This window comes from Peribacillus sp. YIM B13481 (assembly GCF_042787985.1).
Classification (GTDB): Bacteria; Bacillota; Bacilli; order Bacillales; family DSM-1321; genus Peribacillus; species Peribacillus simplex_A.
The window spans coordinates 1-57,671 of record NZ_JBHZPE010000023.1; the positions used below are offsets into that span (position 1 = coordinate 1).

A 57,671-nucleotide genomic window follows, 5' to 3' on the forward strand; every position below is an offset into this window, starting at 1 on the left:
AGGAGGCTCACCGCCCGCCCCGCGGAAAGCGAGCATCTGGAGGGGAAATCAACCACAACTCACTACCTGGTAAATAGAACAAAGTATGTGAAAACAGCCTTAGGTAAATAATTTGTGAAGCTCCTGTAAGGTCATATATTTAGGTAATTTCTTATCTGATTTAGGTAATTTTCTTTTAAACAATATTCACTAAATGATTTTAAGCACGAAATACGGCGTTGTAGCGTTCTCGGCTTAATACTATGATTGATGACCTGATTTTGTACAAAACGACGCACACTATACGATGTGAGTTCAGCTAAGTCCAATGATCGGTCGTTAGCTGTTAAAAACTCACCATAAAGTTTTAAATCGAATGCATAACTAGCTAAGGTGTTCACAGAATAATTTTTCTCAACTTCTAAGTATATGAGATAATCATCCGAAGCTTGAACTTAATTAATAATTATCAGACCTACTGGGAATTATTCATTCCAACCCAAGGAAGTATGTTCGAAACCATTAATTATGAGACCTAGCCGACTTATAGAAAGATCCCCGAGTGTTATTAGAAGTAGCATTGAATATTATAGTCAACTTGAGCCACGTTAGGGGACAATAATGAATCTTATGAGAACTTGAAGGCGTGACCATTTGGTACTATTATGTTTGTTTCTAGTTTACATAATATATATTATAGGAAGTTGTGTTTTAATTGTTATTTTTATCTCACATCTTAAGAATACTTAACTTAGTGAGACGAATATTGAATTTTAGATTCTAATAATCCAATATTCATCTTATTCTAATTACTAATTAAATTTAGCAAAAAAAATTTAATTGACTGTCGTTATATTATCTAATTTAAAAAGATCTTTAATCTTTATTAAAAATTGACGGTTTATAATGAATTAAATTAATTATATTCAATGTCATTTAATTGGCTATTTTTTAGTTGTTCCTTATAATTTTCTGTTAATTGCATATATAATGTGATTTTTTAGCGAAGAATTATTTTATAGTCGTGATTTACTCCATTAAAGCACTTTAGTTAGCATTTACCTACTAGTCAATTCACTCTCAGGATATCTAAATGCTTCGTTGTAGAAATTACATCTATTTTCTGCTGACCCTTTGTGTAAAAAACGGAAGCGCCTTCTCTTTCTCCCTTTTTCCATCCATTCGCTTTAAGGGCTAATTCATAACCATATGGTATGCCGTTTTCTTCCGACGCCCTTGACCACTCATAATTTTTCCCGTGTTCATTTTCCATTACAAGCTTAGCATTTTTAGGTACAGGGACCTCATATAAACCTTCTGTAGTTTCGTATAGTGATAAATTAATGAAATAATAAATTATTCCCCCACCTATCAAAAGCGCAGCTATAGCTAGTGTCCAACCAATCTTTTTCTTCATTTTGCTTATCCTTCCTTTCATAGACCTTATTTAAGGCGAGACAATACGAATCAATATCTACATATTCTCTGCAAACGGTACATTTTCCTGTATAACCATCCTGCCTCTTCTTGTTTTATTATATTGATATATAAATATAATGGATAAATGAGAAAAATTACGGGGTTACATTTCGATTAAATTATATAAATATAATTTAATTTTACGACGAATCTCTCCAATGTACCGCTTTCCTACCAAAAATAATCATAGGGTCGTCTATGCCACATGATTCCCTCCAGTCGTTAAAATAAAAGAATTAGCCATTAAATATCGAATCCGTTCTGTTATTAATAAGATTACATACAGCTTTAATTCCATACTTACTCAAATGGAATTTATATCGTTTATTTCCGTTACGATTAATTTCATTTTTTTATTTAGGATAAAGTTCAGCAGCTTAAAGAGCATAGTAAGATTAATATGACAGTCTTGATTCATTAACTTAATAAGTTCTAGCACATTTATCTTGGTAAAATGATAATTGGTAGCTATTTTAAACTGTGCACCATTTATTTTTAAGTGAGTGAATATATATTACAATTGGTCTTTACTTGCCTAGATATTAGCCTGCATACAACGGATTAATACATAGCTAGCTCAGTTACATAACCAGGACCTCCTTATTTAAGTAAATAGCCAGGTTATTGGCATAATTAATATATTCCCTTTTATTTATGGACCAGTAAAGTTACTGAGAAGCTTTTAAAGTGAATTTGCACGACATTTAATGCTTTTTAGGAGTCTCTATATAAATGTTATGTTTTACATTAAGGTAGTGAAGATTGTTGGTAGATCCTTCACATTCATTACTTCAATTACGTAGCTGTATGTCGTTAGAAGCCTAAGAACAATATACATCAGAAAAAAATGGAACATGGAATCACTTGTGATCTCATGTTCCATTTTGAAATATGGGAAATTCATGTTCAAATGGATTTGATCCGGCTTTGGATGAATTCAAACGAGATTGTTGCTTCTTGGACGATTTGTTTTAAAAATTCTTTGACGGCCATTACTTTTTTTATCAGTCCCACTTTCAAGTTTGTCCTCTTCTTTACCGACGGCATTAATTGACCACTTTCAATTTTCACGGATTTCCCTTAATCCTTTCTTACATAATGTACATTGCCCTGTCTATAAACCATACTTATGGAGCCGCTTGTAAAATGTACTTCTTGGTATATCCATAAACTTTGCTGCAGCGGTGACATTTCCTCTTGATCTTTGTAATGCCTCTAACATTAGATCCCGTTGGATTTTTTCACGGATCGTCAGTTCATTCCCCTTGATGCATTTTTTACCGCCTTCCTTCAATGAAGGGATATCATCATGCCGGGCACTGGGCAGTGAATGCATGGAATTCAACACTTGAATATAATCCAGAGGTCCTTCCGCGAGTAAGATGGTCAATCGCTGGAGTACATTCTGTAGCTCCCTTATATTGCCTGGCCAATTGTAATCCTTTAATCGCTTCATTAACTCTTCCGTTAATGGAATATTCCAATCATTCTTTAAACACAAGTAGTTGACTAGATAAGGAATGTCTTCGATTCTTTCCCTTAAGGAGGGTACATGAATGGGGTAAACGTTCAATCGATAATATAAATCTTGACGAAAGGACCCATCATTGACAAGCTCTTCAAGATTACGGTGTGTTGCAGTGATAATGCGAATATCCAATGAAATGCTTTTGGTACCACCGATCGGAACGATTTTTCTTTCCTGAAGTAAACGCAGTAAGGCAACTTGCATAGCTAGTGGGATTTCACCAATTTCATCAAGAAAAATGGTCCCTCCATTCGCCTGCTCGAACTTCCCTTTGTGCCCTTGCCGTTTAGCCCCTGTAAATGCACCATCAACATAACCGAATAGTTCACTCTCCATTAAATCTTTAGGGATGGCACCGCAATTTATAGTGATGAACGGTCCATTTTTTCGAGAGCCATTTTCATGGATAGCCATGGCAATAAGCTCTTTTCCGACCCCAGTTTCACCAAATATGCACACATTAGCTTCTGTCGGTGCAACAAGCTTCATTTTCTGCAATGTGTTTTGAAAGGATTCGCTAATCCCGCTTTCTCCCTTGAAGTCAAACACTTCAGATGGCATTGAAGCAGGAAAAAGCCTATTGGTTTTATGACCATGATTTTCAGATAAGAGTAAATACTTACCGGAAATCCTATTATCTTCTTTAGATAGAAGCAAGTTTTCCTTAACGATTCGATAGCCATGATTTAATAGATCGGCCAATGCCATGCCAATGGATTGAGGGATTTTTTTGCGAACCAGTTTGCTGGCGGATATGATCATTTCTTTATGATTACAAACGATAAAGAAACGATCTGGATAGGTTTCTGCAAGTTCTATTGAGTGCTGGATCAGTTCCAGCTCCTTTTTATAGGAACGCACTCCCATTTCCTGTTCGATCGTATACGCTAAATTGGCTACCATCCCCAGCATGGAAGGATGGGAATATTCTACTGGACACGATATATCCAAAACGCCTAATATCTTCCCGTCTTCATTTAAAATGGGCATAGCAGAGCAACTCCATTTATGTGAAGCAATGGAATAGTGTTCAGTACCTTGGATCATGACGGCTTCACCCGTTTTCAAAGCTGTTCCAATTGCGTTCGTTCCTACCTCACCCTCCGTCCAGCGTACACCCTCCACAAAATTTATTTTGCCTGCCTCATTGAGGATTTTCTCGTTTCCGGAAAGTGATAGGACATATCCATCGGGATCGACTAATAAAGCCATCATTCCCGATTCTTTTATAGATTGATTCATCCTTGATAATTGGGGTGATGCCAATTCTAATAGGAATGAGTTTTTTTCCTTTTGAATGTCCAATAATTCACTTGTCAATATGTGCTTGCCTTTATTAAGGTACGGGTTGACTTGATCTTTTTTGCAACGATGCCAAGATTCCATTATTCGCTTGTTCAGACGATTTGAATCTAGAACACCTTCACTGATAAAGCGTTCCCATGTACGTAGATAACAACTAGTGGACAGCATATAATCCTCCTCTAATCATTTGGTTTGAACCTTCAAAAATGAAAATACACTTAGTAAATCTAGCGGAAAAATACCATGGAGTTATAAATAAGGATGTTAATCGAGGTCCATTTAATTATAGTAGATTATGTATCCGCTTACAATATATTGATTGAGTTTACTAAAAAAGCTTCATGTGATTATTCACATGAAGCTTCTCTATCGATCCTTATATTTGCTAGCTTATGAAAAAAGGACACCCCCATCAATCATGATGGATTGACCTGTCATATAATCAGAATCAGGTGAAGCAAGATATGATACGAACTTGGCAACATCTTCTGGGGTTTCGGAGCGTCCTAAGGCTATGGAATCAGTAAACTTTTTGAATGTTTCCCCTTTTTCAAGATTCATATAATGCCCCATTTTTTCATCGATTAAATCCCACATTTGCGTCCCGACAATTCCTGGACAGTATGCATTCACCGTGATGCCATACTGGGCCAATTCCTGTGCTGCCGCTTGTGTAAGGCCTCTCACGGCAAATTTTGTGGCTGAGTATGTACCAAGCAAGCTAAAGCCTTTAAAACTGGCAATGCTGGCAGCACTAATAATTTTCCCGCCTTCTTGCTTTTTCATTTGTTCAGCAGCGGCTTGCAGGCAATAAAGGACACCATTGACATTTATCTTGAAAATCTGTTCAAGGTCTGTTTGAGTTACTTCCAATAACGGCTTTATTTGAGCAATTCCTGCATTTGAAACCATTACATCCAGTTGTCCAAAACGTTCCACCACTTGATCAACCATTTCGAATACTTCCCGTCTATTGCTTACATCTGCTTTAATGGCAAAGCTTTCACGTCCAAGTTCCCTAATCTCATTTACGACCGATTTTGCCGTTTCCAGATTGACGTCGTTAATCACCACATTCAATCCATCTTGAGCTAATCTTAAAGCAATGGCACGTCCGATACCACGTCCTGCACCAGTGACTACCGCCGTTCGATGACCGCTAGTCATACAAAATCCCCCTTATGTTACATGAATAGTTTTAAGAATGTACTGCTTGACCTACAACATTTAAAAGAGCTTCATGGATGGATTCCGACAAGGTTGGATGCGCCGCCACTAAATCTTCCATCATTTCTGCCGTTATTTCCGCATGCAGCATGATTGTTCCTTGACCGATCAATTCCGTTGCATGTTGACCAACGATGGAAAAGCCTAAAATCTCATTATATTGAGGGTTTACAAGGACTTTGATCTTTCCTGCCGGTTTATTGGAAATGGCGGCTTTCCCATTTGCTGAAAAAGCAAACTCCCCAACATTAATCCCTCCATATTTTTTACGCGCTTCTCTTTCCGTCAAGCCTACACTGGCAATCTCCGGGGAGGTGTAAATGCAGCGAGGGATTGCCCGGTAATTAACTTGTGTAAATTGACCACAGGCATTCAGAGCCGCCACCCGCCCTTCATGAAAAGCAACATGGGCAAGTTGTATACCCCCGATCACATCACCACAGGCATAAATTGAGGGATTGCTAGTTTGCATTCGATCATTCACCGAGATGCCAATTCGGGAAAAATCAATACCGTTTCCCTCTAGGTTCATCCCGTGTACTCTTGGTTTTCTCCCTATTGATACGAGTACGTAATCAGCATGAAAATCTTCCAATTCCCCATTGCTTTTCTCCAAAAACACCGTCTTACTAGTTGAATTGATATTTTTTACAGATGTGGAGGTATGGACTGTCACGCCTTGGCTTTTCAATTCTTTATGCAAGATGCTCGAGATATCATCATCTTCCTCTGGAAGCAGCTTTTCCCCCATCTCGATAACTGTTACCTTGGTGCCCATCCTACTATAAATACTGGCAAATTCACATCCGATGACTCCGCCTCCGATAATTAGTAACGAAGCTGGAATAGCAGGAAGTGACATGGCTTGACCACTGTGGATGATCCATTCTCCATCAAACGGCGCAAAAGGTAATGGAATCGGTTCAGACCCAGTTGAAATGATGACCTTACTAGCTTCAATCTCTTCATTCTTATTTCCGTTCTTGATCCTCAGACGATGGCTCGAAAGGATTGACGCTCTTCCCTGAATGACTTTTATTTTATTCTTTTTCATTAAATATTGAATGCCATTCAACAGTTTAGATACGACATCTTTTTTACGTTCCTGAACGGTTTCCCAATCGACTTCAATGGAATTGGGGGAGAGCCGAATTCCCATTTGGCCAGCATTTTTCACCAATTCATACGTATCGGCACTTTCCAATAGTGACTTCGTTGGCATGCACCCTTCGTTTAAACAGGTTCCACCTAATGGCCCATCGACTACCAATATGACCTCCTTATCCTGCTGGGCAGCAGTGATTGCCGCTACATACCCAGCAGGACCTCCGCCTATAATGGCTATACGATTCAAGTGCTTTCCCTCCCTTTCTATAAAATCACGGTGATCGGCTCTTCTAAATACCTTTTTAGTGTTTGTAAAAAGGCAGAAGCAGGTGCTCCGTCAAGTACACGGTGATCAAAAGTTAAACTGAGTGGTAAGATTGTTCTTCTTTCCAATTCATCGCCAATATAAAGCGGGGTATCGTAAGCAGATCCAATCCCAAGTATCCCTGTTTCCGGTGTATTCAGAATCGGTGTAAAGTGCTCAACTCCGTATGCCCCCAGGTTACTGATGGTAAAAGTTGACCCTTGCATGTCTTTACTAGGCAATTGACCGTCACGTGCACGCCTAGCCAGTTCCTTACCCTTTTTCGATAAATGTCTTATGGTACAACTTTCGGCGTTTCTTATGACCGGAACAACAAGCCCCTTCTCCAAGGCCACTGCTAATCCAAGATGTATATGCTCATACAAATGGATATTATCTTCAATATAAGCACTATTCATTTTAGGATGCTCTTTTAGTGCAAGTACGACAGTTTTGGCAACAAAGTCCGTTATCGTCAGTTTAGTTGATTCATGTCTTTGTAGGATTTCATTGGCTTGTTTTTGCAGTATGACTAAATCGGTGACATCAACCTTCATCGTGAGAGTTAATTGGGCACTGTTTTGCAAGCTCTCCTTCATACGCTTGGCAATGATTTTCCTCATTCCTGACACTGGAACTTGCTGTGGACTTTCTAAAGGATGTTGGGGGTCCACTATTCTTTCTTCTTTATTTACTGACTTGGAATCCCTTTTCTCCATTTCTTTCTGTACATCATCTTTAGTGATTCTTCCGCCTGGTCCTGTACCTTGTATCTTCTCAATATCAAGATTGGCTGCCTGTGCCATTTTTCGTGCAATTGGGGTGATCAATAATCGGTCCCCCTGTGGCAAAATGGGTGACTCTTTGGTTTTCGGCTTTTTTTGTTCATCAATTTCCAAATCGATTTTTTCAGCAACAGGTTCTTTGATCATAATTTTTTCGTTCGGATTGCCAATGTGACAGATAACGGTTCCTGGGGGTACACCTTGTCCTTCTTGAACAGCTATGTTCAGAATGGTACCTTCCGTTGGAGATTCGATATCCATTTCTATTTTCTCCGAATTGATGCTGGCTATTGCTTCACCTTTTTCGACCGAATCCCCAACCTCCTTACTCCATAACGAAACAGTGCCTTCTTTCATTGCCATGCCCAATTTTGGCATTACCACTTCGACCGCCATATCTTTTTTCTCCCTTCAGATTGGTTTCTGTGTCCATTATTGGTTTGCTTGCTCCGGCTTAAAAAGCTGGAGCATCATACTATTGAATTACACCCCCAGAATGGATGGCTCCCCCAATAACTCCGAAACGACCTGTATCACTTTTTCCGATGTTGGAAGGTAAATATCTTCTAGCGGAGGAGAAAAAGGTACAGGTGTATGTGGAGCTGTAATCTTTTTTATTGGCGCATCGAGCGTGTCAAATCCCTTATCCGCAACCAATGCGGCAATATCCGTTGCCATGCTGCATCTAGGATTCGCTTCATCCATCACGATCAAACGATTTGTTTTTGCCACAGAGGAGAGGATCGATTCTTCATCCAGCGGTGACAAGCTCCTTGGATCTACAATCTCAATTTCAATTCCTTTCGCTGCAAGTTTTTCAGCAGCCTCCATTGCCGTGTGAACTTGTTTACCGATGGCAACGACCGTCAAATCCGAGCCATTCCTTTTAATTTCGGCTTTGCCGATCGGGATTGTATAATAGCCTTCTGGGACCTCCCCTACCATGTTATATAGCGTTTTATCTTCAAAAAATATGACTGGATCATTATCTTCAATGGCTGATAGCAAGAGCCCTTTTGCATCATATGGGGAAGATGGAACGACCACCTTTAATCCAGGAATGCTTGTAAACAAGGCATAAAGGCTTTGTGAATGCTGAGCTGCAGCCCTGAATCCTGCACCATGCATCGTACGGATCGTCACAGGAACTTGTGCTTTCCCCCCAAACATATAACGGAACTTAGCACCTTGATTCAATACTTCATCTAAACAGCTGCCAATGAAATCGTTGAACATTAACTCGGCAATCGGTCGTAAACCTGTTGAAGCGGCTGCCATTGCCGCTCCCATATAACCTGCTTCTGCAATGGGTGTATCGAGGATCCTGTCCCGGCCAAACTCTTGAACCAATCCCTTTGTGACACCTAAAACGCCACCCCATGCTTCGTCATCCTGCAGATGATCAACTTCAGCACCGCCCGCTACATCCTCTCCCATAAGGATGACATTTTCATCTTTTCTCATTGCAATGGCCATTGCTTCATTTATCGCTTGTGACATACTGATTTTTCTACTCATCTAAAATTCCTCCTTTTTTGGTTTAATAGGATACATACACATCTTTTAATAAATCGGATTCATCTGGATACGGGCTTTCTTCACTGAACTTTACTGCCTCTTTAATAGATTCCTCAACGGCACTCTCAAGAGAAACCAATTCTTTTTCCCCCAGCAAATTCTGATTCAGTAAGTAATTCCGAAACAGGGCAATCGCATCTTTCTCTTGTTTATGCTCCTTTTTGTCTAGTTCATTTTTATATTTCTGTGCATCTCCCTCGAAGTGTCCATAATTACGATAAGTAACGCATTCGATTAATGAGGGTCCTTCTCCCCTGCGAGCTCTCTGAACGGCTTCTTCAGCAGCCTTATACACAGCCATTACATCTTTCCCATCCACCCGGGCACCTGGGATATTGTAGCTAATCGCACGATCGGCTATCGTTTTACAGCTAGAAGCATAGTTGAAAGGCGTTGCTTCCCCATACCCATTATTTTCAGCGATGAATATAACGGGTAACTTCCAGATTGCCGCCAGATTTATGCCTTCATGGAATGTCCCATGATTATTGGCACCATCACCAAAAAAACAAACACTAACATGATCAGTCTTTTTATATTTGGCCGTCAATGCTGCACCGCATGCGAGCGGAAAGCCTCCACCGACTATCCCGTTCGCGCCTAACATCCCCTTATCGAGATCGGCAATATGCATGGAACCGCCTTTTCCTTTACAAAGCCCTGTCACTTTCCCATAGATTTCAGCCATCATTCCGTTTAGGTCGCATTCTTTTGCAATACAGTGGCCATGCCCCCTATGAGTGCTTGTAATGCTGTCTTTATCGGATAGGTGTGCACATACTCCTACAGCTACCGCTTCTTCCCCGGCATACAAATGGACAAACCCTGGTAAAATCCCCTTTGCAAATGATTCATGAACCTGGTCTTCAAATTTTCTTATTTCCAGCATTTTTTTGTACATCCAATAAGCTTTGTCTTGTGATAACTTCATTTCATTCTTTTGAACCGTTTCCATATTTCAGCCCCCAATCATTAATAATGAGTCAATGATCTATATTGCAAATAGTGTGCCAAAATGGAAGTTCGGTAAATTAGGACTTTTTCTATTTTCAGTCGAAACAAAACGAGACAAAATGAGATTGTTGTCTCGTTTTGTCTCGTTTTTTAAAAATATATTATCCCAATTCACTTACCACTGAAGTGAAAAGATGGTTTGAATGTGGAAGCAGTCTTTTAAGGAACAAGCTCTTTATGCACCATTTACTTAGATGCTCGTACTTACTTATGGGGCAAGTTAGTTAAAGTGGAACAAAATCTTCGTTTTATTAAGAAGCGCGTGCGTTCTATGTTGGGTTTCAAACAGTAACCTCTATATTGAGTAGTCTGAGGCCATGCATATGATAAAAAAGGGACAAATTTAATCAGTGTCCAAAACCAGAAAAAGTTCATCCACCAAGTAATACGATTTTGATCGGATTCCGTCATCAAGGTTTGAAAATCAAAGGGTTTCAATCCTACAATGCGAGTCCTCTGAAACCTGAAGGCTCCGTAATTGAAGCTAGGGTTCACGTTATATCCCTGATTAGTCATGAACAGGGTTCAATTTTGTACCTAGAGGTGACTTTGTTATTTCTCCAATGTATTGCAATACAGAGAACTTTTGAGGACAAGGATTTCATAACTGAGCTTAAGGTGTAGGTTTATTTATATGAACCGAAAATTTCCTTTGCCAATCTACGCCCAGTCGGAGTCGCAGCTAGGCCGCCCTCTGCCGTTTCACGAAGTGCAACTGGCATGGTCAATCCTATTTTATACATGGCGTCGATAACTTCGTCACATGGAATGCGGCTCGTAATGCCTGCAAGTGCCATATCAGCTGCCGTTATCGCGTTGGAAGCACCCATTGCGTTTCGTTTCACGCAAGGAACTTCGACCAATCCAGCAACTGGATCACAAACCAGTCCAAGCATATTTTTCAATGTGATCGCCATCGCTTCTGCGGCTTGGCTCGGTGTACCGCCGGCAAGTTCAACTATCGCAGCTGCCGCCATTCCACTTGCCGAGCCCACTTCTGCTTGGCAGCCACCAGCTGCTCCAGAAATGGAAGCGTTGTTTGCAACCACGAATCCAAAGGCAGCGGAAGTGAAAAGAAAATCAATCATCTCAGCTCGGGTTGGGTGTAATTTTTCTTTCACGGCAAATAACGTACCGGGAACTACTCCAGCAGAACCGGCAGTTGGAGTTGCACATATCACTCCCATTGCTGCATTGACTTCGTTCGTCGCAACGGCTTTACTGACGGCATCCAGTAGCAAGTTGCCCCCGAGTGCCTTGCCTGTTTTAATATAATTTTGCAAAAGAACGGCATCCCCGCCAGTTAGACCTGTAACGGATTGCACACCTTTAAGACCTCTTTCCACCGCTTGCTCCATCACTGTCAAATTCCTGTCCATCTTTTCAATGACCTGTTCTCTCGACAGGCTTGAGAACTCCATTTCTTGTAAAATCATGATTTCCGCAATTTTTACATTTTTACTTTCAGCAAGTTCAACCAACTCTGTTACATTTCGGAACATGTTTTTACCTCCATATCTGTGCCCACACTTTTAATCATTCAACCATCCTTATGACTTGCGACACGTTTTCCAAACTTTCAATTTCCTTCATGACATCGCTCTTGATTTTCTGATCGACTTCAATCACCATGAGAGCCATTTGACCTTTTTCTTTACGTGAAACTTCCATATGCCCAATGTTAATTTCATGATTGGCTAAAACCGTTGAAACGGAAGATATAATTCCATAAACATCGTTATGTACCACTAAAATAGCTGGGTTTTCACCTGACAATTTTAGCTTGAACGTATTCAACTCTGTTATTTCTATCGTTCCGCCGCCTATCGAGATCCCAACAAGTTCTAATTCTTTACTTTCGTCGAACAGTCTGATTTTGACTGTATTAGGATGATCCATCACCGTATCCTCAATTGTAAAGGAAACCTCCATACCGGCTTCTTCCGCTATCGTCAATGAAGTGGGGATTCGTTCATCATCCGTATCGAAATCCAATATCCCGCCTACGACAGCAACATCCGTACCGTGTCCCCTGTATGTTTTTGCAAAAGAACCATATAAAGAAATGATGGCTTTCTTCGGTTGCTTTTCGAATAATGTCCGTGCTACTCTGCCGATTCTGGCAGCTCCTGCTGTATGTGAACTAGAAGGTCCAATCATGACGGGACCGATTATATCGAATGCAGATCTATATTTCATCGTGTAATGCCCCTTTTCTGGGAAAAGATTTGTTTAACCGCCTTCATTATGCCGCTTTATGTTCTAATTCGCCGTTATTTGTGAAATGGTCCTAATCTTTTAATTCTGAACACGATTAAGCAAAGGAAACCTTCCGCAGCTCCCACAACTGAACATAGCCCAGATGTGATCGTCGCCTTTACAGGATAATGGAAGCCACACATAACTTCCAACCCTGCGATTGGTATGGCCCGTCCCGGTTACATGTTCAAAAAGTATGGAAAAAGCTCTACAAGACGAGAACTTCCCTTGAGCAAGTCAATGCTTAAAAAGAGTTCTTTTAACTATAATAATTTCAGTTATCGAACAGGCGAAAAAGGTAAAGTACATGTTGATTTTACGATGCTTATTTATATTTATAATGCTCAGAAATTAGCAGTGAATCGCCTCAATCAACAAATGCACAAAATGAATCAAGCTGTTTTTCGTTTAAGTAAACGTGGCAAAACTTTTATGGAATTGATTTCAATTATAATAGAGATTGAGATGTGGGTATTAATATAGGAATAGGTATAAATAGTAATGATGTCCCGTTGAGATATGACAAAATACTACCAAGGACGAGTATTTTGTCTGCTCTAATAGAATAGTAGAGAAAAATCTTTAAAAATATTGGAAAATAATAAGTTCCTCAATTATCTTTAAAATTAAAGTTTATCTCCTATCATTGAACATCATAATATTGTATTTAATCAAACACGATTGTTTTATTACCATGAATAATAACTCTATCTTCAATATGCCAAGAAACAGCTTGGGCAAGAACCTGTCTTTCCACATGACTTCCGGTAACCTTTAATTCTTCGATTGTATGTCTATGATTAACGCGCTTTACATCTTGCTGAATAATGGGTCCTTCATCAAGATCATTCGTAACATAATGAGCAGTTGCTCCAATTAACTTAACACCACGGTTATAGGCCCTCGCATAAGGATTTGCACCGACAAACGCCGGTAAGAAAGAATGATGGATGTTAATAATTTGATTTGGGAACTCCGATACAAATGTAGGGGAAAGAATTTGCATATATCTAGCCAAGGCAATAAAGTCTGCTTTCCCTTTCAATAGATCCAGTGCTTTCTGTTCTGCTTGTTGCTTCGTTTCATTAGCTAAAGGAATATGATAATAAGGGATGCCATAACTTTCTACTATTTTTTTAAAATCTGGATGATTACTGATCACCATCGGAATTTCCACTGGAAGTTCATTCGATTTCCAACGCCATATAAGCTCCATAAGACAGTGATCCATTTTGGATACAAAGATAGCCATTCTTTTTCTTTTATTATTACCGCTTAAGTTCCATTCCATCGCATAAGCCTGGGCCAGCACATGTAAGTCCTCTTCAAGTTTTGCATAGGAAGCATCAAAGTCGTTTAAATCAAATTCGATCCTCATAAAAAACATACCTGCTTGTGGATCCGTCGTATGTTGGTCAAAATGAACAACATTTGCTCTGCTTTCTAATAAAAGGTTAGATACAGCTGAGATAATACCTGGTTTCTCTGGACAAGATATTAATAATTTAGCACGGTTAACATTCACTTCTTTATACAATGGTCTCTCACCATCCTTTAGATTTGTAATTAAAATATGTAAAAACTTTCGAATTCAGAAGGGGTGGCTAAACTCTACCGCTATAGGTGTCCGAACAAAACCGTTACTACAATTTCATTTCTAGCAATCTTGAACTACGGTGAGAGGGGCGATAGACCTTAAAATTTTTTTACTGACAGACGCTTCCGCTTCCGTGATTTAACATCCCCGGTTTTCATAGTGAAACTACTTGATACTTAATATCGAACTTCTCCCACCTATCATATGGCTCGCCTCCCCTTAAGGAAGAAGTATTCAACTCTTCTTTTAATATTTTTATATCTATGAGTGTATTTCCTTACCATATACAGCTAGGGCAGCTTCCCCAATTGCTTCCGCTAATGTAGGGTGAGGGTGTATCGTATGCGCAATATCCATAGCTGTTGCATTTAATACTCGTGCAAGACCAACTTCTGAAATCATATCGGTTACATGTGGCCCAACCATATGCGCTCCTAACAACTTACTAGACTCTTGTTCAACAACGAGTTTGACAAAACCGTCTGATTCACCAAAAACAAGAGCCTTTCCAATCGCACGGAAGGTGAATTTTCCTGTTTTTACTTGATATCCTTTCTCCTTCGCATCCTCTTCTGTTAAGCCTACACTAGCTACCTCTGGGTTACTATATATGCATTTTGAAACAAGAGTTTGATCAAGTGGCACAGGGTTTTCTCCTGCCATATGTTCAATTGCGATGATCCCTTCATGTGAAGCAACATGGGCGAGCTGTAATCCTCCAATCACATCTCCAATTGCATAAATGTTTGGCTCATTCGTTTGATAATACTCATTTGTTTGAATAACACTCTCGACTTCAACTTTGGTATTTTCAAGGTGAATGCCTTCTATGTTTGCTAATCTTCCGACAGATACTAATAATTTTTCTGCTGAAAATGTCGTGTCTTTCCCTTTATATTCCGCCTTTATAGAGACACCGTCACCTTTTTCTAACGATTCTGGAAGTACCTTTGCCCCTGTTACGATTTTCACACCTTTTTTCTTCATTAGTCGCTGTACTTCCTTTGAAATATCTTTATCTTCTGTCGGTAAAATGCGCTCGGCATACTCAATCACAGTCACTTCTATTCCAAAGTCAATAAGCATCGAAGCCCATTCTATTCCAATAACACCGCCGCCGACAATAATGATGGAATTTGGGAGCTCTTTCATTTGTAGCGCTTCATCCGATGTCATCACATATTCGCTATCTGCTTCTAAGCCGGGTAATGTCCTTGGACGAGATCCTGTAGCTATTAAAATATGTCGAGGGTTTAATATTGTTTCCCGTTCATCATTAATCAGTCTCACTAAAACATCTTTTGACTGTAAAATACTGCCTTTCCCTTCAAACACATCTATTTTCCCTTTTTTCATTAAATGTTGTACACCTTTAAATAAGCGTTCTGTTATTTCTTCTTTTCTGGCCTGTACTTTTGAGAAGTCCAGTCCAACTTCCGGTGCAATAACACCAAATTTATCTGCATTTTTTGCATTTGAATATACCTCTGCACTTCTTAATAATGCTTTACTTGGAATACACCCTGCATGAAGGCATGTTCCACCAAGTTTTCCTTGTTCAACGACCGCCGTTTTTAATCCTAATTGAGACGCACGAATGGCCGCAACATATCCACCGGTGCCGCCACCGATGATAACAACGTCATATTTTTGATTCACCTAATACTTCCTCCTTTGGTTTTCATAACCACAGATAGATATATGGATAGTGTAAGAAAACAACTAACTTATTAAACACGATCTATTCTATTAATAGGTAAACGATTACGATACTTTAATTTATTTCAATGGCACATGCATTGGATGCAAAGCTTTTTCCAACAATAAAGCCACTATCTTCTATATAATCAATTTGTGTTTCTTCATTTAAATAGCGTTTTGTAAAATGATCTAATCTAAGCTGAAGTCCCTCAAATTCAATAATTACATCGTTTCGGCGGGGTTCATCCAATAAGAGGGAGAACTTCACCGACAGCCCGCAGCCGCCGGCAATATCAGCGTCAATGCGAGGAATTTGGGCACCCTTACATGTCATTTCCTTCAGTTTATTCATGGCTGCCTCTGTTATTTTTATTTTGACTATCATCTGATTCTCCCCTTTCTTAATGGTTTATTGAAAAATGATTACGCATTAACCTTAGTTGCACGAACTTGTTCATCTGCATGATAGGAGGAGCGAACAAGCGGACCGGCTTCGCAATGACTAAACCCTTTTGACATGGCAATGTTTTTCAGTTCTTCAAACTCTTCTGGGCTCCAATATTTTTCGACCTTCAAATGTCGTTTAGTCGGCTGCAAATATATACCAATAGTCATAATGTCCACATCATTTGCACGAAGATCATCCATTGTTTCCATAATTTCTTCTTTTGTTTCTCCTAGACCAATCATGATGCTTGATTTCGTCGGGATAGTGGAATTCATTTGCTTTGCCCGCCTTAAAAACTCTAGTGAACGTTCGTATGTTGCACGTGCACGAACTCTGGGAGATAAGCGTTTTACTGTTTCAATGTTGTGATTCAAAATATCTGGCCTTGCATCCATTAATATTTTTAAGTTGTCATATTCCCCATTCAGATCGGAGGGGAGAACTTCAATGCTGCAAAATGGATTTTGCCGCCTCACTGCCTTTACAGTTTCTGCAAATACTTCTGCTCCGCCGTCTTTTAAATCATCACGAGCAACAGCGGTAATCACCACATGCTTTAAGTTCATTTGCTTTACTGATTCTGCGACACGTTCGGGCTCTTCCCAATCAAGCTCTGATGGTAGCCCTGTTTGAACTGCACAGAATCTGCAAGCCCGCGTACATACACTTCCTAAAATCATGAAAGTTGCCGTTTTTCGTACCGCCCAGCATTCATGAATATTAGGACATCTTGCTTCTTCACAAACAGTATGAAGTTTTTTTTCACGCATCATTTTCTTTAAGCCTGTATATTGTTCATTCGTATTTAATTTAATTTTAAGCCATTCTGGTTTACGAAGATCAGTGATGGACATTTTATTTCTCACTCCTATGAGCAGATGTAAATTTAGCTTTAAATAGGTTGGTCAATAGGGCTAAAAAAAAAGGACGATTGAGTTTCTCCATTGCTCTGTCTTTTTAGTTCTCAATATCCTTTTTAAACACGCTTATGAAACCACCTAGAATGAAATATTGAGATTCTTTTCTTTATAATCCATCCTTGGTGGTCCATGTTCAATCATTCATTTATGACGTTACCGTTGCTTCCTCCACTACTTCCTCTTTGGAATAACGCAAGATTGGTTGTCTAGCTGCTTGGACCTCATCCAATCGCCCAATCACCGTAGTATGTGGTGCGTCTAAAACAACCCCAGGGTTTTCTTCTACTTCTTTGGCAATTTGAATCATTACATCCGCAAATGCATCGAGTGTTTCTTTCGACTCTGTTTCTGTCGGTTCAATCATCAAACATTCCTCTACATTTAACGGGAAATAGATGGTCGGCGGATGGTAGCCGAAATCTAGCAGACGTTTTGCCATATCAAGTGTTCTTACACCCAGCTTTTTCTGCCTGGATCCGGATAGGACAAATTCATGCTTGCAAATTTGTGAATATGGCGCTTCAAAGTATGGCTCTAATCTTTTACGAAGGTAATTAGCATGAAGCACGGCACTTTCTGATACTTGGCGCAGCCCTTCTGGACCCATCGTGCGAATATACGTATACGCCCGCAAGAGAATTCCGAAGTTTCCATAATACCCTTTTACCCTTCCGATAGAGTGCGGATAATTAGCGTTCAGCACATATTTATCACCTTCTTTTTCTATGCGAGGCACTGGCAAGTAAGGAATAAGTTTCTCTTTCACACCGACAGGACCTGCCCCTGGGCCGCCACCTCCATGAGGCGTAGTAAATGTTTTGTGCAGATTTAAGTGCACGATGTCAAAGCCCATTTGACCTGGTGTTGTTTTACCTAAAATGGCATTGGCATTCGCTCCGTCATAGTATAATAGGCCCCCTGCTTCATGAACAACCTGAGCAATTTCAACAATTTCTTTTTCAAAAAGTCCAAGGGTATTCGGATTTGTCAACATTAGCGCAGCTGTATCAGATCCCACATGTTTCTTTAATTCTTCTAGGTCAACTAATCCATTTTTATCGGATGGAATCGTGATCGTTTGAAAACCAGCAACACTTGCACTTGCAGGATTTGTACCGTGCGCTGAGTCTGGAACAAGTACTTTCGTTCTGGTTTCACCTTTTTGAGCATGATACGCCTTAACCATCATTAAACCTGTCCATTCCCCTTGAGCCCCTGCGGATGGCTGTAATGTTACAGCATCCATTCCTGTAATGACGGCTAGCTCTTCCTGTAATTCATATAAAACTTCTAATGCACCTTGTACTGTTTCAACGGGCTGATATGGATGAATGCGGCTAAAGCCTTCCAACCGTGCCACATCTTCATTTATTTTCGGATTGTACTTCATCGTACAAGAACCCAGTGGATAGAATCCATTATCGATTCCATGGTTTTTATTTGAGAGCGCTGTGTAGTGGCGGACAAGCTGCAACTCTGATACTTCTGGCAGCTCAGCCGGTTCGTCACGAATTAAATGCTTTGGAAATTTTTCATTTATATCAACATAGTCAACGTCACTATCCGGTATACTTGATCCTACCCGTCCTGGACGACTTATTTCAAAAATTAACTCATTATATTCAACCATTTACAATCGCCTCCAAAGCATCAACAAATTGGTCAATTTCTTCTTTTGTTCGCTGCTCAGTCACAGCTAGCAGCATTTTATTTTCAAAACCGTAATCACTTTCTAAATCAAATCCACCGATAATACCCGCCTTAAGAAGTTTTGCATTGACTTCCTTTACCGGACGAGGAAGCTCGACAACAAACTCATTGAAGAATGGTGCCTCATTGATTATGGTAAAGCCCTTCTGCTCTAGAGTTTTCGCCATGTAATCAGCTTTCTCAATGTTTAGCTGTGCCATTTGACGAATCCCTTGCTTACCAAGTGATGTCATACAAATAGAAGAGGCAAGAGCATTTAATGCCTGGTTGGAACAAATATTGGATAAGGCTTTATCACGGCGAATATGCTGTTCACGTGCTTGAAGTGTTAACACAAATCCACGCTGTCCTTTTTCATCTGCTGTTTGGCCTACAATGCGTCCTGGGATTTTGCGCATGAGTTTTTTATTTACCGCAAAATAGCCGCAGTGCGGACCGCCAAAGGACATTGGGATTCCTAATGGCTGCATATCACCGATTACAATATCTGCCCCAAGCTTCCCAGGAGCCTGCAAGAGTGCTAGTGCAAGAGGATTGGCGCTTACGATTAAAAGGGCACCATGTTCTTTCGCAATTTTCTTAATTGCTTTTATATCCTCAATGGAACCGAAGAAATTCGGATATTGAACAATTACGGCAGCAGTGTCCTTATCTATTTGTTCTTGCAGCTTCCCTAAATCTGTAACCTCATCAGCTAGGTTTACTTCCTCAGCTGTATATCCCGGGCCTCCTGCTACTGTATGTAAAATTGCCCTGGATTCAGGATGTACCGCTTTGGATACAAGAACTTTCGAACGTCTTGTAGATGCAACAGCAAGTGATGCAGCTTCTGCAAGCGATGTAAAACCATCGTACATGGAAGAATTAGCCACATCCATACCTGTCAACTCACAAACCATCGTTTGAAATTCAAAAATTGCTTGTAATTCACCTTGACTGATTTCCGGTTGGTAAGGTGTATAGGCTGTGTAAAATTCGGAGCGTGAAATCATATGGTTTACCACACTTGGAATGTAATGATCATATGTACCCGCACCTAGGAAAGTCGGATAATGATTCGCATTTTTGTTTTTGATAGCAAGCTGGTTCATTCTTTTCACAAGCAGAGGTTCAGGAACCGCCTTTGGGATGTTTAGCTCACCCTGCAATCTGATTTCAGCTGGAATATCTTCAAATAACTCATCTATCGAAGAAATATTTAAAAATGTGAGCATCTCGTCTTGGTCTTGTTTCGTATCAGGAAGGTATCTATAAGTGGCTGCCATATTATTCCTCTCCTTCATTAGTAAATGCTTGATACTCATCTTCGTTTAGAAGCGAGTCTAACTCTTCTGGATTGGACATTTCTACTTCGACTAACCACCCTGCTTCAAATGGATGCTCGTTAATCGTCTCTGGAGCGCCTTCTAACTCTTCGTTTACAGTAACTACCGTACCTGAAACAGGTGAGTAAAGTTCGGAAACTGCTTTAACCGACTCGATCGTTCCCATCGATTCATTTACAGCTACTTCATCATCAATCGCTGGGTTTTCAACAAAGACGATATCACCTAACGCTTTTTGTGCATAATCAGTGATTCCAATACGTACACGATTTCCTTCTAATTGTTGTACCCACTCATGTTCTTTGCTATATCTAAAACTTGATATTACCTTCGTCATTGTATTTTCCCCTTTTCTTTTGGTTTTTTTCACTATTGCCATAATTCAGAATATAGTTTGGGTGATTTGCCGATTTCAAGGCTACATGCAAGGTAACCGCAATCGACTCCTGAAAACTGCAAGATAACTCTATTAAAATATTTCCGCTTACCTTTTATAGAATGGTGCATTAACAATAACGGCTTCAATCTGTTTATTTCGGATTTCCACTTGTATCGGCGTCCCTACTTCAGCTTGATCGGCTGATACCAAGGCTAGACCTAAGCTTTTCTTCAAAGATGGTGATTGTGTTCCTGATGTCACAATACCTATTTCCTCTCCATCTTTAGAAATTATCTTGTAACCATGACGCGGAATTCCCCGGCCTATTACTTCAATCCCTACTAATTTTCGTTTTAATCCAGTTTCTTTTTGTTGTGTAAGAGCAGATTTTCCAATAAAGTCACTTTCTTTGTTAGTCTTTACTACAAAGCCGATTCCTGCTTCCAGCGGGCTGATATCGTTACTTAGTTCTTGGCCATAGAGTGCAAGACGTGCTTCCAGCCGAAGCGTGTCCCGTGCACCAAGTCCGCATGGTTTTAATCCATTCGTGGCTCCCGCTTCTAAGATCTTTTCCCAAAGTACTTCCGCTTTGTCTGCAGATAAATAAAGTTCATATCCATTTTCTCCTGTGTAACCTGTACGGGATACAATTACATCGGTAATCCCCGAGATGTTGACATGTTGGGCGAATTTAAAAGTACCAATTTCTGATAAATCTATTTCCGTTAACTTTTGCAAAATGCTTTCTGCCTTTGGTCCTTGGATGGCAAGCTGAGCGATGTCTTCAGAAATATTTTGGAGTGCCATCTCTCCTTTTACATGCTGCTTCATCCATTCGTAATCTTTCTCAATATTTGCGGCATTAATGACGAGTAAATATTTTTCATTCCCTAATTTATAAACTAATAAATCATCGACGGTTCCACCGTCTGGATAACACATTGCGGTATACTGTGCTTGATTGATGCTAAGCTTTGTTACATCGTTTGTAACAAGGTAGTTAATATAACTCTCGGCATCTTTCCCTTCCACAAGTACTTCTCCCATATGAGAAACATCAAAAAGTCCTGCTTCAGTTCGAACAGCTTCATGCTCTTCTAAAATGCTAGTAAATTGAACCGGCAGAGCCCAGCCACCAAAATTAATAACTTTTGCTCCGTATTTTTTATATACTTCAAAAAGCGGTGTTTGCTTTAATGCTGTTTCAATACCCATGATCTACCCCCAATTATGATTTTTTGTAAAATAGATGTTCTTTCACCTGTTACCGGTTTCTTTCATTGCCATGATTCCAAAAGACATATCTCGCTGCCATGGCCGTTGCTCAGGTTTCAGCAAAGGCATAATTGCTGCCCCTTTCTTCACACAGTCGTTGGCTCTTGAAATAACGGATAAACACCACAAATCTCTTTAGTTGTTACTCTTGCTTTCTCAATAACGGCTTTATTCCCTTTACTTTTTAGAACCGTTGCAATCACTTCGCCAATTTTCACCATCTCTTCCTTCTTCATGCCTCGAGTTGTTAAAGCTGCTGTCCCCATTCGGATACCGCTAGTAACAAATGGCTTTTCTGGATCATAGGGAATCGTATTTTTATTAACGGTAATGCCCGCGTCTTCCAATAACTTCTCTGCTTCTTTTCCTGTTAAATTCCACGGACGTAAATCCAAAAGGACAATATGATTATCTGTTCCGCCAGAAACAAGGGCTGCACCTTCATTTTTTAATGTTTCGCCAAGTGTTGTAGCATTTTCAATGACTTGTTTCGCATAATCCTTAAAGCTTGGTTGTAAAGCCTCGTTGAAAGCAACTGCTTTTGCTGCAATGATATGCATTAGTGGACCGCCTTGAATTCCCGGGAATACGGATTTATTAATCGCTTTGCTTATTACTTCATCGTTCGTTAAAATGATCCCCCCCCGTGGTCCTCTTAATGTTTTATGAGTTGTACTTGTAATAACATCTGCATATGGGATTGGGGATGGATGAAGACCAGTAGCTACCAGCCCGGCTATATGAGCCATATCCACCATAAGTTTTGCACCAACTTGATCGGCAATTTCTCTAAATCGTGCAAAATTAATCGTTCTTGGATAGGCACTTGTCCCAGCAATAATCAATTTAGGTTTTTCTTTCTTTGCAATAGCTTCCAACTCATCATAATCAATTAGCTGAGTATCTTCTCTAACTCCATAAGACACAACTTCAAACCATTTTCCTGAAACGCTGACTGGACTTCCATGAGTTAAGTGGCCACCATGTGAAAGGTTCATCCCCATCACCTTATCACCAGGCTGAAGCAGTGCGAAAAAAACTGCGAAATTGGCTTGTGCACCTGAGTGAGGCTGAACATTTGCATATTTGGCACCGAAAAGCTTTGTTAATCGCTCAAGAGCTGCTTGTTCTGCCACATCGACAAATTCACATCCACCATAATAGCGCTTTCCTGGATAACCTTCTGCATATTTATTTGTCATCACGCTTCCCATGGCCTCTAATACATCAGGGCTAACAAAGTTTTCTGATGCAATCAATTCCAGTGTTTGATGTTGACGTTGTCCTTCCTTCTCAATGGCTTCAAAAATGGTTAAATCATTTTGTTGTAAACTCATTTTATTTTCCTCCTCAACGTTTTTACCTAATTCTGAATTTTCGCTCAATTAATTTCAATATGGTACTAAACACTTAAGTTTCTTTCCCCCTACAGGCCTACTTTTCTATGAAAACTGTTAATAACAGTATGCTTTACACCCTTTTTTGCACGCAAAAAAGGACAGAAAAGGGTCGTAGCGTTCTCTACCCTTCTCTGTCCTTTTACCTGAGAGTTTAGCTCCATTTTTAATAGAGCCTTTCCCCTTTGGTGGCGTAAATGTTTATACGCGCTCTCCAGAGGTGCGTCCATTTGTGGTTCCATCTACCTGAGAGATTTGTTCCAAGGGTCTTTTTGGAACTTGCTCCTTCGGTGGCTTGTCGCTTTGCACTCTCCCACAACTGTCATCCGCTTATTCAATTGGTACATTTAGAATAGTTGTTGATAATAATTATGTCAAGCATTTTTGAAAGCGCTAACAATAATATTCTAAGATATTTTTTTGAATTTTAATATGATCATCCAGATATCTTAAGCTTTTTATAACGGGCAGTTTTTTACCCACCGAGTTGGAAAATATGGAGCGGCAGCTATCTGGACAAACATCGTTAATGGGATCAAAGGGTTTCTTGCCACTTAATTCCCCGCTGCCTCTCTCTGATTCGCCTGATCTACCTTCGTTTTGCGCATCTTATAAATCGCAATCAGCATAATAAACCAAACAGGAGTTACGATTAAGGCAACACGAGTATCGTTCGCAAGTGCAAGAACAACAAGGACGAACGCTAGGAAAGCAAGGATCAAGTAATTGGAAAATGGATAAAGTGGTAATTTAAATTTGTTCATTTTCACTAGATCTGGTCTTGTTTTACGATATTTCAAATGGCTGATGACTGTAATTCCCCAAATAAAAATGAAACATACTGTAGAGATACTTGTAATCAAGGTAAATACTCCTTCAGGCATTAAATAATTCAAAACAACGGAAATTAAAATGACAACCGTTGAAAAGACCAATGCATTGGAAGGTACTTTACGGTCATTAAGTTTTGCAAACGGTACAGGTGCATTTTTATCTTTGGCAAGTGAGTATACCATCCGGCTTGTACTGAAGATTGCACTGTTACATGCCGAAGCCGCCGATGTTAAGACGACAAAATTGATGATACCAGCAGCTCCAGCGATACCTACGGCCAAAAATACTTGGACGAATGGGCTTTCCGTTGGGATGATTGCGTTCCACGGATAAACACTCATAATGACAATAAGTCCGCCAATGTAGAAAATTATAATCCGAATAGGAATATTATTGATCGCTTTGGGGATAACTTTTTCTGGATCCTCTGTTTCACCTGCTGTTAGTCCTACAAGTTCAATGCCAACAAACGCAAACACTACCATCTGGAATGAGAGGATAAAACCATTTATTCCATTTGGGAAGATACCTTCGTGACTCCATAGATTCGTGAAACTTGCTGCGCCTGAATCAGTGGAAAAGCCTTTAATAATCATGAAAATACCGATAACAATTAGTGCTAGAATAGCTATGACTTTAATTAATGCGAACCAGAACTCCATTTCGCCAAATAGTTTTACCGTTGCAAGATTCATAAATAGCAGAATGACAAGTGCAATTAATCCTGGCATCCACTGTGGTACAGAGGGAAACCAGTATTGAGTATAAAGACCAACTGCTGTTAAGTCGGCCATTGCGATTGAAATCCAGCAAAACCAGTAGGTCCAGCCGGTTACAAATGCAGCCATATTACCTAAATAGTCTCTTACAAAGTCGACAAAGGAATGATAGTGCAAATTAGATAAGAGTAGTTCTCCAAGTGCGCGCATGATTAAAAAGCAAATGACGCCTGTAATCATGTAAGCAATTAAAATGGATGGCCCGGCTAAATGAATAGATTTTCCTGCTCCAAGAAATAATCCCGTTCCGATTGCCCCACCAATAGCGATGAGTTGTACGTGCCTGTTTTTTAGCCCTCTATCTAACTTTTGTTCCTGCATACGAATTCCCACTTTCTACTTTTATAGGATACTTGGATTTTTCCCCAATAAAGAGTCTGTCTTTCAATGAGTGTGAATTATTAGCGTACTGGGAAACTGTCCACCACTGTAAGCGCTTTCTTGGATAGGTACTAGATATAGTGAAATAGATCTACCATCCTTTTTGAAAATATAGCGTTAATTGTACAAATCAAAAGATAGACTCATTTATCATTAATGCACCTCCTTTCTTTTTATCTTTCCTAGTAAAAAAAGGACAGAGGAAAGATAGGGATTTTCCTATCTTCCTCTGTCCTTTTACCTGAGAGTTTAACTCCTTCGGTGGCCTATGGCTCTCTTCAGAGACGCGTCCTATTGTAGTCCTTTTACCTGAGAGATTAGTCCCCTGCTTTTTAGGGTTTGCTCCTTCGGTGCTAAACAATGTTTAGTCTCTCCCACAATCATCATCCGCTGATATAAAGTTGTTTTAATAGTTGTATACTATCGGTTTTTAATGGACATTTCAATGGTTATCTGAAAAAACTTTATTTTCTGAAATTTCACCACAGACAATTTTCAACTTTATGAACAGTATATAATTTAGAAGTTATTAGCTGCGAAAAATCAAACTTATTAGCTGCTTTTCTATTCGCAAGGAATCCTAACAAGCTTATGTATAAGCGAAACATTTTTGCATTTTTCCGATTGACTATAAGGCTAAATTTTTAAGATAGGAAATTACATAAGTCTATAGTTTTAACATAATTGATGTATGGAAAAAGAGAAAATTCGCGACACGCGAGAATGCTTGCAGCAGTAAAGATTGGTTAGAAGCTTCCTCCCTAAGTTCAGCAGTAGTTGCAGAAGCTTTCTCTTTTGCAACTTCCTCTTTGTCCCCACCACCTGCTATATTAGCAATGATGATAATTGCTAGAACCCATACCCACGACTTCTTTGGTTTCTTTAGTTTGATTTCCTTTTCCTTATCCATTTACCTCTTACCCCCATTTCAGTTTTGCAGACGGACTGTTGTAAACAGAAATAGAATAACATAATTTAGATCAATAAGGTTTATATTTATCATCACGTATTTATTTTCACTTTCTTTGTTAAATCATTATGTATTCGAACCAAATACAAAAAAGGAGATTTGAGAATCCTTTATTTGGAATTTCATGAAAGGGAGTTAATGAATACTCCTAAGTAGTATAGTTTACAGTTTTGTCCAGATTAAAAAGAAAAGACCAAGTATTTAAGAGCTGAAACTATAACTTTTGGTATTGAACCACATCTATCTTTTCGGCCAAAAAACCCAAAGGTAAATGATTATTCTACAATACTTGACGTGTTAACAAAACGATTTTCCATTACTGTTTACCAGCGTCAAACTGGGACTTTAATTTGGTTAGCAGGCACCTTTTAAAACATGTCTATAAAGTATGATCAAATCTATACCTTACCCTGATAAAATAACAGATTATAAGGGCGTGTTTAGATTTATCAAAACACGCCCTTATAGAAATTCAATTGAAGCATTCTTTTATAAAAGGGGATGATTTATTTGTATTCCCATTCATAAAAATAGGTGAAAATTCGAAGTTATCATTGCCTTTTCCAGTTAGCCCCTCCCTTCACCATGCATGAAAGTTTCCCTTCACACGGAGATCCGACTATCAGCTACAACCCATTCTTTAGCCTTTCTCGGTATCAGTTGCTTATTATCAATAGAATTATCTAATACAGCAAAGCATGTCATCATCTGTACCACGTCTTACAAATATTCTATTCTTTTTCCTAATCTAACTCATAATAACCACAAACAACATATCCTACTGCTTTTGCTGCCACGAGAAGGGCATCTTCATCGATATCAAATTTAGGATTATGATTAAAATAAGGTTTTTCTACTCCTTTAGGTGTACAAGCAATGTAAAAGAAGCAGGAAGGAATTTTTTCAGCATAGTAAGCAAAGTCTTCAGATGGCGGCATTGCTGGAAATTCCTTTACTTCTTTAATATCTTTATCATTTGCATTCTTAAGTGACTCGGCAACCTTTCCTGTTAATTCAGGATCATTATATAAAGGTGGATAGTCATTCGTATAAGTTAGATCACATGTTACACCAAATTCTTCTTCAAGTCCTTTTACAAGACGTTTAACTTCTTTTTCAATTTTATCTCTTGTTTCAACAGTCATATAACGAATATCGCCTTCAAGCTCTACGCTGTCTTTAATTATATTAAATGTTCCTTTTCCATCAAAAGATCCAATCGTAATCACACCAATATCAAAAGGACTTAATCGACGGCTAATAATCGTTTGAGCAGCGGTAACAAAATGAGCACCAGCGACAATGGCATCATTCGCTAGATGTGGTGAGGAACCATGTCCACCTCTACCTTGAACTTTTAATTTCAAATAAGCCCTGCCGTTAAAAGAATATCCAGCATGATAACCAACAACTCCTGCTTCGTCCATTGGCAGCAGATGGATGCCAAATATATTATCTAAATCGTCAAGCACCCCGGATTCTACAATACTCTTTGCCCCGCCTGGCGGAACTTCCTCCGCATGCTGATGAATAATTTTGATTGTACCTGGAATTTCATCTTTTAATTGAATGAGGCAATCGGCTAAGACTAATAAGTAGGCAGTATGTCCATCATGACCACACGCATGCATAAAGCCTTCATTTTTTGATTTAAAGGCTATATTCGTTTCTTCAACGATTGGAAGTGCATCAAAATCAGCTCGAAGACCTATGTTTTTTCCAGGCTTTCCACCTTTAATGGTCACGATAACTCCGTATCCATTACCTACATTAGATTGAACTTCTACGTCCTTTTCTTTATAAAAATCAATAATATATTGAGCTGTCTTTTCTTCTTTAAAAGAAAGCTCAGGATTTTCGTGTAGGTGCCTACGAATTTTAATCATTTCCTCTTTACGGGATTCTAGAATTTCCATTAATTCACTTCTCATAATCTCTTCATTCCTTCATTATTTTTTGAAAACGCCACTATATGTAGCGTTTTACATTTCCAACTGCTAATTATTCTGCAATAGGGTTCCGGTTACTACCAGCGGTGATTTTTTAGAAGCATTAGATGTTTTACCGGCATCTTTTGGCACCAAAAAGATAATAGATAATATTAAATTCCAAGTCCAAATAGCACATATCCAATGAAGGCGACAATTGTCTGGGTAAGATCATGTAAGAAGGTTAAGCTCATCACCGCCACACCTACTGTCGTAATCAAGATACTACAAATCATTAGTGATTTGGCCATACCTTTTGTAATTTTTACTCTCCAACACGAATCATCGCAAGCACGGCTACTAATAACCAAGTGATAACATACCTGATTGGAATGAATAAAATCCACGACCAACTTGTCTTTTTTTCAGGATAAGATCATATGTCAAGAATAAATGTTTTAGATAATTTAACCTTTAATTGATAATAGTTTTTTTAAAAGCATCTGAAATATCTCTAAGGTAAATTTGATTATTCCAGTGTTCTTCTTCCAAATAAATAAAAGTGAAGATGATCTATCCCTGCTCTCCATAATGAGTAAACTTTAGTTTCAAATGTGTTTTAAGTTTATCAATTACTCAGGGAAGTTTCACTAACCTGCCTTTTTATAAGCTTTCCCCTTATAAAGAAAAGCTACCGCTAGTTTAGTACATTTGTCCAAAATACCTTATAGGTCAAATTTCTCACCTGATACCAATCTTACTTCTAATGTCTTTTAAGAATGGTACACTAATTTCTTTTGCTTTATCTGTTCATTCTTTTAAATTTTTATCCAGAGTTTTTGGAGAAGACATTAATTCATTATATTTCTCGCGCGATACTTCAATAAATCTATTTATTACATTAAACAATTCCTTTTTGGCTTCACCTCAGCCAATTCCTTGTAAATTTTGCTCTTTCATCTTTTCAGTTTCAGTATAAGATGTGAATATAATAGATGTATCGGGATCTTTTGGTGTTTCTGGTGGTAATGAATCAGTTTTGATTTTATTTATGAGTTTTTGTAACTTTTTGGCTCTTCAATGGATGGAATTATATTATAATAACTTTTACTCATTTTCCGACCATCTAATCCAGGTAATACAGCAGTCTCTTCTTGTATTTTGTACTCTAGTAATAAGAATGTTCCCCCATAGTTATGATGGAAACTTTCAGCAATATCTCTAGCAATTTCTATATGCTGAACTTGCTCTTTCCTTTTATATTTAGAAATTTATCACCTCCAGAAACAAAAAAAGACCTTATGAGAATAAACTCATAAAGTCTTATAAAAAAGACGGAGCTTTTTGCTCCGCCTGGGATGTCAGAATATTTTTTTCTCATTCAACTCGAGAGCTAATTCTTTGAAAAACTGAAGCGATTCTGGATTTCCCATGGAGTCTGCATTCACCACTTTATCAAACTCGAAACCTAGCAACACTTTGCGTATCGGTACTTCCATTTTCTTTCCGTTCAAGGTTTTAGGTATTTGTTCAACGACATGGATCTGGTCTGGGATAAAACGAGGGGACACATGTCCTCGGATTTGTTCATTGATTTTCGCTGTCAATGCTGCATCCAGGATTTTACCAGGCTTAAGGACGACGAACAGCAGCAAGGAAGAACCGCGGCCAAGCACTTCTCTATCAATGACAAGGCTTTCCATAACTTCATCGATCGCTTCGACGACGCGGTAGATATCGCTAGTCCCCATCCGTACACCAGAACGGTTAATGGTCGAGTCGGAACGTCCATAAATGACGCAGCTGCCCTTGTCGTCGATTTTTATCCAATCTCCATGTTTCCATATTCCAGGATACGTATCGAAATAACTCTCGTAATATCTTGACCCGTCTTGATCATTCCAGAAGTAAAGCGGCATGGACGGCATCGGTTTAGTAATGACCAATTCACCGACTTCATTAATCAATGATTGACCTTGTTCATCAAAGGCTTCTGCACGAACACCTAATGCCCTTCCTTGTATCTCCCCGATTCTTACAGGTAATGTTGGAACACCACCTACAAATCCGGCACAAACATCGGTTCCGCCACTAGATGAACTGAGCCATATATCTTTCTTGACATTCTCATACACCCATTTGTATCCGTCACCTGACAATGGAGCCCCAGTTGAAAAAAGAGCCTTCAATTTTGTTAAATCATATCTTCCCATTGGCTTGATTCCTAACTTCATGGAATTCGTAAGGAAAGGTGCACTTGTTCCAAAGAAAGTCATGCCTGTGTCTTCAGCCAATTCCCAAAGGGCATCCATATTCGGAAAGGCAGGGCTGCCGTCATAAAGAACAATCGTCCCTTCATTAAGCAAACCTCCCATTAGTAGATTCCACATCATCCAGCCTGTCGTCGTAAACCAGAATACCGTATCCTCGGAAGTCATGCCTTGATGCAATCTTGTTGATTTAAAATGCTCCAATAATATACCGCCATGCCCTTGTACAATTGGTTTTGGCATTCCGGTTGTACCTGATGAATAGAGAATCCAAAGCGGATGATCGAACGGAACACTTTCAAAAGATAATTCCGTCGTTTCTTTTAATAGGTCATCCCAAGGGATTGTATTTGCCAGATTCACTTCCACAACCTTTTTTTCTATGTAAGGAACCAACACGGTATGCTTGACAGTGCCCAATTCCTGTTTAAGCTGTGAAACAACGGATGTTTTATCATATACTTTTCCGTTGTACTGATACCCATCAACCGCCAGTAATAAAACCGGTTCAATCTGTTTGAAACGATCAATGACGCTTCTTGCACCAAAGTCAGGAGAACAACTGGACCAAATGGCACCTATACTTACTGTTGCCAAGAAAGCTATGACCGCTTCAGGTATATTTGGCATATAGGCAACAACACGGTCACCCGGTTTCACACCAAGTTCCCTTAATGAATGGGCGACAGAAGCCACTTTTTCTTTCAGCTCTTTCCAGCTAATCTCTTGCTGCCTGATATGTTCGGAACGAAAAAAAATCGCCGTTTTTTCTTCTTGAGCATTCAATAATGCATTTTCAGCATAATTAAGCCTTGCCCCTTCGAACCATTTCGCACCTGGCATGGCTTGCTCCGCTAAAACCCTGTCATATTTCCTGGCGGCTTTTACATCACAATAATCCCAAATTGAAGCCCAAAATTCCTCCAGTTCATCAACCGACCATTTCCATAATTCATGATAATCATGAAATGATAAACCTTTCTTTTCTTTTAACCATTTCACATATTGAGTCAATACCGTGTGCTCGATTTGTTCTTTTGTCGGTTCCCAAATGATTTGTCCGTCTGTAAGCGATTTCATTCAATCATCTCCCTTAGGTATCAAATGCATCATTGAATATTTCATAATAATTGGCAATTAAATAAATTGTAATGTATGAGAATAAAACCGTCAATTTACACTATACTCAAATAGGCTCAAATCTATGAATGGGCAGATTAATGGAGAAACATGTACCTTTCCCTTGAACACTTGACACATGTATCGTTCCATCCATGCTTTTGATGACGCTATATGAAACCATTAGGCCTAATCCCGTTCCTTTATTTTTTGTCGTAAAGTAAGGCTCACCTAGACGGTATATTTGTTCCTGTGTCATTCCAATTCCTTGATCTTGAATCATAATTTGGATGTTGGTTGCGTCGGGAATTAAATGTATGTATATTTCGCCATCATCTTGCATCGATTCTAAGCCATTCTTTAATATATTGAACAGGCACTGTTGAAATTTCTTCTTTTCCCCCATTATATAATATGCTTCTTCTTCAAATAAGGACAACTTCAATCCAGCTCCATTATCGTTAGCCAAGGGTTTTATGCGGTTGACGACATGCTGAATTTCCTCGGATACCCTTAATCGTTCCTTGTTTTCAGGGCTTACGGCAGCAAATGTCAAATAATCATTAATGACATCCGTGGCCCGATCTAATTCATTCAGCGCAATATTTGCATACTGGACCTTTGTATGTGAAGAAACGTCTTCGCTTAACATTTGTATATATCCCCTAGTAACTGTAAGGGGGTTTCTGACTTCATGAGATATGCTTGCAGCCAGATGACTAACGATTTCCAATTTTTCTGCTTTCACTAATTTCTCGAGAACCTGAAAATTAGTCAGGATGACTTCCCATAATAAAATTACAACAACGATTCCTATGACTTGGATGGTAAAATATTGTTTCCAAAGACTAATGCCAATAGTAAGTTCAAATATTTGTGTTGAAATAAACTGTGTGAGAATGTGAACAATAAAGATTAAGGATATGCCGATGAGGATTTTTTTACTGACAGACATTTTTAAATAGTATTTAGATATAAAAAACAGGGAAACTCCCATTAGCGGAAAAGAGATGCATGATACATAAAATCCATTTTCCCCCCCTGTTATATAACGGATAAAAAGAGTGATGACTATTAATATGATACCTAACCTATAGCCTCCATATAAACCGCCTAAAAGAAAAGGGATCCATCGAAGATCCCAAACAAAATCCTCTTCTATGACCACTGGGAATAGCATGCATAGAACAAGTGAAAGAATAGGAAAAATGGTTAAGAACGATCCTTTTAATGCATCTAAACGGTACACGTACTTTACTAGATAGCTCATTTGCAATAAAAAGAGCGGAAAAAGGATAATTAAAAAGTTAATCAGTAAATCTTTTGTAATCAGATTCATTTTCACACCGAACTTTCGATATTTTCCGAAGATTTAAAAAGGTATATAAATCATAACAAGATAGAGAATGATAAGCTAGTAAAAATTTCAGGTTGGAATTAAAAAGAGATAGCTAAAGCATGGAGGTACCAGAACAAATAAACGGTTGATTAAGAGTTAGTAAATAAACAGGAAAAAACTGAAACGACGAAGTCATTTCAGTGCAAATAAGGAATATCCGAATACTCACTTAATAAAGAGCGGATTTTGCGAGCATCGTAATTGTCGCATCATCCATCGGAGGATTATGAAGGCCTGCACGTACATCCCTATAGTAGCGTTGCAAGGGATTTTTCCGTTGTAAACTTTTGGCTCCGACTACTCGCATCGCTTTATCGACAATCGAAATCGATTTGTTGACTACCGATAGCTTGACAGCACCCAATTGTTTCGATAATTCATCACGATCTTCAGGGTGCTGCTCCCATTTCTCTGCGACAGAGTAAAGGAAATGGTGTGCTTCGCTCAATTCCAGTTCCATCTCTCCAATTGTCCGTTGAACATTCGGAAGGTCCCTGATTGGTCCTGGTAAGCTATTGGGAGAATAGGTTTTAGCAAATTCAACTGCATAATTTCTGGCTGCCACTGCAATTCCCAAGTAGCAAGCCGGTATATGTAAAAGCCACGCTTCAGGTTTCCTTTTTTCACCAAGATTACTTTTCATGACATAATACTTTTCAGGAAGGCTGACATCATTTAACACCAAATCATGGCTTCCTGTCCCCTGCATGGACATCATATCCCAAGTTTCTTCTATACTTATACCCATTAAATCACGATGAACTAAAAATGTGCCTAGCCGCTCGTCCTCGGGTACCCATGCCGTTACAAGAAAAATATTAAGGACGGGAGAGAGAGTAGTAAAAGTCTTTCTGCCATTCAAATTCCATTGTTCACCCTTTTTGATAGCGAGCGTTTCCGGACGGCCTCCGCGCGTCGGGCTTCCTGTTCCAACCTCCGATGCTGCCGTGTTGATGAGAGCGCCTTTCGACACCTCATCAAACAATTCATTCATGACTCCTTTTTCCCATGGTCTTTTCTCAGTTAAGGATAGGACCGTTCCGACATGCCAGCCTATTCCTAAGGCTGTTGGGCCACAATACTGAGCTATTTTTTCTTGGCATAGGAGAAAATCATATAATGAACCGCCATTTCCCCCATCCGCTTTTGCTAACGTTAATTTAGGATATCCGAATTCCTTTAACTCCTGGATGTTTTCAAATGGAAAACCCTTTGAATCATCCAGTGCTTCAGATCGGCTGGAAAAGGGCTGAATCGCTTCCTCTAATTTTTGAATATATTCTTTTTGCTTTTGTGATTGAAAAAACGACATGAAGACCATCCCTCCTGTAGTAAAGAAATCCTGAACCATTCAGCCACAGAAACAGTAACCGCCAAAACACCACTTTATCATATCACCTTAGTGTAGTTAATGGTTTGAATCTGCCCGTTAAGAGTCAATGTCTTCATTTTTATATTCTTTGTTAGCATTCTTATAAGCTTTCTTCGCCTGGTCAATATCTTTGTTTTCGATAAAGTAAGCTATCGCAGCTTGCCCGATTCCATACGTGACTGCGCCGGCTACCGCACCTGAGACTGCTAGACCGGCCCCTGGTATGAAACGTACTGCAGCCCTGACGCCTTCCCTGACAAGAAGACCGATTCCAACATTGATCCCTAATGCTGTAATGAATTCACTTGCCGTTTTGGTATTGATGTCTTTATCCGCGATAAAACCAATTACCACAATCATCAACCCTTGAATGCCGGTCAATATGGGAAAATCGGCAAAAGGTATTGGCTCTGCACCTATTAATCCGGTGATTGCCGTAAACGTTCCCACAATCGTCCGCGCGAATTTCTTCTTAACGAATTGACTCTGAATCGCTTTGGCCGTCTTTAGCTTCGCTTCGCTGGGTAAGGCCTCGATCAAGTAATCTGAAAGCAAATCGATGTTCCAACGCATATCATAATCAATATTTCCACCTTCATCAAAGTCAATATATGAGCAAATCGGGATAATGTTCAATAGTGGGATTTCACTTTCGTTAAATCGCTTGGACATCAAAGCAATGGCTTCATCAATATTCTTTTTTTTCTTAGGGTTGGCATCAAAAGGTGCTTGTTTATAATGTGGCGGATCTAGTTCATCCACTTGGGTGACCACACAGATGACGGGTACATCATAATGGTGGATCTCTTTTACGACCTTGCGCAGCTTGTTCAACTCTTGCAGATCTTCTTCAATCCGTGAATCCGTTTCTTTTGCTTTAATCAAGAAAAGAAAAACATCGGGCTGTTCTTCGGTTACCGCTTTTATCAATTCGTCCATTGGTGTTTCTTCTTCAAATTCTTCCGTAGGAGCTTCACTCTCACCCAACCCACGGGAATCCAGCAAACGAATTTTGGGCTCAGCATCACTCGGGTACCAAAGCCATTTTCCCTTACCCGTTCCAGATTTAACAGAACTGACATATTGCCTTTCCTGACCAAACATCGCATTGATCAGTGATGATTTTCCAGATCCGCGCCTTCCTACAAGGGCAATTCGCGGTTCCCTTGCATCAACTGTCATTGTTTTAAGCTTTAAGAGTTGGTCGAGCATTTTGTTCTTTTTCGATTGTGAAATGGGAAGCTTATCTACTTGGCCTTTAATGAAACTGAATATGCTTCCTATTTCATCGTGTTTTTCTCCCATTACGCATTCCCCCTTGTTAAGAAGTGTTTTTAAGTAACATTTACCCTTGATCGAGTCAATTTAAGCATGTAACTTGAATCTCCTTACAAACTTAAGGGCCCCATTTCTAATAATCCTTTAAGACTTTTCTTTTAAGAACATAACGACACTAGCCATGTATTTTTGGATTTCCTGGACTTGAAAAGCGGCCGAATCCGCAATCTGTTTGTAATGATGCTGCCCTTCATCGGTGATTCGTAAATATCGTTTTGTTCGTTTTTCACTTTCCCACCTGCCGACAAGAAGGCCGTTCTCTTCCATTTCATGAGATAAATCATATAAATAGCCGTTTGATGCTATCCAACCGAACTGATTTTTAAGCAGATCGCCAATTTCCCCCATGTAAATGGGCTTCTTAGTGAAAGCGGCTTTTAAAGTAACATAGCGTACAAGATCCTTTACCGATATTATTTTCGAGAAATATGACCTGTATTCTTCAGGAAGTTCATTGAGAACCGAGGGATTTTCACCAGATCCCCTTAAATCGTACATGAACCGGTCAATGACCTTTTTCACCTCGGAAAACCGTTCCAGGAAATTCTCTTGGTACCATATGTAAAGTTCTTTTCCTTTTTCAGTTATCTGATAATAATTCCTTCCCTTATTCGTATATAGTGATAAATGGTTGGATTCGACAAGCGTATTGGATATTTTACATAAATAGTCATAGCTATGCACTTTTCCAGTAAACGTATTTTTTAGGTCCTGATGAATCGCCCTTGGATAATTCGCCTTAATTCTCAAAGAATGAAGTAAAAAAATCGTTAAAAATTCCCGCTGGCTCAACCCGACCGATTCAGCCGTTGTAGACAGTTTTTCCCCTTTCTTCACTGTCAAAACCCCCTTTATATCCAGTTTTATGAACTCATCAAAAAACATTTCTTCCTTCTCCCTTATTATCCTGTGCTGCCACATAATAGTAAAGTTTTTAATGCCTAATTACCTAGTACTAATTTTTTGGATTCGATCTATTGTATGGTGAGGTTATTCGGAATATTCTGTCGAGGTTCATTATGAAATTGTTAAAACAAACAGAAACGGCCCACGATTATGAAGTGCACCCAAAAAGTTAGACACTTTATTTAATTAAGCAGCCTTGAGGGCATGAACCCGGTAATCTACCGGGCTCATGCCTTTTAATTTTAATGGATTTATTCTTCTAGTTCTTGTTTGAAAAATTGCGATATTCCAGGCATAAATAGCCCATTCCATGCTTGCGTTGGCCAGGCGTTCAATTGGTACGAAACAAGCCCTTGATACGTATAAACTTCTCTTGGCACAGTTATTAAAGGAATATGATCTCGCTTCATCCCAACTCGAAAATTAAAGAATTGCACCCGATTGTGAAAGATTAAAAGCTGTTTAAGGGTTGCCCACTTATTGAAACATTAACACTTCATATGTGGCTAATGGAGAAGCTTAATAAGAACATTAAAAACTATGTTATAATTAACAATGTTGGTTAAAAATGCTAATATTTTAGGGGATGATTTTTTGAAAAAAGTATCCATGTTATTCATTTTATTCGGTATGTTATTTTTTGTAGTAGCATGTACATCAAATAAAACCAATAAGGAAATGGAAAGCTCTGATAATAATGTCACATCTAAAGATAGTCCAAATAATTTAATTTCCTACTATGAAACAATCAAATTAGAAAATGCCATTGAATCTTCTTTTAACAAAAATGTATTTAAGAAAAAAGGGCATCCAGATGGCTATGATTTAACCCTTTCTCGGGCAAAAAAAGAAGTCGTTCTTGTGATTAGGCCTTATTCCAAGAAAAATTTTAATTATTTAAAAGACGATCTTCAAAGTAATATTGAAGAAGTATTGCAATCAAAAAAGCATAGGGATTATAAAGTAAAAGTTCTTGCTTATTGGAATGATACCAATCAGACAGAAAGACAAAAACGAGAGGAAAAAATTATTCAGGAAGTAGCAAATGAAATGAAGAAGATTGATAAAATTGATGTTTTGACAGGAACTTCATATTCAGCCACTGACGGACGCATTGTACAATTGGACTTAATGTTCTATAGAAACGATAAAGAAGTGATTGAGCCAAATGAGGTTAACAATTTTCATAAAGAATTTCTTAAGTTAGCTCAAGAAAAAGGATTCAATGTTAAGGATATTCCAATACGTTTTAAATCAAATTTAAAACGAGATTGGGAAATGAAAGTTATGCCCTCAATAGATCAAGGGTTGAAAGAAATAAAGGATCTCAAAGTTACATCTACAACTATAATAGATGGTCAGAATCCCATTATTATTAATACTTCCATAGACAGTACAGATAAAAAAGCTAAAGAAATAGGAAAACGTATTGACGAACTCACAAAAGAATTTTTTCAATATAAACAAATAAAAAAATCATTTCCTGGCCCTTATGAAATTCATGTTCTAAGTAAAGACGATAAGAAAATAAATTAAGCAATAAAAAAAGGATCTTCCAATTGAAGTGCACCCAAATTTTTAATTAAGCAACCTTGAGGGCATGAACCCGGTAATACCGGGCTCATGCCTTTTAATTTCACCTTGATTCGTTGAGGATTGTAGAAATGGATATATTCTTCTAGTTCTTGTTTGAAATGTTCCATGTTTTCAAATTCTTGAAGAAAAGTAACCGAATTTTAATAGCCCAAAGAAGTTTCCAATGACCGCATTACCGAGATTTTCCTTTTGTACGAACGGTATTTCTTCATGCGAACCAATGACTTCACTCCTAGTTCATTCATCAATCGGAGAACTGTTTTATGATTGATGTGAGTACCTCGGTTACGTAACTCTAGGGTGATGCGTCCATACCCATAAAGTCCTTTATGCGTATGGAAATCCTCTTCGATAAGGGATTTAATTTGTGTATTTTTCCTCACGCCCGAAAGCGTTTACCCCATAATAGTACGTACTCCGTGCCCTGGCGATGTTTTCTTGGTTTCTTTTTTCATTTGTATAGGATGAAGCAAGTTCTTCCATCCCATGTTCAAGATAGCAATCGGCCCATCTTTTCAGAGGGGATAAACCTACATTTCTTTCTTCTGCAATGGATTTATAGGATTTTTCCGTTCCAAGTACTCTGTCCATCGTATATTTAGTCAAAAAAACTGCACCTCCAATTATTAGATGTTGTCTAACAATTGGGGTGCAGTTCATTAGGCCGTTTCATTTTTATTGTTCCGTTAAAATGATCGGATCTTCTTTTGTAATGACGAGGGTATGTTCATATTGGGCGGAAAGCTTTCCATCTGCCGTTCTCGCCGTCCAGCCGTCTTGGTCCATTTTCATATGCCATGTTCCTGCATTCAACATAGGCTCGATCGTGATGACCATGCCTTCTTTTAGACGGGCGCCTTTACCTGGTTTACCATAATGTAAAACGGTTGGGTCTTCGTGCATGGTTTTACCGATACCGTGTCCTGTAAAATCGCGGACAACAGAAAACTTTTCACCTTCTGCATATGACTGAATTGCATGACCAATATCCCCAAGACGATTTCCTGCCCGTGCAGCCTCGATGCCTTTATATAGTGCAGCCTTGGTTACATCCATCAAACGCTGAACCTCTTCTTCAACTTTCCCGACTGCATATGTCCAAGCTGAATCGGCCAGACCGCCGTTAAGGTTTACCACCATATCAATCGTTACGATGTCTCCCTCTTTCAAGGCTTTCTTTTGCGGGAAGCCGTGACAAATTACATCATTCACAGATGCGCAAGTTGCATATTTGTAGCCGTTATAGCCCTTTTGTTCAGGTGTCGCACCATGCTCTGCCAAGTATTTATCGACAAACTCTTCAATTTCCCAAGTCGTGATGCCCGGTTTTATCATTTTAGCGATTTCTCTATGTGTCGCAGCAAGAAGTTTGCCTGCTTCATGCATCAAATGTATTTCTCGTTCACTTTTAATAGTTATCATTTATAAATCCTCTTTCGTTTTATATCTTTTCTGATTTAATCTCCTGTTTTATCATATGCCTTTTTTTATATAAAAAGCAACCAAAAACCCGGTAAAAATCACCGGGTTGATTAATTCATGAAATTTTCTGTACCTGTAATTCTGATAAAATAAGCTATAAATTACAAAAGCCTAAAAAGGATCCAGCGATTACTTATTTATGCGATTGAATATTCCAGGTGTGAATTATCTGGAACATTATAATTACCCTGTGACTTATGGTCTTAATAATTCTATATAGGCCCGTGTGTATTAATTGGGTACAGTTTCCCATTCAATGCAAATGAAACTCTTCCTGTTTCCTCTGATACTACCAATACAAGGGCATCACTCCGTTCAGATAAACCCAAAGCAGAGCGGTGGCGTGTTCCCAGTTTTTTTTCCCCGGTTGACCTGTCTGAAAGCGGAAGGACATTTGCTGCTGAAACAATCTGGTTTTGACTAACCAAAACCGCACCATCATGCAGTGGATTTCCAGGAAAAAAAATCGATTCCAATAAAGAATGGGTTAACTCCGCTCCTATTGAAATACCGGGCTGAATCAATGAATCAAGGGGATCTCCCCGTTGAATCACAATCAACCCGCCATGTCTCAAATTCGATAAATTTTGAACGCAAGTTGATAATTCGGGATATTTGTCCGTAAACGGTGACAAATAACAGTTTAAATAAAATGTTGCTGCTTTCATATCAATGTATACAAACTTTTCTTTAATTTTTTCAAAATTTCCAAGAAGGCAATAATTTTCATCACCCATTGCTTCTAAGTTATCCTGTAATGCCGTTATTACTTGGCGAATATCCTCTTTTAAAACTTGTTTCATTGGTGAAAAATCACAATTACCATTATTCACAGACAGGGCCTCCCCTTTATTTTTCACTCTTTTTTTAAGTAAACCATAATTATTTTCGTATTTGGACCTACTTGAAGCTTTTTAAATCTATAATTTCCAATCTACTTAAAGTTTGTCTTCAAGATAATTAATTATTCATCTAATGAGATAGGCACTTTGTTTAAAGAATGGGGTTTAACAATCAGTAATGATTTTTTCACATTTTTTTCTGTCATATGGACAAGGTAAGAGAATAAATATGTTAATGACCCGTTGGAAGATATCCTATAATTAATATGAGGTGGTATAAAATGCCTTACGTAACTGTATTTGACCAAGGAACTTTTGAAGTTGAAATGGGAAAAAAGTTAGTATTAGCGATGGAAGATAACGGTATAAATATTCTCCACAGATGTGGAGGGAAGGCAAAATGTACAACTTGCAGAGTGGAAATATTGGCAGGTGATTTTTTGGAAGTCACAAATAAAGAAAAAAAGGTCTTTGAGGAAAAAGGAATGGAGGATCATTTGCGTTTATCCTGTCAAATTTACGTGAATGGAGATATAACCATTCGACCGATCATGACTGTTGAAAACTCTGGAATTGCCGCTGGACCACGGCCTGCTGACTAAATAGGACCAATACTTTATTAAGCGATATAACATGATGTCATGACATATCAAAACGACTAAAAAAGTTTCCATAGTCGTTTTGATGTTTTTAATCATTTGCTATGTGAGTCACTTTTTTTCCATGACCGCAAAGTAATTTTCTTCGTTATCAGCAAAATTAAATACTCTTCCAGAAGGCATCTTTACAAGTTCCCCCAGTTTGATATTCTTCTCCGAAAAGTCTTTATATAATTCATCAATGTTTTCCGAGTAAAACATTAACGAGGGTGTATTAAGATTTAATTCAGGCTGCATTTTAGCAATGAATTCCTTGTTATGCAGGATGATACTAGTTTGTGCTTCCTTTGTTGGGGCAATTTCAATCCATCTCAAGCCTTGGCCGTTATCTTCTTCAGAAACTACGCTAAACCCCAATTTTTCTGTCCAAAATTTCAATGACTCATCCTGGTTATTTACATATAACATAATTTGACCGACATTATTAATCATTTGCTACTCTCCCTTTCTGATGGTTCCATTATTATTGATACTCTTTCCTTTTTAGCATATTTTGCGATGGAAACATATGACTACTTGAATCCTATAATAAATGTAAGATTTAAGCAATATCCACCAAACTTCTCTCCGCTTATTAAGAAGTAAAATAATGTTAAAAACAATCATTTTCTGTTTTTGAAACCTGTACACCTTAAGTAAAAAAAGGATAAATTGATTATGCTCCATTAGTCAAATATTTTACGAATTTTGCTTAGTTTTATCTCCTACATAATTCAAATGACCTTCCAGAAATTGCGCTTCCACAGTTAATGTAACATAACTTTATCTCTCTTTTTGGAATAAAGACCGTCTCTTCTTTTTATGTCACTAGCACTCCATCAAGTGTAGAAGAAAATGATATACAGAATCATACTCATACCATTAATAATCTTGAATCTGCCCAGGTAGTTACATTAAAAAAACTGACCGATCTTTATATACTGGAATTTGCAGGACTTTTCGATTTTTCACAGAAATTCTATAGAGTATCTATCAAAGGAGGTAAATAATGTTTCTATCGAAAGAAGGATTGTTAAATATATTAGAAGGCAACAGGAGATTGACAATGCGGGTACTTGAAGCCTTTCCTGAAGAAGAATTATTTCACTATACACCGGCCGTGAAGCTTCGCCCTTTCGCCGAGATGGTTAAAGAAATCATGAACATTGAAACTGGATATATGCGTGGAATTGCACTTAGTGTATGGGAGTTTCCAGATTCGTTTGCTGCACTTTCTACAAAAGAGGCACTAATCTCTGCATGCGAAGCAGTAAGGCAAGATACTAGAAAACTGTGGGAGGAAATTACCGTGGAAACACTTGAAGCGGTTGAAAAGGATCCCTTTTTCGGACCCTCACAAAGCCACTTTGAGAGACTTCAATATGCCCTCGAAAATGAAATCCATCACAGAGGACAGGGATATATTTATCTCAGAACACTCGGGATTGAGCCACCGGAATTTTTCGTCCGGTAAAAGGAAATCTATTGCAAGAAAATTTAACAACACTCAATACAATAGGTGTATGAATCTTGTGGCAAAAAAATATAAAATAATAGGAGTGAAACAAATGTCAGTTAATGCATATCTTAATTTTAATGGGAATTGTAGAGAAGCAGCAGAGTTTTACGCAGAGGTTTTTGGAACGGCATCACCTAATATCATGACCTTTGGGGAAACACCGCCTAATCCGGAATTTACTCTTCCAGAAGAAGCAAAAGATTTAGTCATGCATACAAGGCTAAGTATTAATGGAAGCAATGTCATGTTTTCCGATGCTTTTCCTGGCATGCCTTTTGTCGAAGGAAATAATATCAGCTTGGCATTTGTTAGTAAGGATTTGGATGAAATTAAATCGATCTTTAATAAACTTAGTCAAGGCGGTAAGGTTGGGATGGAGCTTCAAGAAACATTTTGGAGTAAAATTTACGGTCAATTAACGGATAAATTCGGAATCCAATGGCAATTTAACTTCGAGAGCTGAGAAACGAAATTTGGATATAGGACTTTTCACAAATGAAAAGTTTCTATATCCTTTTGTATTTCCATCACCAAGGATTAAAGGGATTAGTTAAATGATCGGTTGGATACATACCCTAACCTTATATCATTTTCTTGGTTCATGATAAATGGTGTATAGTAAAACGGTAATTTCAAGGTATTTAATCTTTCGCATTTCCATAATCATAATAACAAATTTAATTATCCTGGCTATACATGAAAACAATAAAGGAGAAAAATAATGAAAAACAAAATTCAAAAAATCACAACTAACCTGTGGTTTGATTCACAAGCTGAAGAGGCGGCGAAGTTCTACACTTCCATCTTCGAAAATTCTAGGATCCGAAGAATCACTAGCTATGGAAATGAAGGAAACCAAATCCATGGAAAGCCAGAGGGATCTGTGATGACCGTGGAATTTGATTTGGAAGGACAAGCATTCGTAGCATTAAATGGCGGTCCGCAATTCAAATTCACAGAGGCAATATCATTTATCATCCATTGCGAGGATCAAAAAGAATTGGACTATTATTGGGGGAAACTCTCCGAAGCGGGAGATGAAAAGGCGCAAGTGTGCGGTTGGCTGAAAGATCAATTTGGCGTGTCGTGGCAAATTATCCCAGAAAATCTAACCGAGATGGTAAACGACTCCAATCCTGAAAAATCGGAAAGAGTGATGAAAGCGCTGCTCCAAATGAAGAAAATTGACATTAAAACTTTAAAGCAGGCGTATCATGGATAAGTTCCAATAAACACCTTTCTGGTAAGATGATTATTTCAGAAGAGTGAACGATTTTGAAGTAGTTAACACCTAATTTCTCGGTACTTGTGAAATTAGGTTTTGATATTTACCAAAATAGAAAAGAAACAAATGGCTGATCTAGATGGTTTTTAAGGGAGAAATAAAATGATGGACAAAATATTTACAACAACACTTCAACGTGGCGATGAAATAATTGAAAGAAAAACCCGCTATGACTCTTTTGTTGTAGAACATACCTGTTTGCTGTTAAAAGCACAAAATCATCATGTCGTGCTTTTTCATGAAATCATGGATGCGTTCACGATGAAAGCGGGTCCTATAGAATTAAATATACCCACTGGAAGTTATACGATTGCTTATTATTGGAAAGACCGCCCTTATAATTTATACATTTGGAGAGATAATGAAGGTAATTATTTAGGTTCCTATTTTAATATTGTAAAAAATACATATATGGCTGATAAGTTGTTATCTTTTGAAGATTTGATCATTGATATCATGGTGCTTCCGGATGGGTCACATTTTATTTTGGACGAGGAAGAGTTACCTGTGCCCTTAGAGCAATTTGAAAGTGGTTCTGTTAAACAAGCCTTAAACTCTTTACTTGATTCCATTGATATCCTTCTTTCACAAATCATTGAGGAATCCGGGAAACTCTATAAACATTACGCTCTCCTTCCATGGTTGAACAATACATGACAATGGTTTTTTATGAACTCCACAAAAGAGGTAGACCATGAACAAAAAGCCTGCTTCATTCAGTAGGCTTTTTGTTCCCCCTCACTCCCCATCGGCTTGTGCCGATATACTGTCAAGTTCATCGATATTCTTCGTTACCTTTGCACTGTATGAGTAGTCACCGTAGCAATATGGATATCGGAAATTCTCTTTGTCTCCGCCGCAATCATAGAGGGTGGGGTTTTTTTCGACCTGAAGCAGGGAGAACTTCTTCGCAAGCTCTTCAGTATGCTTGCCCCCTTTATTTGCAACGAAATCAATATAACCAATTCCCATGTTATAAGCTTGAATGATCGTAGCAAAATCCACGTCCTTTTCATTGCCATATTCATTGATCCTATTGAAATGTTTCACTCCATACTTAATGCTTTCCGTTGGATCTGTGATTGTATTCGGGTCAAGCCCCGCCGACTCAGATGCCTGCATTGGATCACCGCCCCGTCCTCGGCTTTCCTGCTGCATCAAGGCAATCAATGTCGAAGTATGCTCCTCAAGTCCGTATTTAGACAGCTCGTCGCGGAGAAGTGTACTATACTTTTTTACGTTCGCAAAAGAATCAAGCGAATTTACTGATGTGGAAACATTTTCGGAATATGGGCTTTTCATGATCTCCTTTATAAGCAAAAATGCAAAAATCAGGATGAAAATGACAAAAACATTCTTAGATCTCTTTCGTTTCTTCTTCACATTCTCTCTCCGTTATCTCTAGGTTATATATTTATATCTTAACAAATAGTAAGAGTAATAACTATTTAGAATATCATTAAATGTTCAGGATAATGAAATTGGTATTCTATCTATAATCTCTGAACTTAGCCGCAAGAAATCCTAAAAGTACCTGAGTCACTTTAGTATATTTATTTGGACAATGAGACATCCTAATAGTTGGAGGTGTTATGTATGGATAAGAAGAATGATAAAGAAGAAATCCTTGACGACAAAAAGAAAAAATCCACGAACGACTTTGGGGCAGATCCAGATGAACAAGAGATGAATGGTCTGTATGGTATGTTGGAAACTGAATATGAAGATAATCTTCACGATAAAGAAAAGTAACGATTGGTTTCTTTAATGTTTGTTAAGCGCCTTAATATGGCGTTTTTTTATGAGTTCCGCTACTATTCTAATGGTTCGTATTTCGTTTCTGATTTTTAAAATTTGAATTCATTTGGTCATAAAATAAAAGGATACGATTAAAAAGGGAGTGACCTAATACTGTCACTCCCTTTACACGTTTAGTATTGTGAAGATTGTCCGCCATCAATCGGAATGACAGCCCCGTTGATGAACTCCGATTCCCCTGATAATAGGAAGGCGACTAAACGGCCGACCTCTTCAGGTTTACCAAAGCGTTTCTTAGGATTCACACTGACGAAATCCGCCATTGCTTCTTCCCAATTTTCCCCGCCTATTTGCCTGAATGAACCTTCTACCATTGCCGTTAAGATAACTCCTGGTGCAATGGCATTTATGCTGATTCCATATTGACCATATTCTATGGCAGCTGTTTTCGTTAAGCCTGCAACAGCATGCTTACTCGCAACGTAAGCACTTTGGTTAAGCACAGCACGAATTCCACCTACGGAAGCCACGTTCACAACTGCCCCTGATCCTTGTTCTTTCATGATTGGCAGAATGTATTTCATACCATAGAACACACCATTGATATTGATGTCCGTCACTTTGTTGAAAACTTTGCTATCGTATTCAGCCATAGGGGCTTGTTTACCTTCGATACCCGCATTATTATAAAATGCATCGATTCTTCCATACTTGCTGATTGTTTGGTCTACATAGTTCTTTACTGCTTCTTCATCCGATACATCTGCAGTGACCAGAAGCACGTCCGATTTTGGTGCAATTTCCAAGATTAATTTTTTTGTCACTTCCAAAGATGAATCGTTTAAATCAACTAATGAAAGTTTAGCCCCTTCTTTAGCCAATTCCAATGCGGCTGCTTGTCCTAACCCTGATCCTGCCCCAGTAATGATTACAACTTTGTCATCGAATCGTTCGCTCATTTGTCAAAACTCCCTTTTTAAGTTATTTCGAAAATCCTTTGATTATAATTATCCTTTAAAGCTTAAGAATCCATCATCAACAGGGATGACTTGTCCATTAATGGCGTCCGCTTTTTCAGAGAACAAGAACGTTACAACTTCAGCAACTTTTTCTGGCTGAATCAATTTTTTCCTCATATGAAGTTGTGCCAAACTGTCCAGGAACTCTGGATCTTCACCAATGATCGGCGTTTCGATGAAACCTGGTGCAACGCCGACGACACGAATCCCATATTGCGCAAGTTCAATGGCACCGGATTTAGTCATGGCGATGACTGCAGCTTTTGCGGCATGGTAATTAAAGCTGCCAATTGAAACCATTGTCCCATATATAGAAGCGGTATTAACGATCGTTGCCCCAGTTACACCAAGCTCCACCATCTTCCTTGCTGCATAATACATGCCATAATATACGCCGTGTTGGTCAACATCAACGACTCTGTGGTATGATTCTGGATCCATTTCCAAAAATGGTTTTACTAGTCCAATTCCAGCGTTGTTGAATATGCCATTGATGGTGCCATGATTGGCAATTGCTGCTTCGACCATCGCTTCCAATTCTTCCGCTTTAGCTACGTCCACTTTCACAAAAGATGCCGTGCCTCCCTTTTGTTGAATAGATTCAGCCGTTTCCTTAGCGGCAACATCATTATAATCAGCCGCTACGACAATAGCTCCCTGTTCAGCTAATTTATATGCCGTTTCCTTACCAATTCCGCTGCCCGCTCCTGTAATTATTATGACTTTTCCTTTTAAACTCATCTATGGGTCCCCCTTTAATAAAGTTTTTTGCTTATCAGATTAAAATGGCCCCTCCGTCGATTACAAGTTCTTGACCCGTAATGTGGCTGGAAAGATCGGATACTAGATACATCATTAGATTTGCGATTTCCTGAGGCTCAGCATACCGGCCATCCGGAGTCGTTGCTTCCAACTGTTTTCTAGCCGTTTCTGCTGCCGCGGAATCACCTTGGCCAAATCCGCTTTCAATCGACCGCATCATAGCCGTGTTGACGACACCTGGGCAGACCGCATTCACCCTGACACAATGTGGAGCAACTTCGACACCAGCTGTTTTCGTCATTCCAAGAACTGCATGTTTACTTGCGCCATACGCCACCATGTTTGGCGTTGCCAGTAAACCCGCTCCGGAAGCTGTATTCACGACTGCCCCGCTTTTTTGTTCAATCATATGGGGCAATACATGTTTTAAGCCCAAGAAAACGCCGCGTACATTTATTGACATTAATTGATCGAAAACCTCAGTAGGATAATCGATAAGAGGCATTATTTTGCCTTCCCACCCGGCATTATTCAAGAAAATATCGATTTTGCCATAGGAATCTATCGTTTTTTGAACATAATTTTTAATGTCGTCTTCCTTTGTAACATCGGCCTTTACAAATTTCGCTTCGCCGCCGTTTTCTTTGATTTTATTTACCGTTAGCAGGCCAGCCTCTTCGGAAAGGTCTACAACAACCACTTTGGCTCCATTTTCTGAAAGTGTAATAGACGCTGCCCGGCCGATACCCCCGCCGCCGCCGGTAACAATTGCTACTTTTTCTGTAAAATCGAATGCTTGCATAATATCCTCCCTTCTCCCTTTAATCTTGGTGATGATATTCTTGTTTGAATACGATTACATCATAACATTATTTTTGTCGATTGTCGACAATTTGATTTTAGAGTCAAAGACTCTACATCACTCCACGACTCAAGGCTTCATGAATTTCATTTTTTGCTTTAACGAAATCATCTTCTAGAATGGCCTCAATGGACATTTTTAATCTGAAATGGAAGTTTTCCATCGTTTCCGTATTCCACTGACTTTGGGCAAAAACCATGAGGATATGACTGGCTTCTTCAAAAAATCTTGATAATGCTTTATTATTAGCGATTGAAAAAATATAGCGAAATATCTGTGTTGCCCTTTTTTGATACTCGATTACATTCCTATTTTCACACTCATCGGTTGCACTTTCCAAATGCCTTTGTAATGATTGCTTATTTTCTGCATGCCACTTCCCTTGGGAAAAATCAATGCCCATCTGGATCAACCCGATCGTAACATCATTATATTCAATGATTTCCTTTTGTGAAAATGGCTTGACGATCGTTCCCCGCCGCGGCATCCTCTCAACAATACCGTCAACCTGCAATAGATATAGGGCTTCCCGTACGGGTGCACGGCTAGTGTTCAATTCTTTGGAAATGTCTTCTTCGACGATTTTCTCTCCAGCTTCTATTTCACCTTCAATGATTTTTTTTAAAATGTGTTTAGCGATTTGTTGTGGTAACGATTCTCCAAAATAAATGCCATCTGTCAAATTGGAAGAATTTCCAAACATCTTTCAGCACTCCTATACTTCTATAATTAATTTTAGTTCTTCTAGTATAACATAAGGATAAGAATTAACTTCCTTTATAAATCACATCCATTAAGGAAAGCACATATAAAGAGCCCGTTTAAAGAAAGGGCTCCATGAGGTACTTTTTTATTCGACTAGCCTCGGTTTCGCTGGATCGCAGTTTGGCTTTTCCGTGTTTGTCGATTCTGCCAGTTTCGTTAAATAATAACATTCTTCACGCCACATATGATCTGCCATTAATGGGGAAAACGTTCCAAGAGCCTGCGCACTAAGCTCAAGTTCCTCCAATTCAAGCAGAAAGTGCTGAAAGAGTTTCATTTCCAATTTGACGTCCGCATTCATTTTTTCCAATGCCGGGAATGTTGACAGATTTGTTCGTAAATATCCAGCCAATTCAACTGCTTTTAAATAATAATCATTAAAATGTTTTTTATATTGGTCACTTTTCTCTTTTAATCTTTTTTCAACATCGTCCATGTTGGATGATATTGCCCCTGCATGCCCTGCTGCATCTAACAGCCAAACCAAATGATGATGGAGTTCATGAAAAACCGGCGGCATTTGATTTGCATTGAAGTATTTCAATAATCTTAAATATTCTTCCAATTCGTTCACCATATGATTAATGAAAGTAGGTGAAAGATGTATTTTAATTTTCCCTACCAGATGTTCTTTTAAAAGGCTTAGCTTAAACTCCCGAAGTCTTAAAACTTCCTCTTCTGCCATGACAGTAAGTTGAGAAATCTCTTCAGAATTGGCTTTACCAAGGAGAGTATCAAATACTTGAATGAATTCTGAAGCAATTTCAATGTTTTCCACTTCAACCGGAGCTAAAGATTCATGGATGAATCTGGAATGGTCTCCTAAGATTTGCAGCCAAAACCGGTGCTCGAACCTTGCTGTTTTCTCCAAAAACTCGTTCATTTGCTATCCCCCAAATTTTAAAAGTATCGAAACTTCACTTATAATTTGTATTCCATGAACTACATACTTATTAATATTAATTGAGGGCGAAATTAAAGTTGCATACACCAAGAAATTAATGTTCTGCAATCCCAATTGAATCAAAAATCCCGTCTACTAAAGAAGGTGAGTAAGTCAAACGAGTGAAAAACCCCCCTTTTTTTCTGCCTTCAGTTACCAAAAAGTGGTGTTATTCAAAATATTGTGAACCGCCTTTGCTTTATATTTTAATTGGTTTTTGAATCTAGATTACTCTGTTTATTGTAAAAACAAAGGTAATTTTTATATTGAATTAATGGATTTTATTGTGGTAAAATTTACAAAATTATGATTATTAGGAGGAAGGATAATTGTCAAATGAAATAATGAGTTACTTTGACTATCCAATGGTGAAAATTCCAGGGGGAGAAATAGAATTAAGAGACGATAGAATAAAAAGCAAATGGAAAGCTGATATAAAACCGTTTCTTCTTGCCCGGTATCCTGTAACTATAGATCTCTATTATGCTATTTCAAATAAACCACCTAATTCTATTGACGGAGATCTAAAACCTGTTGTCGGTATTTCTTGGAATGATGCAATTTCTTTTTGCAATCAACTTTCACATAAAGCTGGACTTAGAGAATGTTATTCTATAAGTAAAAATGGTGAAAACATTAATTGTGATTGGGAAGTAGACGGTTACCGACTCCCTTCAGAAGCAGAGTGGCAATATGCATGTAAAGCGGGGACTACTGGATATAGATATGGAGAGATTGATAAGATTGCCTGGTATAACGGAAATTCAGGGGGCAAAATCCATGAAGTGGGAAGAAAGGAACCGAATTCATGGGGACTGCATGATATGTTAGGGAATGTTTGGGAGTGGTGTTGGGATTTATATGATGAACAAGTATACGGCGCTTATCGAATTTTCCGAGGAGGAAGCTGGGCTGAAGAGGCCAGGGGGTGTGGAGCTTCATGTCGTCGTCGTAGCCATCCGACATTTTGCATAGACGACCTTGGATTTCGTCTTGCCAGGTCTATATAACTTCTACAAAAACTGCTTTCACCGATATACAAAAAACGCTCCGTGAAATTTAAAGGCTCCTTAAACCTGGCTACACTTTGTTATCCATTAATATGACAGCAGAAACCATCCTTATTTTGCCCCCATAAGAAATCATGAACTTTGAATGTTCAATCGTTAAAGAAGGATTGACACACCCGAATGGTTGCAGATCTTCAATCAATCGGAATGACATATCTATAAATCATGAAGTCAAGTAGGGTTTATTTGAAAAGAACTTCCAGTTTTCAACATGAAAACCCCTGCCTCATCACTCTGAAAGTAATTGGCAGGGTTATGCAATTCAATTGTAAATCTCCAGAATATTCGTTGCAGTTTATACCTTCTCTGTTACACCTGCGAATCGATTCAAGAATGAGAGTATTTTTCGATAGACGGCAATTTCATTTTCTTTTTTGGAAAATCCATGGCCTTCATCTTCTAGAAGCATATACTCGACATCTCTTCCTTTGTCTTTCAAAGCTCGAACGATTTGATCTGATTCCTCTTTGACGACGCGGGGATCGTTTGCCCCTTGAATGACAAGCATCGGCTTTGTCATGGATTCTAAATAGGTGATAGATGAATACTCGATTAATTTTTCCTTATCTTTTTCCGGATTTCCTACCCATTGATCCATAACCGGCTTCCAGTCTTCTGGAACGGAATTGATAAATGAGAAAAGGTTAGATGGTCCAAAAATATCGACAACTGCCTTAAGGTAATCCGCATGGCGTCCGTGTAGCAGAAGTGCCATATACCCTCCGAAGCTGCCACCCATCAATAAAATGTTACCTTTTTGTGCATGCCCTTGTTCAATCAGCCAATCAAGACCGGTTACATTATCAAGGCGTGGTCCATTTCCCCAATCACCCTCTACCATTTTCATGAATTCCAAACCATAGCCAGTAGAACCGCGGAAGTTTGGCGCAAAAATACTGTAACCATGATTCAGAAAAAATTGAAAGGAAGTCCTGAAGAATTTCCGTTCGGCCGCCTGAGGTCCTCCATGAGCCAAAAAATGATTTCACCAATCTCATTTTCCTTGCTTGCCCTAAAAAATAACGATTCGATCTCCAGCCCATCATAGGAAGGGTATGTAATGATGTCCGGTTCAAATAATTCGTTAGAATCGACGCCAGGGACAGTATATTTGGTTAATGATACCCACTCTTCACCGGATTTTTTATAAATATTATGTGGCTTGGTTGCGCTCATGCCAAATAAATAAAGCGTGCCTGATGCAGCAACCTCAAGTTTTCCGATGACGCTGCACGGGACATTGATATTTCTCCAATTTTCATTTTGCAGATTGAATTCATATAATTGATCCTCTGCACCCTTTTGACTGGTTATATATAATAATTGGTTCTCTTTACTATATTTCATGGCACTAAAACTCTCATTATACAATTCTTTAACTTTACTGAATCGGTTTGTTTCAAGGTTGTATGAAGCCAAATAAGTAAAGTCCGAATCATAATCAGTCAATAAATATATCATCGAATCTGAAACAAAAACACCATCATTCACTGTGTGTTGTTTCTCAGTAGGCGGCGTAAGCAGGAGATTTTCCTTCCCCCTTTTTGCATAGAGAAGGGTATTTGTATTAGCAAAGTCTTTATAGTAAAGTAGGGTTTCTTCATCAGGGCTAAAGCCAAACAGATAGGTCGCTGCATCCTTCCCCTCCAGGACCAGTGTTTCCTGTCCTGATTCTAAATCTAAACAATAGGAATTTAGATAGGAAGGGTTTCCTCTTGATGTTGTGTAAAAGAGCTTTTTACTGTCATTGGATAAAATCGGCATGAAATTACGTGTGTTTTCATGATGGACGATTTCCTTCATTGTCCCGCCTTTTAAGGGAATTCCATAAAACTGGGTATTTTCATTGCCGTCTTGATCGAAACCAGCAATTATAAACCCGCTCTGTTTATCAAATACCAGCTCTTGACAGCTTTGATCAATGGATGTAAGCGGATAAGGAAAGCAGTTTGGCAGATCCATTCCCATAAATTATACTTGCCACTCAAATTCGTACTGAACACCAGTTGTTTCTCATCCGGACTAACTGCAAAATCAGCAATGGAAAAAGTTCGTAAATATTGCTCAACATCAGGTTTGGGAAAAGTGATCTTCATTTGCAACCCCTTATATTATAATATAATGAAAAGTCTGTAATTAATTATACCATATTTTACCTTATTGATATATGTAATTCAAAAACCTAAGGTAGTAGCCAATTCAAGTTATTTTGTTGAAAAAAACACAGCTGTGATCATTGCTACTTCTAACGCTTGAAAAATCTTGTTTTAAATCCGAAAAAGCCTAAGAGCTCGGTGCTCTTAGGCTTTTTTAAAATCAATCGATATATCTTCTTGCTCCGGCATATTCCTCTCCGTATCCCGATGTTTTTATTTCATCTATCCTTACATGTGTAGAGCTGTTTGGAGAATGAATCATTTTCCCGTCACCAATATACATTCCAACATGATGCACCTTACCTTTTCCTTTATCATAGGCAAAAAATAGTAAATCGCCTTGTTGAAGATTTTCCTGTTCCACCTTTTTACCATGAAGCGCCTGAATGGAAGAGTCCCTTGGGATCGTTATACCGTTAGCATGGTACATGGTATAGGTAAAGCCAGAGCAGTCAAATCCAAAACCGGACATTCCAGCCCATAGGTAAGGAAGTCCTAAAAAATCTTTTCCTGATTCTACAATGTCCTTACCGGTTGGAACTGGAATTTGACTTTCGTCTTGATAAACGGACACGTCATTCGTTTCTATCCATTTTGCTCCATTACTTGGTGTCATCACCTTCACTTTATCTTTTTTCACCTGTAATAGCGGAAGGCGTGTATCGAAGCTGACCTCCATGAATTTCGACCGATGTTTCGAATCCGAATAAAGCCAAGTCTTTGGAGCAGTTACAAGGGCAAACCCTCTATTAAACTGCTTATTAAAGGATTTTCCTGATTTCAATTGCCCTTTTGGCATCCATCCAGGATAACCTGCATCATTACGGGGTGTCAGCTGATTGGCAACAGCAACTTTCACCCATTCACCCCGCTCTTCAAGAATGGTCACTTTAGAACCATATAACGCCTGGGTTTCCAGGTTACCCACAAGCCACAGTTTATCTTCATAATTCATGGAGCGTATCCATGCATTCAAATCGACGGGATTCGATGCAGAAGGAGCATCGATGTCCCTTAATAATCCCGGCTCCGTCCAAAGAGTGGCCACTACTACATCTACATAGGCAATTCTCTCCTTCTCTCTTGAACTAGCTTCATTGGGACTGAATACTAAAATACCGATAGTAAATAAAGATATCACTACAACTGTTAACCTTTTCAAAATAATCACCCTTTCGAAATAGTTTTTATTGAGTAAATGAGGATTTCCTCTTGACTCCTAGTCCAGGTTTCTCGGAAATGAGAAGTTGATTTTTCGCAAATTGAATGCCCTCAAATGGTTCATCCTTAATCCATAATGGTGCATCTAAATCAATCTTCGTTATATTTGGATGGGCGGTTGCCAGATGAGCCGCGGCTGCTACGCTCACGGATGATTCCATCATACTGCCGATCATGCATTCCACCCCGACTGCTTCTGCCAGATCCGCGATTTGAAGTGCGCGTCGAATGCCTCCTGTTTTCATTAATTTAATATTAAGGAAATCAACAGCATGTTCATTCAGGAGCCTCATGGCATCACGAGGGGAAAACAAACTTTCATCGGCCATGATAGGCACTTGGACGCACCTCTTTATTTCTTTTAAACCTTCGATATCATGGGCTTGCACGGGTTGCTCCACCAAATCAACGTTCAGCTTTCTTTCCTCGAGTTCATGAATGATTGAAATTGCTTGTTTTGTTGTCCACCCTTGATTTGCGTCAATCCTGATAATAACTTGATCGCCAACAGCAGCACGAATGCAGGCAACCCGCTCCACATCACTCTTCCAGTCTTTCCCCAGCTTTATCTTCATTGTTGAGAATCCGCAATCGATGAGGGACAATGCCGCCTTTGCCATTACTTCGGGTTCATCCACGCTGATTGTCATATCATTTTTCAGGACATTTGATTTACCACCCAGATATTGATATAAAGGGAGCCGCCATCGTTTGCTGACTGCGTCATATAAGGCGATTTCAACTGCAGCTTTTGCACTTGTGTTTCCTACACAGGATAATTGGATTAGTTGAGACAATGCGTTGATATTCTCGATGTCGCGGCCAATTAGATGTGGCGTGATCACTTCTTCAATGATGGTCATGATTCCATTTGCAGAATCACCTGTTATGGCAACCGTAGGGGCTGCAGCCCCCAAACCTTCCGTTCCATCTTCCAACTTCACCGAAACCATGATATTTTCAATTTCCATTGTTGTACGTAATGCAGTTTTGAATGGCTTGACAAGTGGCAAGGTTTCCACTGATACTTGTAAACTTTCAATCTTCATATTAACAACCCTTCCTTAAAAGCTTAAGAGTATATATGATGTTAGAATTCCAAAATAGGTACCCAGAAGACTGCCGAGTACAGCCATCAAAATCCCGACCGGTATTAGCGCACGGTTGAATGCCCCTGCCAATATAGGGGCTGATGCCACACCCCCTATATTGGCCAATGAGGCAACTCCCATTGTAAATAGATCCAACTTAAAGATTTTGGCCAAAATGACCATGATCAATCCATGAAAGAATAGAATCATAAATCCGGATAAAATATACACAGGTGCTTGAAACAGCTGTGAAAAATCGGCATGGGAAGCAATTAAACCAATGACTATATAAAGCATGACTTTTGAAATTTCCATGGAACCGGCAATACGTCCAACCTTTGTGACAGCCAGAATTAAACCTACGGTCGAAGCGATGATGATCGTCCAAGTCGTTCCATTCACAGCGGCACCCAGTACTGGCAGGCTTTCCCCAATTTTGATTGCCCCTGCTGATACAATTAAAGCAAGTGCCAAGAAACCAATCAATTCCACGAATCCAAATTCCGTCTTGGCGGTTTCCCCTGCTTCAAGCTCAGATGTCATTTGATCAATGAAAGATGTATCCGCTTTAGTCCAAATATTGAATTTTCCTGCAAGAGGCACCAGCCAAAACAAGAACATGACCCAAATGGAATAATTGACTGTATCCATGATTAACGCATAGCCAAAAATATTTTCAGGTACATCGAGTATGCCTTGCAAAATCACCATATTGGCAGATCCCCCAGTCCAGCTTGCGCTTAAAGCAGAAAATGCCTTCCATGTTCCTTCCGCATAAAAACCATTCATTAAAACGTAAGTAAGAGTGAACCCGCCGATGATACTGAATGAAGCGGCAAAAAAAGTTAAAAGCATCTTAGGTCCGAGTCTGATTATTTTTCGCATATCGCATTGCAAAAGCATGAGCATCAACATGGCAGGCAGCAGGAGGCCACGTATGGTGCTATATGCACTTTCGACTGATTCACTATCTGAAAATACCCCAAATGTTTTCATCAGAGCAGCTCCAATATAAATAAGGACAATACCAGGAACATACTTGAAGAACCTTCCTCCTATCTTTTTTTCCGCTACCGCAATCACTGCAGTAAATGCCAATAAAAAACAGACAAACATCACACCGTCTTGAATCATTTCCCATACCTCCTTATATTTAAGGGATTCTATTAAACTAAAATGTCATTTTCATCTTCGGTAAAAAGACAATAAGCAGAAGAAATCAAATTCGACAGTGAAGCCTAACGAAGCCCTACATAAAAAATCCAGCTGCCAAAGAGCGCCTACACACTCTTTAACAGCTGGATTTCAATTGCGAATAACAAATGAAGCAGCTATAACTTATAAAGTTGATGATATTTAATGCTCGCATTTCTTAGAGCGACGGCCAGTGCTTTCTGAGATGACCCAAAGTAACGTTTCTCAATTTCTTTTTCCAATTCATCGGGTCGAAGAATGGATTTGCCCACTAACATGGATTGAATGAACCTTGATGTAAGCGATATCGTTGTCGAGCATTCCACATCCACTATTTCATGTGTATCACTATCAATGACGAACCCGATAAAAAAGCAGTTGAATTGCTGTGTAATAGGGTTATTAGAAGCTGCCTTCGATTCGCCGACTATATATACTGTTTTCTGATGAAACATACTTTTGTGCCTCCTGCCATTACAGACATCGTAACAGGTATAAATAGGGTGTCTATCTATATTATTACAATATGAAATGGCTACATATATTCTATTATATGCAATATGCATTTGACAATATATTTCGTATATTAAGTTAATTCCCGATTCCTCCGGCAATGAAATAGAAAAGCGCTGACTTCACGAGTAATGGCTTTCGATTAAGACGAAATGACCCATTATTAAACAAAAACCTACTCCTAAACTAATACGCTGAAATACGCTGCATAAATCCTTGTTAATCTAGCCAAAATTACCTTGAACCGCACCTGAATAATTTTCGTCATTTTCCCCGCCTATTGCAATGGTGCTGACTAATGCAAATGTCATGATGATCAAAACCAATATAGAAAAGTTCATG

51 protein-coding genes, 3 pseudogenes and 3 riboswitches are annotated in these 57,671 nt (G+C 38.9%); of the genes and pseudogenes, 10 read left to right on the top strand and 44 right to left on the bottom strand.

Features of this window, described 5'->3' with window-relative positions; translation table 11 throughout:
- Positions 1-131: 131 nt before the first annotated feature.
- The 9 genes from ACFX4X_RS14250 to ACFX4X_RS14290 all read right to left on the bottom strand — a co-directional run bounded on the left by ACFX4X_RS14250 (position 132) and on the right by ACFX4X_RS14290 (position 10,247).
- Complete coding sequence (locus ACFX4X_RS14250) at positions 132-410, bottom strand: site-specific integrase (protein ID WP_377384420.1); 279 nt, start codon at positions 408-410, stop codon at positions 132-134.
- 638 nt (positions 411-1,048) lie between these two features.
- The gene (locus tag ACFX4X_RS14255) at positions 1,049-1,396 is read right to left on the bottom strand and encodes a hypothetical protein (RefSeq protein ID WP_377384339.1); all 348 of its coding nucleotides are present in this window, start codon (positions 1,394-1,396) and stop codon (positions 1,049-1,051) included.
- 968 nt (positions 1,397-2,364) lie between these two features.
- The gene (locus ACFX4X_RS14260; RefSeq protein WP_377384341.1) at positions 2,365-2,505 is read right to left on the bottom strand and encodes a hypothetical protein; all 141 of its coding nucleotides are present in this window, start codon (positions 2,503-2,505) and stop codon (positions 2,365-2,367) included.
- 67 nt (positions 2,506-2,572) lie between these two features.
- The gene (locus ACFX4X_RS14265; protein ID WP_377384343.1) at positions 2,573-4,459 is read right to left on the bottom strand and encodes a sigma-54-dependent Fis family transcriptional regulator; all 1,887 of its coding nucleotides are present in this window, start codon (positions 4,457-4,459) and stop codon (positions 2,573-2,575) included.
- A gap of 222 nt (positions 4,460-4,681) precedes the next feature.
- Positions 4,682-5,458, bottom strand: coding sequence for an acetoin reductase (locus tag ACFX4X_RS14270; protein ID WP_377384345.1), 777 nt, complete (start codon positions 5,456-5,458; stop codon positions 4,682-4,684).
- Positions 5,459-5,489: 31 nt separating this feature from the next.
- Positions 5,490-6,872 (bottom strand): dihydrolipoyl dehydrogenase, encoded by a 1,383-nt coding sequence (gene lpdA, locus ACFX4X_RS14275; protein ID WP_377384347.1) that lies wholly within the window; start codon positions 6,870-6,872, stop codon positions 5,490-5,492.
- 17 nt (positions 6,873-6,889) lie between these two features.
- On the bottom strand, positions 6,890-8,110 hold the full coding sequence (locus ACFX4X_RS14280; protein WP_377384349.1) for a dihydrolipoamide acetyltransferase family protein: 1,221 nt from the start codon (positions 8,108-8,110) through the stop codon (positions 6,890-6,892).
- An 87-nt stretch (positions 8,111-8,197) separates the two neighbouring features.
- A complete protein-coding gene (locus ACFX4X_RS14285) occupies positions 8,198-9,232 on the bottom strand; it encodes an alpha-ketoacid dehydrogenase subunit beta (RefSeq protein WP_061463204.1) in 1,035 nt (344 codons plus the stop codon).
- Positions 9,233-9,254: 22 nt separating this feature from the next.
- Positions 9,255-10,247, bottom strand: coding sequence for a thiamine pyrophosphate-dependent dehydrogenase E1 component subunit alpha (locus tag ACFX4X_RS14290; RefSeq protein ID WP_377384351.1), 993 nt, complete (start codon positions 10,245-10,247; stop codon positions 9,255-9,257).
- A gap of 288 nt (positions 10,248-10,535) precedes the next feature.
- Between ACFX4X_RS14290 and ACFX4X_RS14295 the strand changes: the two are divergent.
- Positions 10,536-10,703, top strand: a pseudogene (locus ACFX4X_RS14295) (IS6 family transposase); the annotation flags it as partial.
- A gap of 229 nt (positions 10,704-10,932) precedes the next feature.
- Here the strand turns inward: ACFX4X_RS14295 and sdaAA are convergent.
- Entirely contained in the window at positions 10,933-11,808 is an 876-nt protein-coding gene (gene sdaAA, locus ACFX4X_RS14300) for an L-serine ammonia-lyase, iron-sulfur-dependent, subunit alpha (RefSeq protein WP_061463202.1), read from the bottom strand.
- 34 nt (positions 11,809-11,842) lie between these two features.
- The gene (gene sdaAB / locus ACFX4X_RS14305) at positions 11,843-12,505 is read right to left on the bottom strand and encodes an L-serine ammonia-lyase, iron-sulfur-dependent subunit beta (RefSeq protein WP_377384353.1); all 663 of its coding nucleotides are present in this window, start codon (positions 12,503-12,505) and stop codon (positions 11,843-11,845) included.
- 288 nt (positions 12,506-12,793) lie between these two features.
- Here sdaAB and ACFX4X_RS14310 point away from each other — a divergent pair, with 288 nt between their 5' ends.
- The gene (locus ACFX4X_RS14310) at positions 12,794-13,048 is read left to right on the top strand and encodes a hypothetical protein (RefSeq protein ID WP_377384355.1); all 255 of its coding nucleotides are present in this window, start codon (positions 12,794-12,796) and stop codon (positions 13,046-13,048) included.
- A 184-nt stretch (positions 13,049-13,232) separates the two neighbouring features.
- Here the strand turns inward: ACFX4X_RS14310 and purU are convergent, their stop codons facing one another.
- The 18 genes from purU to ACFX4X_RS14400 form a co-directional block, all read right to left on the bottom strand.
- Positions 13,233-14,102 carry a formyltetrahydrofolate deformylase gene (gene purU, locus ACFX4X_RS14315; protein ID WP_377384357.1) on the bottom strand — a complete coding sequence of 290 codons (870 nt, stop codon included), beginning with the start codon at positions 14,100-14,102 and terminating at the stop codon, positions 13,233-13,235.
- A 321-nt stretch (positions 14,103-14,423) separates the two neighbouring features.
- Positions 14,424-15,821, bottom strand: a complete 1,398-nt coding sequence (gene lpdA / locus ACFX4X_RS14320) for a dihydrolipoyl dehydrogenase (protein WP_377384359.1) — start codon at positions 15,819-15,821, stop codon at positions 14,424-14,426.
- A gap of 115 nt (positions 15,822-15,936) precedes the next feature.
- Positions 15,937-16,248, bottom strand: a complete 312-nt coding sequence (locus ACFX4X_RS14325; protein ID WP_377384361.1) for an iron-sulfur cluster biosynthesis family protein — start codon at positions 16,246-16,248, stop codon at positions 15,937-15,939.
- 38 nt (positions 16,249-16,286) lie between these two features.
- Positions 16,287-17,165 (bottom strand): lipoyl synthase, encoded by an 879-nt coding sequence (gene lipA, locus ACFX4X_RS14330; protein WP_377384363.1) that lies wholly within the window; start codon positions 17,163-17,165, stop codon positions 16,287-16,289.
- Positions 17,166-17,376: 211 nt separating this feature from the next.
- On the bottom strand, positions 17,377-18,861 hold the full coding sequence (gene gcvPB / locus ACFX4X_RS14335) for an aminomethyl-transferring glycine dehydrogenase subunit GcvPB (protein ID WP_317777446.1): 1,485 nt from the start codon (positions 18,859-18,861) through the stop codon (positions 17,377-17,379).
- On the bottom strand, positions 18,854-20,206 hold the full coding sequence (gene gcvPA / locus ACFX4X_RS14340; RefSeq protein WP_089362214.1) for an aminomethyl-transferring glycine dehydrogenase subunit GcvPA: 1,353 nt from the start codon (positions 20,204-20,206) through the stop codon (positions 18,854-18,856). The genes gcvPB and gcvPA overlap by 8 nt, the downstream gene beginning before the upstream one ends.
- 1 nt (position 20,207) lies before the next feature.
- The gene (gene gcvH / locus ACFX4X_RS14345; RefSeq protein ID WP_318688054.1) at positions 20,208-20,603 is read right to left on the bottom strand and encodes a glycine cleavage system protein GcvH; all 396 of its coding nucleotides are present in this window, start codon (positions 20,601-20,603) and stop codon (positions 20,208-20,210) included.
- A 147-nt stretch (positions 20,604-20,750) separates the two neighbouring features.
- A complete protein-coding gene (gene gcvT, locus ACFX4X_RS14350) occupies positions 20,751-21,860 on the bottom strand; it encodes a glycine cleavage system aminomethyltransferase GcvT (RefSeq protein ID WP_377384366.1) in 1,110 nt (369 codons plus the stop codon).
- Positions 21,861-22,006: 146 nt separating this feature from the next.
- Entirely contained in the window at positions 22,007-23,257 is a 1,251-nt protein-coding gene (gene glyA / locus ACFX4X_RS14355; protein ID WP_377384368.1) for a serine hydroxymethyltransferase, read from the bottom strand.
- 184 nt (positions 23,258-23,441) lie between these two features.
- Positions 23,442-23,545: riboswitch (glycine riboswitch) on the bottom strand.
- Positions 23,546-23,871: 326 nt separating this feature from the next.
- The gene (locus tag ACFX4X_RS14360; protein ID WP_377384370.1) at positions 23,872-25,251 is read right to left on the bottom strand and encodes an amino acid permease; all 1,380 of its coding nucleotides are present in this window, start codon (positions 25,249-25,251) and stop codon (positions 23,872-23,874) included.
- A 287-nt stretch (positions 25,252-25,538) separates the two neighbouring features.
- Positions 25,539-25,595, bottom strand: a riboswitch (glycine riboswitch).
- Between the two features lie 3 nt (positions 25,596-25,598).
- Positions 25,599-25,698: riboswitch (glycine riboswitch) on the bottom strand.
- Between the two features lie 280 nt (positions 25,699-25,978).
- Positions 25,979-26,221 (bottom strand): hypothetical protein, encoded by a 243-nt coding sequence (locus ACFX4X_RS14365; RefSeq protein ID WP_061463190.1) that lies wholly within the window; start codon positions 26,219-26,221, stop codon positions 25,979-25,981.
- An 803-nt stretch (positions 26,222-27,024) separates the two neighbouring features.
- Positions 27,025-28,212: an amidohydrolase gene (locus ACFX4X_RS14370; protein ID WP_377384372.1), complete on the bottom strand. Its 1,188-nt coding sequence runs from the start codon at positions 28,210-28,212 to the stop codon at positions 27,025-27,027.
- Between the two features lie 1,046 nt (positions 28,213-29,258).
- Positions 29,259-29,480, bottom strand: coding sequence for a hypothetical protein (locus ACFX4X_RS14375; protein WP_377384422.1), 222 nt, complete (start codon positions 29,478-29,480; stop codon positions 29,259-29,261).
- 90 nt (positions 29,481-29,570) lie between these two features.
- Positions 29,571-31,559, bottom strand: a complete 1,989-nt coding sequence (locus ACFX4X_RS14380) for an acetoacetate--CoA ligase (RefSeq protein ID WP_377384374.1) — start codon at positions 31,557-31,559, stop codon at positions 29,571-29,573.
- Positions 31,560-31,665: 106 nt separating this feature from the next.
- The gene (locus ACFX4X_RS14385; RefSeq protein ID WP_284470775.1) at positions 31,666-32,937 is read right to left on the bottom strand and encodes a sensor histidine kinase; all 1,272 of its coding nucleotides are present in this window, start codon (positions 32,935-32,937) and stop codon (positions 31,666-31,668) included.
- A 229-nt stretch (positions 32,938-33,166) separates the two neighbouring features.
- A complete protein-coding gene (locus tag ACFX4X_RS14390; protein WP_377384376.1) occupies positions 33,167-34,309 on the bottom strand; it encodes an acyl-CoA dehydrogenase family protein in 1,143 nt (380 codons plus the stop codon).
- Positions 34,310-34,426: 117 nt separating this feature from the next.
- Complete coding sequence (locus ACFX4X_RS14395) at positions 34,427-35,674, bottom strand: GTPase (RefSeq protein ID WP_318685124.1); 1,248 nt, start codon at positions 35,672-35,674, stop codon at positions 34,427-34,429.
- Between the two features lie 117 nt (positions 35,675-35,791).
- Positions 35,792-36,592 carry a PadR family transcriptional regulator gene (locus tag ACFX4X_RS14400; RefSeq protein ID WP_377384379.1) on the bottom strand — a complete coding sequence of 267 codons (801 nt, stop codon included), beginning with the start codon at positions 36,590-36,592 and terminating at the stop codon, positions 35,792-35,794.
- 615 nt (positions 36,593-37,207) lie between these two features.
- Here ACFX4X_RS14400 and ACFX4X_RS14405 point away from each other — a divergent pair.
- Positions 37,208-38,149 carry a hypothetical protein gene (locus tag ACFX4X_RS14405; protein ID WP_377384381.1) on the top strand — a complete coding sequence of 314 codons (942 nt, stop codon included), beginning with the start codon at positions 37,208-37,210 and terminating at the stop codon, positions 38,147-38,149.
- Positions 38,150-38,195: 46 nt separating this feature from the next.
- Here the strand turns inward: ACFX4X_RS14405 and ACFX4X_RS14410 are convergent.
- The 3 genes and pseudogenes from ACFX4X_RS14410 to cdaS form a co-directional block, all read right to left on the bottom strand.
- Positions 38,196-38,632, bottom strand: a pseudogene (locus ACFX4X_RS14410) (IS3 family transposase); the annotation flags it as partial.
- Between the two features lie 252 nt (positions 38,633-38,884).
- Complete coding sequence (gene map / locus ACFX4X_RS14415) at positions 38,885-39,631, bottom strand: type I methionyl aminopeptidase (protein WP_377384383.1); 747 nt, start codon at positions 39,629-39,631, stop codon at positions 38,885-38,887.
- Between the two features lie 272 nt (positions 39,632-39,903).
- Complete coding sequence (gene cdaS, locus ACFX4X_RS14420) at positions 39,904-40,524, bottom strand: sporulation-specific diadenylate cyclase CdaS (RefSeq protein WP_284470779.1); 621 nt, start codon at positions 40,522-40,524, stop codon at positions 39,904-39,906.
- A gap of 290 nt (positions 40,525-40,814) precedes the next feature.
- Between cdaS and ACFX4X_RS14425 the strand changes: the two genes are divergently transcribed.
- Positions 40,815-41,135 (top strand): 2Fe-2S iron-sulfur cluster-binding protein, encoded by a 321-nt coding sequence (locus tag ACFX4X_RS14425; RefSeq protein WP_089362198.1) that lies wholly within the window; start codon positions 40,815-40,817, stop codon positions 41,133-41,135.
- A 108-nt stretch (positions 41,136-41,243) separates the two neighbouring features.
- On the opposite strand, the gene ACFX4X_RS14430 is transcribed toward ACFX4X_RS14425, so the two are convergent.
- Positions 41,244-41,624, bottom strand: coding sequence for a VOC family protein (locus ACFX4X_RS14430; protein ID WP_377384385.1), 381 nt, complete (start codon positions 41,622-41,624; stop codon positions 41,244-41,246).
- Between the two features lie 556 nt (positions 41,625-42,180).
- On the opposite strand from ACFX4X_RS14430, the gene ACFX4X_RS14435 reads away from it, so the two are divergent.
- The 4 genes from ACFX4X_RS14435 (at position 42,181) to ACFX4X_RS14450 (ending at position 44,632) form a co-directional block, all read left to right on the top strand.
- A complete protein-coding gene (locus tag ACFX4X_RS14435) occupies positions 42,181-42,645 on the top strand; it encodes a DinB family protein (RefSeq protein ID WP_377384387.1) in 465 nt (154 codons plus the stop codon).
- 94 nt (positions 42,646-42,739) lie between these two features.
- A complete protein-coding gene (locus ACFX4X_RS14440) occupies positions 42,740-43,153 on the top strand; it encodes a VOC family protein (protein ID WP_377384389.1) in 414 nt (137 codons plus the stop codon).
- A 258-nt stretch (positions 43,154-43,411) separates the two neighbouring features.
- Complete coding sequence (locus ACFX4X_RS14445; RefSeq protein ID WP_377384391.1) at positions 43,412-43,912, top strand: VOC family protein; 501 nt, start codon at positions 43,412-43,414, stop codon at positions 43,910-43,912.
- A 168-nt stretch (positions 43,913-44,080) separates the two neighbouring features.
- A complete protein-coding gene (locus ACFX4X_RS14450) occupies positions 44,081-44,632 on the top strand; it encodes a ribonuclease FAU-1 family protein (RefSeq protein ID WP_284472068.1) in 552 nt (183 codons plus the stop codon).
- Between the two features lie 81 nt (positions 44,633-44,713).
- Here the strand turns inward: ACFX4X_RS14450 and ACFX4X_RS14455 are convergent, their stop codons facing one another.
- On the bottom strand, positions 44,714-45,358 hold the full coding sequence (locus ACFX4X_RS14455; RefSeq protein ID WP_061463172.1) for a lysozyme family protein: 645 nt from the start codon (positions 45,356-45,358) through the stop codon (positions 44,714-44,716).
- A 213-nt stretch (positions 45,359-45,571) separates the two neighbouring features.
- Here ACFX4X_RS14455 and ACFX4X_RS14460 point away from each other — a divergent pair, with 213 nt between their 5' ends.
- Complete coding sequence (locus ACFX4X_RS14460) at positions 45,572-45,727, top strand: DUF4021 domain-containing protein (RefSeq protein WP_284470784.1); 156 nt, start codon at positions 45,572-45,574, stop codon at positions 45,725-45,727.
- A 179-nt stretch (positions 45,728-45,906) separates the two neighbouring features.
- Here the strand turns inward: ACFX4X_RS14460 and ACFX4X_RS14465 are convergent, their stop codons facing one another.
- From ACFX4X_RS14465 to ACFX4X_RS14485, 5 genes are all read right to left on the bottom strand, one after another.
- Entirely contained in the window at positions 45,907-46,692 is a 786-nt protein-coding gene (locus ACFX4X_RS14465) for a glucose 1-dehydrogenase (protein WP_377384396.1), read from the bottom strand.
- A 48-nt stretch (positions 46,693-46,740) separates the two neighbouring features.
- Positions 46,741-47,493, bottom strand: a complete 753-nt coding sequence (locus ACFX4X_RS14470) for an SDR family NAD(P)-dependent oxidoreductase (RefSeq protein ID WP_377384398.1) — start codon at positions 47,491-47,493, stop codon at positions 46,741-46,743.
- Positions 47,494-47,527: 34 nt separating this feature from the next.
- Positions 47,528-48,316: an SDR family NAD(P)-dependent oxidoreductase gene (locus ACFX4X_RS14475; protein ID WP_284470787.1), complete on the bottom strand. Its 789-nt coding sequence runs from the start codon at positions 48,314-48,316 to the stop codon at positions 47,528-47,530.
- A 112-nt stretch (positions 48,317-48,428) separates the two neighbouring features.
- On the bottom strand, positions 48,429-49,079 hold the full coding sequence (locus ACFX4X_RS14480; RefSeq protein ID WP_377384400.1) for a GntR family transcriptional regulator: 651 nt from the start codon (positions 49,077-49,079) through the stop codon (positions 48,429-48,431).
- Between the two features lie 147 nt (positions 49,080-49,226).
- Positions 49,227-50,024, bottom strand: a complete 798-nt coding sequence (locus ACFX4X_RS14485) for a DUF2935 domain-containing protein (protein WP_317777425.1) — start codon at positions 50,022-50,024, stop codon at positions 49,227-49,229.
- Between the two features lie 425 nt (positions 50,025-50,449).
- Between ACFX4X_RS14485 and ACFX4X_RS14490 the strand changes: the two genes are divergently transcribed.
- Entirely contained in the window at positions 50,450-51,094 is a 645-nt protein-coding gene (locus ACFX4X_RS14490; RefSeq protein WP_377384424.1) for a formylglycine-generating enzyme family protein, read from the top strand.
- A 355-nt stretch (positions 51,095-51,449) separates the two neighbouring features.
- Here the strand turns inward: ACFX4X_RS14490 and ACFX4X_RS14495 are convergent.
- The 5 genes and pseudogenes from ACFX4X_RS14495 to ACFX4X_RS14515 form a co-directional block, all read right to left on the bottom strand.
- Positions 51,450-53,250 (bottom strand): annotated as a pseudogene (locus ACFX4X_RS14495) (S9 family peptidase).
- Positions 53,251-53,470: 220 nt separating this feature from the next.
- Positions 53,471-54,478, bottom strand: coding sequence for a C40 family peptidase (locus ACFX4X_RS14500; protein WP_375166297.1), 1,008 nt, complete (start codon positions 54,476-54,478; stop codon positions 53,471-53,473).
- A gap of 19 nt (positions 54,479-54,497) precedes the next feature.
- Entirely contained in the window at positions 54,498-55,580 is a 1,083-nt protein-coding gene (locus ACFX4X_RS14505; protein WP_377384402.1) for a dipeptide epimerase, read from the bottom strand.
- A gap of 15 nt (positions 55,581-55,595) precedes the next feature.
- Positions 55,596-56,756 (bottom strand): DUF819 family protein, encoded by a 1,161-nt coding sequence (locus ACFX4X_RS14510; RefSeq protein WP_377384404.1) that lies wholly within the window; start codon positions 56,754-56,756, stop codon positions 55,596-55,598.
- Positions 56,757-56,953: 197 nt separating this feature from the next.
- Entirely contained in the window at positions 56,954-57,271 is a 318-nt protein-coding gene (locus tag ACFX4X_RS14515) for a DUF3870 domain-containing protein (protein ID WP_284470792.1), read from the bottom strand.
- Positions 57,272-57,671 lie beyond the last annotated feature (400 nt).

What these genes read in the sequence shown, in the direction of transcription:
- ACFX4X_RS14255 (WP_377384339.1), bottom strand. Translation starts at nt 1,396, where the DNA reads ATGAAGAAAAAGATTGGTTGGACACTAGCTATAGCTGCGCTTTTGATA.
- ACFX4X_RS14260 (WP_377384341.1), bottom strand. Translation starts at nt 2,505, where the DNA reads ATGCCGTCGGTAAAGAAGAGGACAAACTTGAAAGTGGGACTGATAAAA.
- ACFX4X_RS14265 (WP_377384343.1), bottom strand. Translation starts at nt 4,459, where the DNA reads ATGCTGTCCACTAGTTGTTATCTACGTACATGGGAACGCTTTATCAGT.
- ACFX4X_RS14270 (WP_377384345.1), bottom strand. Translation starts at nt 5,458, where the DNA reads ATGACTAGCGGTCATCGAACGGCGGTAGTCACTGGTGCAGGACGTGGT.
- ACFX4X_RS14280 (WP_377384349.1), bottom strand. Translation starts at nt 8,110, where the DNA reads ATGGCGGTCGAAGTGGTAATGCCAAAATTGGGCATGGCAATGAAAGAA.
- ACFX4X_RS14285 (WP_061463204.1), bottom strand. Translation starts at nt 9,232, where the DNA reads ATGAGTAGAAAAATCAGTATGTCACAAGCGATAAATGAAGCAATGGCC.
- ACFX4X_RS14290 (WP_377384351.1), bottom strand. Translation starts at nt 10,247, where the DNA reads ATGGAAACGGTTCAAAAGAATGAAATGAAGTTATCACAAGACAAAGCT.
- sdaAA (WP_061463202.1), bottom strand. Translation starts at nt 11,808, where the DNA reads ATGTTCCGAAATGTAACAGAGTTGGTTGAACTTGCTGAAAGTAAAAAT.
- sdaAB (WP_377384353.1), bottom strand. Translation starts at nt 12,505, where the DNA reads ATGAAATATAGATCTGCATTCGATATAATCGGTCCCGTCATGATTGGA.
- ACFX4X_RS14325 (WP_377384361.1), bottom strand. Translation starts at nt 16,248, where the DNA reads ATGATAGTCAAAATAAAAATAACAGAGGCAGCCATGAATAAACTGAAG.
- lipA (WP_377384363.1), bottom strand. Translation starts at nt 17,165, where the DNA reads ATGTCCATCACTGATCTTCGTAAACCAGAATGGCTTAAAATTAAATTA.
- gcvPB (WP_317777446.1), bottom strand. Translation starts at nt 18,861, where the DNA reads ATGGTTGAATATAATGAGTTAATTTTTGAAATAAGTCGTCCAGGACGG.
- gcvPA (WP_089362214.1), bottom strand. Translation starts at nt 20,206, where the DNA reads ATGGCAGCCACTTATAGATACCTTCCTGATACGAAACAAGACCAAGAC.
- gcvH (WP_318688054.1), bottom strand. Translation starts at nt 20,603, where the DNA reads ATGACGAAGGTAATATCAAGTTTTAGATATAGCAAAGAACATGAGTGG.
- gcvT (WP_377384366.1), bottom strand. Translation starts at nt 21,860, where the DNA reads ATGGGTATTGAAACAGCATTAAAGCAAACACCGCTTTTTGAAGTATAT.
- glyA (WP_377384368.1), bottom strand. Translation starts at nt 23,257, where the DNA reads ATGAGTTTACAACAAAATGATTTAACCATTTTTGAAGCCATTGAGAAG.
- ACFX4X_RS14360 (WP_377384370.1), bottom strand. Translation starts at nt 25,251, where the DNA reads ATGCAGGAACAAAAGTTAGATAGAGGGCTAAAAAACAGGCACGTACAA.
- ACFX4X_RS14365 (WP_061463190.1), bottom strand. Translation starts at nt 26,221, where the DNA reads ATGGATAAGGAAAAGGAAATCAAACTAAAGAAACCAAAGAAGTCGTGG.
- ACFX4X_RS14370 (WP_377384372.1), bottom strand. Translation starts at nt 28,212, where the DNA reads ATGAGAAGTGAATTAATGGAAATTCTAGAATCCCGTAAAGAGGAAATG.
- ACFX4X_RS14380 (WP_377384374.1), bottom strand. Translation starts at nt 31,559, where the DNA reads ATGAAATCGCTTACAGACGGACAAATCATTTGGGAACCGACAAAAGAA.
- ACFX4X_RS14385 (WP_284470775.1), bottom strand. Translation starts at nt 32,937, where the DNA reads ATGAATCTGATTACAAAAGATTTACTGATTAACTTTTTAATTATCCTT.
- ACFX4X_RS14390 (WP_377384376.1), bottom strand. Translation starts at nt 34,309, where the DNA reads ATGTCGTTTTTTCAATCACAAAAGCAAAAAGAATATATTCAAAAATTA.
- ACFX4X_RS14395 (WP_318685124.1), bottom strand. Translation starts at nt 35,674, where the DNA reads ATGGGAGAAAAACACGATGAAATAGGAAGCATATTCAGTTTCATTAAA.
- ACFX4X_RS14400 (WP_377384379.1), bottom strand. Translation starts at nt 36,592, where the DNA reads ATGTTTTTTGATGAGTTCATAAAACTGGATATAAAGGGGGTTTTGACA.
- map (WP_377384383.1), bottom strand. Translation starts at nt 39,631, where the DNA reads ATGATAACTATTAAAAGTGAACGAGAAATACATTTGATGCATGAAGCA.
- ACFX4X_RS14425 (WP_089362198.1), top strand. Translation starts at nt 40,815, where the DNA reads ATGCCTTACGTAACTGTATTTGACCAAGGAACTTTTGAAGTTGAAATG.
- ACFX4X_RS14430 (WP_377384385.1), bottom strand. Translation starts at nt 41,624, where the DNA reads ATGATTAATAATGTCGGTCAAATTATGTTATATGTAAATAACCAGGAT.
- ACFX4X_RS14435 (WP_377384387.1), top strand. Translation starts at nt 42,181, where the DNA reads ATGTTTCTATCGAAAGAAGGATTGTTAAATATATTAGAAGGCAACAGG.
- ACFX4X_RS14440 (WP_377384389.1), top strand. Translation starts at nt 42,740, where the DNA reads ATGTCAGTTAATGCATATCTTAATTTTAATGGGAATTGTAGAGAAGCA.
- ACFX4X_RS14445 (WP_377384391.1), top strand. Translation starts at nt 43,412, where the DNA reads ATGAAAAACAAAATTCAAAAAATCACAACTAACCTGTGGTTTGATTCA.
- ACFX4X_RS14450 (WP_284472068.1), top strand. Translation starts at nt 44,081, where the DNA reads ATGGACAAAATATTTACAACAACACTTCAACGTGGCGATGAAATAATT.
- ACFX4X_RS14460 (WP_284470784.1), top strand. Translation starts at nt 45,572, where the DNA reads ATGGATAAGAAGAATGATAAAGAAGAAATCCTTGACGACAAAAAGAAA.
- ACFX4X_RS14465 (WP_377384396.1), bottom strand. Translation starts at nt 46,692, where the DNA reads ATGAGCGAACGATTCGATGACAAAGTTGTAATCATTACTGGGGCAGGA.
- ACFX4X_RS14470 (WP_377384398.1), bottom strand. Translation starts at nt 47,493, where the DNA reads ATGAGTTTAAAAGGAAAAGTCATAATAATTACAGGAGCGGGCAGCGGA.
- ACFX4X_RS14475 (WP_284470787.1), bottom strand. Translation starts at nt 48,316, where the DNA reads ATGCAAGCATTCGATTTTACAGAAAAAGTAGCAATTGTTACCGGCGGC.
- ACFX4X_RS14480 (WP_377384400.1), bottom strand. Translation starts at nt 49,079, where the DNA reads ATGTTTGGAAATTCTTCCAATTTGACAGATGGCATTTATTTTGGAGAA.
- ACFX4X_RS14485 (WP_317777425.1), bottom strand. Translation starts at nt 50,024, where the DNA reads ATGAACGAGTTTTTGGAGAAAACAGCAAGGTTCGAGCACCGGTTTTGG.
- ACFX4X_RS14490 (WP_377384424.1), top strand. Translation starts at nt 50,450, where the DNA reads ATGGTGAAAATTCCAGGGGGAGAAATAGAATTAAGAGACGATAGAATA.
- ACFX4X_RS14505 (WP_377384402.1), bottom strand. Translation starts at nt 55,580, where the DNA reads ATGAAGATTGAAAGTTTACAAGTATCAGTGGAAACCTTGCCACTTGTC.
- ACFX4X_RS14510 (WP_377384404.1), bottom strand. Translation starts at nt 56,756, where the DNA reads ATGATTCAAGACGGTGTGATGTTTGTCTGTTTTTTATTGGCATTTACT.
- ACFX4X_RS14515 (WP_284470792.1), bottom strand. Translation starts at nt 57,271, where the DNA reads ATGTTTCATCAGAAAACAGTATATATAGTCGGCGAATCGAAGGCAGCT.